The organism is Serratia sp. H1w (assembly GCF_000633355.1).
Classification (GTDB): Bacteria; Pseudomonadota; Gammaproteobacteria; order Enterobacterales; family Enterobacteriaceae; genus Chania.
This window is the reverse complement of the sequence record NZ_AYMQ01000041.1, coordinates 1-57236: the sequence shown is the minus strand read 5'-3', so window position 1 is coordinate 57236 and position 57236 is coordinate 1. Positions and strand designations below refer to the sequence as shown.

Genomic DNA, 57236 nt, shown 5'->3' with positions numbered 1-57236 from the left:
AAACACCGTCGGGGCGTTGATTGGCCCGACCTGATCGTCGACGCCCAGTGATGAAACACGGCCATCGACGCCACCTTCACCCAGCTTATGGCAATGGGCACAAGAGATGCTGTTATCTTTTGACAGGCGCGGGTCGTGGAACAGGCGGAAGCCTAATGCGACTTTTTGCGGATCTGTAGGTAGCGAGGCGGGTATTGGCCGTAAGGCGGCACCGCGCAGTTCGGCTGGCGTATCCGGTGGGGTGTAGAACTGCTCGCGCTGTTGGCGGATCCAGCTCAGTAATTCATTGCGGTCGCCGTCACTGACGTTACCTGACCAGTGGGCCATCTTGTACAGGGTTGGTGGCATTTCCTGGTTTTGCAGCACCGCTTCCAGCTTCGCCAGGTCGACTTCAGGTACTGCCGTTTTCTGTTGCAAGGCGGAACGGGTTGCATCGAGGTTGAAATGCTGATTTCCGCTGAGGATATCTTGCGCCATGATTTGCTTGGCGATAGGTAGCTCGGCATAGAAGGGCAGCTTTGCCGAGTTGGAGTGACAATAGTCGCAACCATTACGGGTTAACAGGGTATCGATGGAATTATCGGCAACGACAGGTTGGCGTTGCTGATCGTAATGATAAATATAACCGACGGTGCCTAAGTAACCGACGACCGCGGTAACGGCACATCCCAGAATAATTTTTTTAATCATATCTCGCTCCAATGAGTTTACTGCCGGGTTGCCCAACATCGAAATAAGGTGATGAAAAACTGGGCAATGGGATTGTCACGGCCAGGGGCGGTCAGCAACTTGATTAAAATCAATCACTATGATTGGTGTACGCTATCGTTCAGATAGGTTCTAACGATGAGACAGGCGTGGCGCAGCACACAGCGCATTTCTAAGAAATTACCTATTTATCAATATGCTGCATTTAAAAGTGACGGTGTCACAAATTATTTGATGGTTGGATTGCCGCTGGAACGTGTCGAGAGTAAATGCACAGCCCCCTCTGGCTGTTATACTTCGGGAAAATAAAGATAGAGGGATAACTGATAACCTGATGATCACTAACACTTCTGCGGACGCTGCCCCGATTGCCCACCGGCCGGTGATCCTGTTCGCCTGCATGCTGGCGATGTTTATGTCCGCGATTGAGGCGACTATTGTCGCCATCGCGATGCCGACCATTATCAGCGACCTGGGTGGTTTTTCGTTGCTGGGTTGGGTGTTTTCAGTCTATTTGCTGGCACAGGCCATCACCATTCCGATCTATGGGCGGTTGGCAGATCTGTATGGCCGCAAACCCGTTTTCTTCTTTGGGGCTACGCTGTTCCTGCTGGGCTCGATCCTCTGTGGTTTCTCAACCAATATGTATTGGCTGATCGCCTTCCGCCTGCTGCAAGGGCTGGGAGCAGGAGCCATCATGCCGATCGCCACCACCATCATCGGCGATATCTACAGTGCTACCGAGCGGCCTAAGGTGATGGGCTATCTATCCAGCGTTTGGGGCGTTTCCGCCATCCTTGGCCCGCTACTGGGTGCGTTTATCGTGCAGCACCTGTCTTGGGCGTTGGTATTTTGGGTCAACCTGCCCATTGGCCTGTTGGCGATGTTTTTTCTCGGCCGCTATCTGCCTGATTTCAAGCAGGGGCGCAAGCACGCGTTGGATTTGGCGGGTACGGCCTGGCTGACGATCTTTGTCGCCGCTTTGCTGCTGTCACTGTTGCAGGCAGAAATGCTGGGATGGTGGGTGATGCCACTGCTGGTGTTGGCGTTACTGGCGCTGATCCTGCTTATTCGGCAGGAGCGTCGTGCTCCGGAACCGTTGTTCCCGTTGGCACTGTGGCAAAACCGCGTCATTATCGCCGGCAATATTGGCGGCGTGGCGATCGGTGCTGCCATGATGGGCATCAGCGCTTTCCTGCCCACCTTTATACAGGGCGTGAAGGGTGGAACGCCGCTGGAAGCAGGTACCACGTTGGCTTTGATGTCGATTGGCTGGCCGCTGGCCAGTGCGCTGAGCGGCCGTTTGATGCTGCTGACCTCCTATCACACCACGGCACTGCTCGGTGCGTTACTGTTGGCGGCCGGTGGTTTCATCCTGTTGATGTTGCAACCTGTTGGCGGTTTGTTGTGGGGGCGGGTTGCGGCGTTCATCATCGGTGTCGGCATGGGGTTGTGTAACACCACGTTCCTGGTCTCGGTACAGAATGCGGCTCACTACAGCATTCGCGGTATCGCGACGGCCTGCACGGTGTTTACTCGAATGGTCGGATCGGCCATCGGTACCGCCATTCTGGGCGCCACGCTGAATCTCAACCTGCATCTGCGTTTGCCAGATGCGAGCGATCCGTTACAGCAGTTAATGGATCCTTCAGTACGTAATGCCATGCAGCCCGATGTACTAAGCCATCTTACCGACCTGGTTGCCGCTTCGCTGCATTGGGTGTTTCTGGTCTCGGCATTGATATCACTGTTTGCCTTGGGGGCGGCCATGCTGATCCCGGCGAGCCATCGGCCACAGAGTGAAGCAGAAGAGGCCAAACAAGCGTAAGAAAGGAAAAGTGGGCGGTAGGTGCAGGTGTCAATTTGTAGCACGTTCAGTCCCCTCTCCTTGTGGGAGAGGGTTAGGGTGAGGGGTTACTGCGGAGCTGGGGTATCCTGGCTGGTGCCAGTTGGTGCCGCATCGCCACTGTCGTCGCCGCTATGGAGGCGGGTATAAACAATTTTCTGTGTGTCCATGCCACAGTGGCCGACCACTTGCCCACCGGCCTGGTCAGCCTGATCGTTAGGGACGATCTCCAGCTTGAAGCCGGATTCAGGCACGCCATTATTGATAATCTTCTGCGCAATTTCCGCCTTGATGCTCTCACATGAGGCAGCAAAAGCGGCCAGTGGCGCGGTGGCTAATAACAGTACACCTACTACGAGCGCTTTTTTCATCATTCCATCCTTATTTGAGAATGAATATTCTTTACAGGATAGCAGCATCAGGTTGGATCGTTTACTCTTGCTGGCCGATTACTGCGTAATCTGGCGGCCAGTGGTACGATCCAGACACTTGCGGGTTGAAGGTTCCCAATAGGCATTGACGTTGTAGCTGTTATCACAACGATCTTCATCGTCAATGGCCCGATCAACCTTGTCGAACTCTTTTTCTACGCGGGTGTTGACCTTACTGCGCAGAGACTTGGTTTCGTTCCACTGCTCTTTGCTTTGGCGAGCCTGTTCATTGCTCATTGCTGCGCCGCCGCTGCCGTCAACCGTGACACAGGTGCTGCCTTGAGTACAGGAGGCCGCGAAAGCCGGAGCCTGCCAGGCACCGGCCAACAATAACATGGCCACCGGCAGCATCAGGCGCGGAAGGGAAAGTAATTTCATGGTTTCATCCTTATAAGTGTGTGTCGCATCCACCAGCAACACTGGCTGTAACATGGGCTAAATATATCACCCTGCTGTTATATTGCACCAGCGCCGAGCCTTGTTCGTTTAATTTACAGAGAGAAATACCCGCAATGATAAAAACCACGTTACTGTTTTTTGCCACGGCACTGGCCGAAATCATTGGCTGTTTCCTGCCATACCTGTGGTTAAAGAAAAATGCCAGCGCCTGGTTGCTGCTGCCTGCGGTGGCTAGCCTGATGATGTTTGTCTGGTTGTTGACGCTGCATCCGGCGGCCAGCGGGCGAGTATATGCTGCCTATGGTGGCGTGTATGTGGCAACGGCGTTGCTTTGGCTGCGGGTGGTAGACGGAGTGAAACTCTCGACGATGGATTGGTTGGGCGCAGGGGTTGCGCTGCTAGGGATGTTGATTATCGTTTCTGGTTGGCGTACGGCCTGAATGTTAAAAGTAGGGGCGCCGCATGCAGCGCCCGCAAGGACCATCAGCCGCGATGAATGCTCAGCCCGGCAAAGGACTGGCTGACCGGCATCATTTCCAACGTATTGATATTGACGCGTGCAGGCAGCGTCGCTACCCAGAACACCGCTTCGGCAACATCATCCGGCGTCAGGGCATCCACCCCTTGATAGGTTTTATCGACCTTGCCGTCATCGCCTTTAAAGCGCACGTTGGAGAACTCGGTGCCGCCAACCATGCCCGGTTCAATATCGGTAACGCGGATATGGGTGCCGTGCAGATCGGCGCGTAACCCCAGGCTGAACTGTTTAACAAAGGCCTTGGTCGCACCGTAAACGTTACCACCGGCATAAGGCCAGTTGGCGGCGGTGGAGCCGATGTTGATCACATGGCCCACGTTGCGTTCTACCATGGCTGGCAGCAGAGCGCGGGTCATGTTGACCAGGCCCTTGGTGTTGGTGTCGATCATGGTTTCCCAATCGTCCGCATTGGCTTTGTGCGCGGGCTCGAGGCCCAGCGCCAGACCGGCGTTATTCACCAGCACATCGACGTTACGCAGCGTGGCGGGTAACTCTTCGATAGCCTGCTGGATCGCCGCACGGTTGCGAACATCCAAACGTACGATATGCAGTGCTTCGCCCAGTTCTGCCTGTAGCGCTTCCAGGCGATCCACACGGCGACCGGTGGCAATCACCTGATGGCCTTCACGTACAAACTTGCGGGCAATCGCTTCACCAAAACCGGAGGTGGCGCCCGTGACAAAAATAATCATGCTACTGTTCCTTAACTGTTTTTACCCTGCATCCACTCTAACGCGGTTGCGTTAACCCTGCAATTTAAACGGTGATGGCTGGCACGTGGTAAACCACGCAGTCGTATTTGATATTCTCACGACGGCCTTGCACCGTCCCCCCCAGCGATTCGGCAATGCGGCGGCTTGGCGTGTTCTGCTCGGCTACCGGGTAAATAAAGTACGGCGGGTGGTAACGTTCGCTGGCCCACTTGGCCATGGCGTGCACGATTTCGCGCCCATAGCCTTTGCCATGCAGGCTTTCTTTCACCCAGATGCCCAGTTCAGGTGTTTGGCTGTGCAGATTATGTACGCCACCCAGGCCAACGAACTGCTTGCTGTCACGCAACCGTGCCACAAAGATGACTTCTTCACCTTCACGGATCAGCGGCAGCCAGCCTTCCCAGATATTGGCAAACGCCTCGGGGGATTCTTCTGGTTCAAAGGTTAAAAAACGCGTTAGCGTAGGAGTGATCGCCTGGTAAACATCGTCGGCGTCTGCTGCGGTAAAAGGGGCAATCAACAACCGATCGGTATTCACACGGCACTGAGTAAGGTCACTGTGGATCATTATTATTTACCTCGCTTTTCAGGCCTGAAATGGCAAAAATCCGCTCCCGTTAAAACGGGGCGGATCATCGATATTACGTTGATTAGCGCCAGATGCGACTTATTTTTTTACCAGGTGGGGAGCCAGTAGTAAAAGGTCAGCCGCAGAGAGGCGATCGGGTGCGGTGGAGGCCTGGTGCCAGTACGGATAAATCAGCGGCGGACGGCTCACTTCCTCCAAGCGCCGCAGCTCTTCTTCGTTCAGGATCAGGTTGGCCGCGTGCAGGTTGTCTTTGAACTGCTCCGCGTTACGGGCACCAATGACGACCGACGTTATCGTTGGGCGTGCCAACAGCCAGGCCAGCGCGATTTGTGCCGCAGAGATGCCACGGGAGTGAGCAATGTCTACCAGCACCTCGACAATATCAAACAGCGCCTCTTGATCGCGCACCGGCGGTTCACCCCAGTTGGCCAGATGGCGGGTGCCTTCCGGTGTCGGTAGATTACGACGATATTTGCCCGACAGCAGGCCACCGGCCAATGGGCTCCAGACCAAGACGCCAAGCCCTTGATCCTGTGCGACCGGTAGCAGTTCGTATTCCGCTTCGCGTGCCTGGAGGCTGTAATGGATCTGTTGACTGACCGGGCGTACCAATCCCAAGCGTTCAGCGCTGCCCAGGTGTTTCATCAGATGCCAACCGGAGAAGTTGGACAAACCGGTGTAGCGCACCTTGCCGCTGCTCACCAGATCTTCCAATGCCCGCAGCGTTTCTTCCACCGGTGTGATGCCGTCCCATTCGTGTAACTGATACAGATCGAGATAGTCGGTGTTCAGGCGTTTCAGGCTGGCTTCGCACGCGCGGATCAGGTGGTGGCGTGACAGCCCGGCGTCGTTCGGGCCGCTGCCCATGGGGAAACGGGCCTTGCTGGCGATCAGCACCTCATGGCGTTGACTGCCCAGTGCTTGGCCGAGGATCTCCTCCGATTGGCCTGCCGAGTACACATCGGCGGTATCGAACAGGTTGATCCCGGCGTCAATGCACATGGCGATCTGATTGCGTGCCTCGCTGACATCAGTCGTGCCGGTTTTGGCGAACTTGCCTTGCCCTCCAAAGGTCATGGTGCCCAAACTTAGCGCCGAAACTTTCAGGCCGGAACGGCCAAGTTGACGGTATTCCATCGTTAACTCCTTACCTTGGTTGCCAGAGATTTTTCAGACGTGGGGGGCGCACTTTTCCTTTGGCGGATTTCATTGCCCGCCTCTGCGCCCAGCGTAAAGCTATCCAGCACCGCCAACAGGGCGATCACGCCGATCACGATAAAGGCCAGTTGGAAATCGGCCAGCGGTACCGTGCCATGTTGCTGCGGCATCAGCATCTCTGCTAGCCGCAACGCCAGCGCGCCGATGGCGATCCCCAGGCCGCTGCCCATCTGTTGGGCCATATTGAACAGGGTGTTGGCTCCGCTCATGCGTGGCTGCGGCACTTCGGAAAACGCCAGCGTATTGAGCGCGGTGAACTGCATTGAACGCGTCAAGCCACTGACAAACAGCAGCGCCAGAATTAGCCAGGTAGGGGTCTGTGGGGTAAGCAACGCACAGGCAAAGATGGTGGCAGCGTTGAGTAAACCGTTGACCACTAGCGTGGTACGGAAGCGGAACCGGTAGAGGATCGGTGAGGTAAAGGGTTTCATCACCAGATTACCGGCAAACACGGCCAATACCAATAATCCCGCGTCGAAGGCATTCAAGCCAAAGCCGATTTGAAACAGCAAGGGCAGCAGGAACGGCACGGCTCCGATGGCGATACGGAACAGGGTACCGCCCTTAATAGTGACGGCGTAACTTTTAATCCGCATCGCCCAGAGATCCATCAAGGGATAGGCATGGCGTTTGGCGTGGCGGATTGCCAGGCTGCCTAGCGCCAGACTGCCCACCAGACATAATAGCGGCACCAACCAAGAAAGCTGCGGGCTGTTGATCAGATCCAGGCCAAACATCAGCCCGAAACAGGCGACGCCGGTGAGTGCAAAGCCCACGCCATCAAAGGGGACGCCTTTCTGAGCTGGCTCATGGGGGATCAACCGCCAGGCGAAGAACAACGCCAGCAGGCCAAGCGGGACGTTGAGAATAAAAATCCAGTGCCAGGAAGCGTAGGTGGTGATAAAACCGCCCACCGGTGGCCCCAGGATCGGCGCCGCCAACCCTGGCCAGGTGATAGTGGCAATAGCGTTGATCAGATCGGGTTTGGCGGTATTGCGCAGAACTACCAGGCGGCCTACCGGCACCATGAGTGCGCCACCAAAGCCTTGCAGGATACGAGCGGTGGTAAATTGCGGCAAAGTTGTGCTGAGAGCGCACAACACCGAGGCCAGGGTAAAAATAACGATGGCGGCGGTGAAAATATTGCGGGCACCGAAGCGGTTGGCGATCCAGCCGCTGGCGGGGATAAACACCGTCAGGGTAAGAATATAGGCAGAAACCCCGATGTTCATATCGACCGGCTGTACGCCAAACGCCGCCGCCATTTGCGGCATGGCGGTGACAATTACCGTGCCATCCAGGTTTTCCATAAAGAATGCCCCGGCGACCAGCAGCGGGAGCGCGCTAGCGCGGGAGAACCAGCTCATGGACGGCTCCGGCTGGAGTACGGCAAACACGCAGGCATAACAGAAACCCCGTTTCAAAAATCGTAACGTCGGCAGAGTTTTTGAGCATAACGCATCACGACAAGGTTAAACAGGACGATTTGTAGGGGCGCCGCATGCTGCGCCCGCTTAGCTGTAAAAACGCCAGTTCGATCGAAATTAACCGCCAGCCAACCGTTGCCCGCTCTGGGCATCAAACAGATGGATAGCACTGGCATTGGCCTCAAGCGCGAGCCTTTGGCCGCTTTGTGCGTCGATCCGACCGCTGAACTGCACATGCAAGCGAAAACCGGCCCAGGTGAGATGCAACAGGCTGACATCACCGGTGACTTCTATCAGCCTCAGCTCCGCAGCAGGTTGGCTACTGGTGGCGACCAGACGGAAATCGTGCGGACGCAGCCCGAGGATCACCTGGCTGCCCTCGGTGACGCCATGCCATTTGTCGGGCAAAGGAAACCATAGCTCACCGCAGGCAACCCCCTGGTTTTGCACTACGCCTTCCAGTAAGTTCATCGGTGGTGAACCGATGAATCGGGCGACAAAGGTATCGACGGGCGCGTCATAAATCTCCAGCGGTTTACCTTGTTGCACGATATTACCGTCTTTCATCACCACGATCTGATCGGCTAACGTCATGGCTTCAACCTGATCGTGGGTCACGTAGACCGTCGTGGTACGAAACTGTTGATGCAGTGCCTTGATTTCGGCCCGCAGTTCCATCCGCAACTGGGCATCAAGGTTAGACAATGGCTCATCAAACAGAAACACCTTCGGATTACGCACCATCGCCCGGCCCATGGCGACCCGCTGCCGTTGCCCCCCAGAAAGCTCCTTGGGGTAACGCTGCAAGAGCGTAGCGATCCCCAGAATACGCGCCGCCTGCTGCACTTTAGCCTGCTGCTCGCTTTTACTGACCTTCATCACCTGCATATGAAACGCCATATTTTCCGCCACCGTCAGGTGTGGGTAGAGCGCATAGCTTTGAAACACCATGGCGATATCCCGATCGGCGGGATCGAGATCGCTAATCTTCTGCTTATCGAGCAGGATCGCGCCGTCGGAAAGCGTATCCAATCCGGCCAGCAAGCGCAGCAGCGTCGATTTCCCGCAGCCAGAAGGGCCAACCAACACGGTAAAACTGCCATCCGGGATGGTTAAATCGAGCGGGTTGAGCACCCGCTGTTTGCCATAGTATTTGGCAACTTGCACCAGTTCGACGCTTGCCATCAGATTTACTCTCCGGCGCAGGTTTTCAGGGTTTGCCAGTCCAGATATTGGCGCGGTGAGCTGCCGATCGCATGGCTGGCGGCACGAATTCCCCAACGCAGGGCGACGCTCGCCGAGTGGCCGTACAGGATTGCCGTCAGAAAACCGGCGTTGAAACTATCTCCGGCACCGATGGTATCGACTACCTTGATGGGATGCGCCGCAGCTTGCAGCTGCCGTTCACCGCTCCACAACTTGGCGCCGTCGGGCCCGCATTTTACCACGCACTGGCCATCGGTGGGCTGTTGTCGGTTGAGCGTGCGCGCTGCAGTGTAAAGATCGTCATTACCCGCCATGCCACAGGTTTCCACCTCGTTGAGCAGCAGGATATCGCACAGTGGCAGCCACTCTGCGATCTGTGCGCGAAGTTCATCGCTCCAGCCCTGCGGTGGCCAACCGGTGTCGACCGCGATGCGATAACCTCGCTGGTGTAAGGCTTGCAGTAGAGCCGGATAGGCCGCCATCAGCGTGGTGCAGAGAAAGGTTCCACATAACAGCACTATATCGCCTTGGCTGGCGACCAGCGGCAACTGGTGCAGCACATCGTCGTGGGTCAGTCGGGTGATGTGGCCCTGATTGCTGAAAAAGGTTCTTTCATTATCCGGGTGTGTGACGCCAAACGTCAGCGACGTTTCACAAGGGTAAGTTGGCCAGTAAACCGCGCTCTCCGGAAACTGGCTGGCCAGCCACGGGCTGAAATAGTCATTACCTTGATTGGCAACCAGCCGATAGGGCGTTTGCAGCGCGGCCAGCGCCAATGCGCAGTTGCCAGCAGAGCCGCCGGGGCGCATTTCGCTATGATCCAGCATCGCCTCGGTGCCTTTTTGCGGCCAGTGCTGCAAGGTACTCATAATCACATCGACGTTAATGTTGCCAGCTACGTATAACGTGGCTTGGGTGGAATTCATCATGTAACTTCACTCCCTTTCAAATTAGCCCTTGCTGCCACCGCTGGTTAAACCGCTGACCAGCGTCTTTTGCAGCCAGATGGCGATAAACAGTGGCGGAATGGCCGCTAAAATACCGACGGCGGCGATCAGGCCGTCATCGGTGGCTCGCCCGGCGGTGAAACCGGCAATGGTCACCGGCAGCGTCTGTGCCTGAATATTGCTGGTGAACAGCAGCGCGTAGAAAAACTCGTCCCAGGCCAGCAGCCAGCCAAACAGGGCCGACGCCCCTAACGCCGGTTTAGCCAGCGGTAAAGTGATCCGTAACAGCACCTGCCACTGGCGTAAGCCGTCCAGTCTGGCGGCCTGCTCGATATCGATCGGCAGGGCATCGAACTGGTTTTTCAGCATCCAGGTCAGGAACGGCATGATCATCGAGCAATACACCAACACCAGCCCGAGGTGGGTGTTCAGCAACGTCAGTTTTTGCAGGATAAAGTACAGCGGCAGCACGAAGGCCACCGGTGGCACCATGTAAATCGCCAAGCTGGTGAACAGCCAACAGTCGCGTCCGGGGTAGCGGGAGAAACTGAACGCCGCCGGGATCGCCAATAACAGCGAGATCAGCGTGGCTCCGCAGGCCACCAACAGGCTGTTGAGCATCGCATGTAAAAACAGCGCACCGGGCTGGCCAGCCTGTAGCGATAACAGGCTGCCATAGCGTGAAAAGTCCCACTGGCGCGGCAGCCATTCCAAGGGGACGCGGGTCAGGTCGGCACTCGAGCTGACGCTCATCAAAAACAACCACAGCATCGGGGCCAGGATCGACACCGCCAGCAGCAGAGCGGCCAGATAGCAGAGTGCGCGGCGGATTTTACGCTTCATCGGCGGAACTCCCTTTACGCTGGCGGAACAACATCAACAGATACAGCGCAATCAGCAATCCGCACAGCAGCGTCATCAACACCGCATAGGCCGCGCCGCTGCCCGCGCGCAAATAGCTGAACGACTCCTGATAAACGAAGAAGCTGACGGTTTTGGTGCTGTCCATCGGTCCGCCGCGGGTCATCACGTAAATGATATCGAACACCTTGAAAGCATCGATGGTGCGCAACACCAGCGCTACCGCCAGCGGTGCCAGGATCGCGGGCAGGGTGATGGCGCGAAAACGCCGCCAGGCCGAGGCACCGTCCAGTCTGGCCGCCTCGTACAAGTCTTCTGGGATCGACTGCAACGCCGCCAGCGTCAGCAGGGTGATCAGCGGATAGTTTTTCCAGATATCCGCCAGCATCACCGCATTAAGGGCCGAAGCAGGATCGCCCAGCCAGCTGCGGTAATGGTCAATCACGCCAAGCTGGGTCAGCAGGGCATTAATGCTGCCATAGTCGGGGTTGAAATTAAGCCGCCACATCGTGGCATTGACGATGGTCGGCAAGGCCCAAGGCAGGATCACCAGCACCCGCAGGACATTGCGGCCATAAAACTTCTGGTTGAGCAGTAACGCCACCAGCACACCGATCAGCCCCTCGAAGGCTACCGAAACCACGGTGAAATAAAGCGTGCGCCATAACGCGGCCTGAAAATCCGGGTCGGTGAGGGCATAGAGAAAGTTGTCACCTCCCACCCAGGCAGGTGTGGTGCCGTCACCTACCAGGGCGGCATCGGTGAAGCTCAGCCAAAGCGTGCGGCCCAGCGGCCAGGCGGTTAACAGCAGCATCATCAGTAACATGGGTGCCAGCAGCACCCATGCCTGACGCCGCTCACGTTGAGGTAAAGTGAGCATGCTCATCCCTTAACGCAACCGTGCGGTACTTTGGGTGGCAGTAGCCAGCCCTTCCTGCGGCGTCACCTTGCCCTGCAAGATCTGTTGCAAATCCTGTTGCAGACCGTTGGATAAGCGCGAGTAATCCGCCGTTTCCGGGCGCGAAAGCATCACGTTCAGCGACTGTTTGGCAGCGGCAATCAGCGGCTCCTGATCCTTTTGCACCGCCGGATCGTCGTAAGACGATTTCCAGATCGGCAGGCTGAGCTTGGCGTATTTGTCCTGTACCGGCTGCGAGGTCATGTAACTGATATATTCCCAGGCCTGGTCCGGATGGGCGCTGGCCTTGGCAATGCCCAACCCCATCGAACCATTCACCGCACCTACCTGGCCCGGCTTGCCACCCGGAGCTGGGGCGATGCCCACATCGCCAGCCACTTTGCTCTGTTTGGCATCGTTGGCCATGTTGTACATATAGGTCCAGTTGAGGGCGAACGCAGCATCACCGTTGGAGAAGGCTTTGCGGACGTCTTCCTCCAGATACTCACGGGAGTTGGGGTTGGTCAAACCTTTATCCAGCGACTGCTTCATATAGCTGGCCGCTGCGAGTGAGGCTGGCGTGGAGAAATCAATTTTTCCCTGTTGATAGAATTTGCCGCCATTGCCGGAAACCAGGGTGGTGTAATCACAGATCAGCGCTTCCGCCTGCGACCAGCTCCAAACCAGCGGATATTTTACGATGCCTTTCTGTTTGAGGATTTCCGCCTGCTGTTCCAGTTCCTGCCAGGTTTTCGGTGGGGCGGTGATGCCAGCCTTGGCCAGCATGGCTTTATTGAAGTAAAGATACTTGGTATCGAGGATCCACGGCATGCCCCAGACCTTATCCTTGTACGTCACGGTGGTCATGGCCCCGTCAAAGATCTTCTTGCTGTCCTCTGGACTGACGCGCGCGGTGACGTCTTGCAGCAGACCGAACTTGGTGAATTCGGCAGGCCAGATGGCGTCGAATAGCACCACGTCATAGCCATTGCTACCGGCCCCGCGCGCCGCCACGATCTTGTCGTGTAGCGCTTCGTAAGGGACAAACTCCAGGTTAACGGTAATATCCGGGTGCTGTTTGCTGAAGTCGGCAGTCATGGCGCGAATATCATTTTCGCTGTAGGCCGCCTGGGTCATAAACAGCGCGTTGATTTGCGTTGGGGCAGCAAAGGCAGATGAGAGGCTAAACGTCAGGGCAGTGAGGGTACAAACTGCACTGGCGGCGATGGTGGTACTTTTCATGTGCGGTCTCCGGTGTAAAAAGATTTTTAAATCAATTTGATTGCTTTATTGGAGGGCACCATACTGCTAACACGATCTCCCTTTCTGCATAGGCAGTTATGACGACTTCCGGCACTAACCTTGAACATGCTCGTGCACACAACCGGCGCGTAGTGATCGAGGCGATCCGTCTGCACGGCGAATTGACCCGTGCCGAAATTGCCCGGCTGACCTCACTGACGCCGCAAACCGTTTCTAACATCGCAACAGAACTGGAGCAGGCTGGCATTCTTTCCTCGCACTTGCCACGCCGCGCGGGGGGAAGAGGCCAACCGGCAACGCCGCTAACCCTGAATCCAGACAGTGCTTATTCCATCGGCATTCATCTGGATCATCAATCACTGCTGGTTATCGTCGTTGATCTCTCGGGAAGCGTGCGCTTCCACCGCTTGATTATGGTGCAAAAGCCCCAGCCTGCTGCGACCCTGAAACGGATTTGTGATGTACTGCAAGAATTGCGCCAGCAGCCGGATCTGACCTGGAGCAAAATGCTGGGCATCGGTGTGGTGATGCCGGGGCCGTTTGGGGTGGAGGGGATCTCATCGGTGGGGCCAACCACGCTCAACGGTTGGGAGCAAACCGACGTGGTCGCTGAGCTCACTGCACAGAGTGGCCTGCCGGTGACGCTGGAAAATGACGCGACCGTCGCCGCCATTGGCGAGCGGTTGCACGGTGTGGCCAAGCGGCTAAATTCTTTTATTTATCTTTATCTCGGCACCGGCCTGGGGGCCGGGATCTTTACCGACGGGCGTATTTATACTGGCCATGCGCACAACGCTGGTGAAGTCGGCCACATGATAGTGCAACCGGGTGGACGCGCTTGTTACTGTGGTAATCAGGGCTGTCTGGAGCGTTATGTCTCGCTACAGGCGGCGTATGAAAGCTGCGGGTTAGACCCCATGACCGCCATGCCGCAAGATCTGTTGTCGTTGCCGCAGGCCAGCCTGGTTCACTGGTTCGATTCTGCGGTACCTGCCTTGCGTCAGGCCATCAACATCGTCGAATGTATGTTTGATGCCGAAGCGGTGATCCTCGGCGGCCTGATGCCGGAGAGCATTGTGGAGCAACTGATTAAACGCTTGGCTCCGCTGCACCGTTCGGTGCGCAGTAAATACCTGGATGGATTACGAGTTCGTTTGGGCACCACCGGGGCAGATACCGCCGCACTGGGGGCCGCATCGCTGCCGCTGTTTGATGAATTCAATCCTCGCTATGAAGTGCTGTTAAAATAAATAGCCAGGGATCAAGGTTAAGATTTGGTAAGCAGCAGGGTAAAAGTGAAACAATAAAAATAAATATTGTGGGGCTGTCCGCATGGCGCTGAGGCGTTATTTATAAAATGAAATAATTAGTAATGATTGATGCAGAAGCAACCTGTTGCATTAATTGTATTTTTTACCCGGCCGTAATCCCTCTGGATCCATTGTGTGAGTTTGCCACAAACTTGGATACATATTGACGATTAAAAAAGTAATTGGCCCGCCTTGCATTAAGCTAATGGCGGTATAGATTAATATAATTACCGTCATCAATACGGTGATACTCCTACGAGCTAATCATGCTTGTAACAACAGTAGTGGCTAGAGTTCGACATAATAATAGAGGTAATCACGATGAAACTTCGAGTACTCTCTCTGATGGTGCCTGCTTTGCTGATGGCAGGCTCCGCAGGCGCAGCGGAAATCTACAACAAAGACGGTAATAAACTGGATTTGTACGGTTTAGTCGATGGTCTTCACTATTTCTCTGATAACAATAGCGTTGATGGCGACCAGTCTTACATACGTATGGGGCTGCGCGGTGAAACGCAGATCAATGATCAACTCACCGGCTACGGCACGTGGGAATACCAGGTCAACGTCAACACCCCGGAAAGCGAAAACAATGCCTTCACCCGTTATGGTTTCGCGGGATTAAAAGCCACTGATTATGGCTCATTCGACTATGGCCGTAATAACGGCGTACTGTATGACGTTGCGGCCTATACGGATATGCAGCCTGAATTTGACGGCTCTACTTATGGTGCCGATCAATTCATGTTCCAACGCTCAAGTGGTTTGGCCACCTATCGTAACAATGACTTCTTTGGTCTGGTCGATGGCCTGCATTTTGCTGTGCAGTACCAGGGGAAAAACGGCAGTCCTGAAGAAACTAACAATGGCCGCGACGTGCTGGGGCAAAACGGCGACGGTTATGGGATGTCGGTGAATTATGATATGGGCTTCGGCATCAATGCAGCAGGTGCCTTCTTTAATTCCAAACGTACCAGCGAACAGAATGGCGGCGGCGCATATAGCGGCATCATGGGGCGTGGCGATAATGCGGAAGGGTATTCAGGCGGTCTAAAATATGATGCCAATAATACCTACCTGGCGGTGATGTTTACCCAGTCCTATAATGCGGCCCGTTTTGGCAGCTCAAACAGCGAGGCTTATGGCTATGCCAACAAGGCGCAAAGCTTTGAGGCCTATGCCCATTATCTGTTTGATTTCGGCCTGAAACCATTTGTCGGTTATAACCAAACCAACGGGAAAAACCTGGGGCAGGCAGCCAACGGCCATAGCTACGGCAGTGAAAATCTGGTCAAGTTTGTTGACTTGGGGGCGACCTATTACTTCAACAAAAACATGTCCACCTATGTGGATTATAAAATCAACCTGTTGGATGAAAACGACTTCACCAAGTCGGCTGGCATCAATACCGACGACGTGGTTGCTGTAGGCCTGGTTTACCAGTTCTAATCACAGTGTAATAAGTCAGCTTGCGAGAACGCGGCCACCTGGCCGCGTTTTTCATGCGGAACCCGATTTGATACCCATCACAAATTAACAAACTGGCATGTTAATTTTAATGAAACATCGTTTCTTTAATTTAACACGGACAGGAAAAGGGATAACATTCAATGCGCTGATTACAGCGACCTTGACTGTTCTTCTAGTGATAAGGGATCTCCATGAGAATAACGCGCTCACCTTCCTATAAAACGATTAAGACTATGCTTCTGCTGATGGCAACCGGTTTGATGGCAACCACTCCACAGGCGTCTGCCGCTCCCATGAACAAACAAGCCCCACAGCAATTGCATGTTCCAGCTCTATCGTCTGACGACAGTAGCTTGATGTTGGTATGGCAAGCGCCAGAGGATACCGGCGATATCGTTGACTATCTGGTTTACTCTGAAGGGAAACTGTTGGGTAAAGCCAGTGAAAATAACGATCGGTTTTCACCAGCCAAGCCTTACATCAATCAATTTTATGCCAATGACAAAGATCGCTTCTCGCACCGGATCGTGATCCAGAATTTCAAAGTAACGGATTTAAAGCCTGAGCGTCAGTATTCGTTTACCGTCAAAGCGCTCTATGCCGATGGTACGCAGTCAGACGCCAGTCAAAGCATTACGGCCAAAACCACCCCGTTGCCGGCCGTGATCAATATCACGGATTTCGGTGCGAAAGGCGATAGCACCACGCTGAATACCAAGGCGATCCAACAGGCAATTGATGCTTGCCAACCTGGCTGCCGGCTTGATGTTCCTGCGGGAGTTTATAAAACGGGAGCGCTATGGCTGAAAAGTGATATGACGCTCAACCTACAGGCGGGTTCGACCTTGCTGGGTTCCGATGATCCGGCAGATTATCCACCAGCTTACCGGCTGTATAGCTATTCCACAGAAATGCGGCCCGCCTCCTTGCTTAATGCCATTGACCCGGAACATGCAGAGCCGGGAACTTTCCGCAATATCCGCATTGTTGGGCCTGGTGTGATTGACGGCAATGGCTGGTTACGCCAGAAAAGCGCTGAGATTGTCGATGAGGTGGGGAACCGCCTGCCACAGTATATTTCCAGTAACAACCGGGAAGTCCATAACGATGGCATTCTGGCTAAACATCAGGTCGCCAAGGCGGTGGCCGAAGGCGTACCGCTACAAATCGCTTACGGGCAACGCCGATCCAGCCTGGTGACATTACGTGGCGTCGAGAATGTTTATCTGGCCGACTTTACAGCACGCAATCCGGCTTTCCACGGCGTCATGCTGTTGGAAAGTCACAATGTGACAGCCAATAACCTGATCCATCAGACCTTTGATGCCAACAATGGCGACGGTATCGAGTTTGGTAACAGCCAGAATGTGATCGTCATGAATAACTTCTTTGATACGGGTGATGACTGCATTAACTTCGCGGCAGGCACCGGTGAAAAAGCGCGTGAACAACCTTCAATGAAGGGGGCCTGGTTATTCAACAACTATCTGCGCCGGGGGCATGGTGCGGTAGTGACGGGCAGCCATACCGGGGCCTGGATTGAGGACATTCTGGCCGAAAACAACGTCATCTACCTGACCGATGTCGGTTTGCGCGCCAAGAGCACCACGGATATCGGCGGTGGGGCCCGTAACATCACATTCCGCAATAATGCCATGCGGGATATTCTTCGCCAGCCGGTGATCCTGACGTTGAATTACTCCGATCCTAACGCCAAGATTGATTACCCTGCGGCGAAGGAACCGGCTCAGTTTTATAATGTTCTGGTGCAGAACGTCACGGTACAGGGAACGTTAGGGGATAAACCAGCCATCGAAATCAAAGGGAATAGTGAAAAAAATGCCTGGCACCGACAGATCCGCTTCAACAATGTGCATTTCAATAATGTGCCGCCCACTGCCATCAGTGATTTAGCAGATAGTCAGTTTGACCAGGTGACGTTTAGCCACTTACGTGGAGATGATCCTTGGCATTTCAACGCTGTCAGGAACGTGACCGTCGATGGTAAGCCTGTCGCACAATAATGAATTTCAATAGGTTGTAAGGCAGGGTTTTCCCTGCCTGTTAAGCCACCCGTACCAGAAGCTCGGACATTATAACGAGCCAAATCCCAGCGCCCCTTGTCGGTTAACAATTGCTAAATGTGCAAAAAAAGAGTTACGGGTCGCACCCAGGTGTGATTGCAACTTATCTTTGCTCAAATGGCCATCTGGGCCTAAGCTAGCCTATGTTGCTGAATTTGCAGCTTCTATCCAAGTGGGCACCGCGTACCGCGTTGCCACACCACGACATGGAGGAGTTTCGATTTGATGCGTTTATCAACCCTGATGCTGGCGATCGGCGTTGCGTTAAGCACGCCCGCGCTGGCAGAAACGAACACCCAGACTAAGGAGGCGAATGTGACCGGAGAAGTTAATCAGGCTAAGCGGGGAGAAAACCCGTTCTTTGCCGCCAGTCAGTTGCCATTCCAGGCTCCTCGTTTTGATGCCATCAGCGAAAGCGACTATGCTCCGGCCATTGCCGCCGGTATCCAGCAAAAACTTGCGGAAGTCGAAAAGATCGCCAATAACCCGGCAGCGCCCACGTTCGAAAATACCTTTGTGGCGCTGGAAAAAAGTGGCGCACTGCTGACGCGTACCATGAACGTATTTAGCGCGATGACCTCTGCCAACACCAGCGATGCCTTGCAAAAGCTGGATGAAGAGACTTCACCGAAACTGGCCGCGTTAGATGATGCCATTATGCTGAACAGCAAGCTGTTTGCGCGCATCAAGGCGATTTACGACCAGCGGGATAGCCTGAAACTGGATGCCGAATCCCTGCGGCTGGTTGAAGTGACCTACAAGAACTATGTGCTGGCCGGTGCCAACCTCTCCGACGCGGATAAAACCCAACTGAAAGCGTTGAATCAGGAAGCGGCAACGCTGAGCACCCAGTTCACCAATAAATTACTGGCCGCCAGCAAAAACGGCGCTTTGGCGATCGGCGATAAAAGCCTGCTGGCAGGGCTTTCAGATGGCGAGTTAGCGGCAGCCGCTCAGGCTGCTAGTGAGCGTAAGCTGGATAAGCAGTGGCTGTTGGTGTTGCAAAACACCACGCAGCAACCCGATCTGCAAAGCCTGCAAAATCGCGATACTCGGCAAAAATTGTTCGAAGCGTCGATCAATCGGGCCGAAAAAAGTGATGCCAACGATACCCGTCAAACCCTGGCGCGGCTAGCCAAAGTGCGTGCCGAGCAGGCCAAACTGCTGGGCTTCCCGAACTATGCCGCCTGGAAGTTGCAAAACCAGATGGCGAAAACCCCGGATGCGGCGCTGGCGTTTATGCGTGATATCGTGCCTGCCGCCACCGGCCGGGCAGAGCGCGAGGCCAAAGATATTCAGGCGATGATCGATCGACAGAATGGTGGCTTTAAACTGGCCGCCTGGGATTGGCAGTTCTACGCCGAGCAGGTGCGTAAAGAGAAGTACGATCTGGATGAGTCGCAGATCAAACCTTACTTTGAGATGAACAACGTGCTGCATAATGGCGTGTTCTACGCTGCCAACCTGTTGTACGGCATCAGCTTTAAAGAGCGCAAAGATATCCCGGTTTATCATCCGGATGTGCGAGTGTACGAGGTGTTTGATAAAGACGGCCAATCCCTGGCGTTGTTCTACACCGATTTCTACAAACGTGATAACAAAGGCGGCGGTGCCTGGATGAGCAACTTTGTTGAGCAGTCCAAACTCAACGGCACCAAACCCGTGATCTACAACGTCTCCAACTTCACCAAGCCTGCGGCAGGCCAACCGGCGTTGTTGTCCTATGACGATGTGATCACCATGTTCCATGAGTTCGGTCATGCGCTGCACGGCATGTTTGCCGATCAGCAATACCCGAGCCTTTCTGGTACCAATACCGCCCGCGATTTTTTCGAGTTCCCTTCGCAGTTTAACGAGCACTGGGCCAGCGATCCCAAAGTATTCGCCCACTTCGCCAAGCATTACCAAACCGGCGCGGCAATGCCGCAGGAGTTGGTTGACAAGATTAACAAGGCCGACAAGTTCAACAAGGGCTATGCCATGACCGAGCTGTTGGCTGCCGCGCTGCTGGACATGCACTGGCATATGTTGACGGCCGATCAACCCCAGCAGGACGTTGACAAGTTCGAAGCCGCATCGTTGAGTCAGGACAAGATCGATCTCAGCTATGTGCCACCGCGCTATCGCTCCAGCTATTTCCAGCATATCTGGGGCAACGGCTATGCCGCCGGTTATTACGCCTATTTGTGGACGGAGATGTTGGCGGATGATGCCTTCCAGTGGTTCAGCGATAACGGCGGATTAACGGCAGAGAATGGCCAACGCTTCCGTGACCAGGTCTTGTCGCAGGGCAACAGCCAGGATCTGGAGAAGCTGTATGTGAAGTGGCGTGGGCAAGAGCCAAGCATTGAACCCATGCTGATCAATCGCGGGCTGAAAGATAAGTAAGCCCCGTTTTGCATTCTCCGGGGGCAGGTGACCGCCCTCGGATTTTAAGCCGCGAGACGAGGAAAGCGAATTGTGTGAGGCCGGTCATTTTTCTATGCAAGCGAAATCAACCTTAGTGAGATTAGTCCTTGTAATTAATAGGGCTACCAACACTTGTTGGTTAAAATAAGCGAAAAACCCATCCCTTTGTTTTAATACGTTTATCTTCAGCACAAAATTTTGGCTCCGCTTAACAACCATAAAAAACCGCGCTTCAAGCCTGGGTTAATATGATTAGCATCACAGATTAATCACTGAAAACCGCGCGACTGCAAGTTACGATCATAATCTCAACTCCTAAAATTGCCGCTTTACTGTTGTCGGCTGCCGATTTAAAACAAACATCTGTTTAAAAACAAACAAGTGTTAACTATGACCAATCGGGAAAAACAGATACTGCAACTCCTTCGGCGGGACCCGTTGATTCAACAACACGAAATCGCCGACATTCTAGGTATTAGCCGTTCTGGTGTGGCGGGGCACATCATGAATCTAATGAATAAAGGTTATATTAAAGGCAAAGGCTATATTCTGTCCGAACATCGTTATGTGGTCACCGTGGGTTCGGTCAATATGGACGTTTGCGGCTATGCCAATACGCAATTGGTTTATGAAGATTCCAACCCAGGGAAAATAAAATGTACCCCGGGCGGCGTTGGCCGCAATATATCACAAAATATTGCGTTATTAGGGGCCGAATGCCACCTGGTTTCCGTCGTCGGCGATGATTTTTACGGCACGACGTTGCTGGAACAGGCAAAATTGGCCGGTGTCAACGTGGATAATTGCCACCGGTTGCACGGTGAAAGCACCTCGACCTATGTTTCGCTGCTGGATGGTCATGGCGAAATGCTGGTTGCGATTAACGATATGCGCATCCTGGAAAAATTGACTCCGGCGCTATTATCCCATTCCAAGGAGTTAATTCAGCACAGCGGCGTATTGGTGTTGGATTGCAACCTGAGCGAAGACGCGCTGGCCTGGCTATTTACCCATGCCGGTAACGTACCGGTATTTGTCGATACGGTTTCCGCGTTTAAAGCGCCGAAAATTAAAAACTGGCTCTCGCATATTCACACCTTGAAGCCAAATCGGATTGAGGCGGAGATCCTCAGCGGGATGAAAATCTCCCAGGCGAGTGACGCACCGGCGGTGGCCCGGTGGTTCCACCAGCAAGGGGTCCAGCGTTTGGCGCTGAGTATGGGTAGCCACGGTGTTTATTTCAGCGAAGTGGATGGTCAGCAAGGCTGGTCGGCACCGTTGCCAACCCAGGTGGTCAACGTCACAGGAGCCGGGGATGCCATGATGGCGGGGCTGGTGAGCTGCTGGCTGGAAGATTTCCCACTCGATCACAGTATTCGTTTTGCCCAGGGTTGTTCGGCAATGACCCTGGCCTCTGAGTTCACCAATAACCCGAACCTGTCGCAAGCCAGCGTTCAAAAACTTTTGGAATTACAATCATGCAAAATAGCCTAATCACCAATCAATATCTGGATATCGCACCTGAAGTGGCGCAGGCCCTGGCAGAGCATCGCCCGGTGGTGGCGTTGGAATCGACAATCATTTCCCACGGGATGCCATACCCGCAGAACGTTGAAACCGCCTTGCAGGTCGAAGACAGGATCCGGGCCAACGGTGCGGTGCCGGCAACCATTGCGGTGATCAATGGGCGGATGAAGGCGGGGCTTTCCCATGATGAGATCGAAACGCTGGGCTGTGAAGGGCACCGGGTTGCTAAAGTGAGCCGCCGCGACTTACCTTTCGTGATTGCCAGTGGCAAAAACGGCGCGACGACGGTGGCCTCCACCATGATCATTGCCGAACTGGCCGGGATCAGCGTGTTTGCCACCGGCGGGATTGGTGGTGTGCACCGTGGTGCTCAGCAGACGTTTGATATTTCGGCCGATTTACAGGAATTGGCACAAACCAACGTGGCGGTGGTTTGCGCCGGTGCCAAATCGATCCTGGATCTCGGTTTGACGGCCGAATACCTGGAGACGCATGGTGTGCCTCTGGTGGGTTATGGCACGGACAGCTTGCCCGCATTCTTCAGCCGTACCAGCCCTTACTCCGTCAGCGTACGCCTGGATACGCCACAGGACATTGCCCGGGCGATGGCGGCCAAATGGGCTGCTGGCTTGCAGGGCGGCATGGTGATTGCCAATCCAATCCCAGAGCAGTACGCCATGCCAGAGGAGAAAATCAATCAGGCCATCGGCCAGGCCGTGCAAGAGGCTGAGGAACAGGGTGTGTCCGGCAAGGAGAGCACACCATTCCTGCTCGCCAGGGTAGCCGAATTGACCGGGGGCGACAGTTTGCAGGCCAATATTCAACTGGTGTTTAACAATGCCGAGTTGGCCGCCAAGATTGCCAGTCACTATCAGCTAAATTGCGCATAACGTTTTAATCAGTACGCTACGTTTGTCCTTGATAAATCACTGCTGCCTCGGCAGACGGCACGTTATTGCCGTTTGTCGAGGTACGGAGTGAATAAACAAAACAGAAGGGGGCATTATGGAATTATTGCGCAGTTTGGCAGGCATCATCATCCTGTTATTGATCGGGTTTGTTTTTTCAGTAAATAAAAAGAGGATCAGCTTGCGTACGGTAGGTGCAGCATTATTGCTCCAGATATTACTCGGGGCGATTATGCTCTATGTCCCCGCAGGAAAATGGGCAATTAACGCCATTGCCAGCGGGGTCAATCGCGTTATTTCTTACAGCGATGCGGGGAGCGCATTTATTTTTGGCGGCCTGGTTGGGCCGAAAATGAATGAGCTTTTCGATGGCGCAGGTTTTGTCTTCGCCTTTCACGTTTTGCCCGCCATTATTTTTATCACCTCACTGATTTCTATTTTATATTACCTTGGCGTGATGAAGTGGGTGATCAATATCCTTGGCTATGTCTTCCAACGGCTGATGAATATCAGCAAGGTGGAATCCTTTGCCGCCGTCACCACCATTTTCCTGGGGCAGAATGAGTTACCTGCGGTGTTGAAGCCGTTTGTCAAACACATGAACCGCAATGAACTATTCACGGTGATCTGTAGCGGCATGGCCTCCATTGCCGGTTCGATGCTGGTCGGTTATGCCGGTTTGGGCGTCCCCATTGAGTATCTGCTGGCGGCTTCCCTGATGGCTATCCCTGGGGGGATCCTGTTTGCCCGGTTGCTAAGCCCGGCGACGGAGCCTTCCCGCGTGGAGTTCAGCGAAATGTCATTCAGCGATAAACGGCCTGCCAGCATTATCGAAGCGGCGGCCAATGGTGCCATGCTGGGGTTGAAAATTGCGGTGGGTGTTGCCACGGTAGTGATGGCCTTTGTAGCGCTGATCGCGTTGATCAACGGCATCATTGGCGGCGTGGGTGGCCTGTTTGGCGTTGAAAGTGTCAGCCTGCAAAGCCTGCTGGGCTATCTGTTTGCTCCGTTGGCCTACATCATGGGCGTGAGCTGGGAACACGCCGATCTGGCCGGGGGGCTGATTGGTCAGAAACTGGCGATTAACGAGTTTGTTGCCTATCTCAGTTTCTCTCCTTACCTGAAAGAAAGCGCAATGCTGCTCGATCCGAAAACCATTGCGGTGATCTCGTTCGCCCTGTGTGGCTTTGCCAATTTTGGATCTATTGCCGTGGTGGTGGGGGCGTTTAGCGCGGTGGTGCCGGAGAGGGCCTCCGAAATTGCTCAGTTGGGGTTCCGTGCTTTGCTGGCGGCGACGCTTTCCAACCTGATGAGTGCCACCATTGCCGGGTTGTTTATCGGTCTGGGTGGCGTTTAGAGATCACTCTGGGGCAATCCTGGGCCAGAAAGTAGGGGCGCTGCATGCAGCGCCCGTCACTATTCCAATAACCCACGCTGGCGCAAAGTGAATCGGGTCGCTTCGTTCAAATCGTAGTTGGCCAGCTGTTCCTTCGGCACCCAGGCATAGTCTTCAAACTCATCATTAATCGTGATGGTGCGATTGGCCGCGTGGCAGTCAAATATCAGGTAAATCATATAGATTTGCTCTTTGCTGCCGTCTTCATAGGTCTTGATCCGCACGTCATCGCGGAACGTCCAGGGTTGGATGTGGTCGAGTATCAGTTCGCTCCCCAGCTCTTCACTCACCTCACGGCGCAATGCTTCCTCGATGGTTTCCCCTGGCTCGGTGCCGCCGCCAGAGAGCGCCCACTGGCCGGGGAAGACGCCCTTATGGGCAGCCATTTTACATAGCAGATAGGCGTTATCGTTTTCGATTAACGGGCAGACAATAATACGTTGACGCATCGTAACTCCATTTTCAAGGACATCTGACTGATGAGGATAGGGGCAATGGTGCACGTTTAAAACCCCTATTGGCTGAAGTTATACGTTTCAAAAAGTCTGATCGTGCGGCGAGTTTGCTCCGCAATCGAACCGGGTTATGTTGATTGAGTTTTAAACGGCCGGGTGGTTAGTGGCCTTGATTTTAGCATGGGTACTCTGAAGGACTAGCGGTATCGCAATCAAATAAACAGCGGCTACCGAAAGCCACACAGCACCAGGCCATTCCTGCTGGACGGCGAAATAGACGGTTGAGAAAAAAAGTGGTGCGACGATCGATGCCAAGCTGATCGCCGAGGTTAGCACCCCCTGCAACTGACCCTGGCGATCGGGATCGACCTGGCGGGTAACCAGCGCCTGTAGTGCCGGGTTCCCAATACCGCCGAGTGCAAAGATAGGCATGATAACAAACACCATCCAGCCTTCACGGACGAAGGCCAATGCAACAAGCGCTGAGCAGGCACAGGCGATACCAATGAGAATAGCGCCACGCTCGCCAAATAGTCTGGTCGCAGGTCCGGGTAGGAAAATTTGCACCAATGTCTGAAAGACCCCAAATGCCCCCAGCGAGAGTCCAATCCAAAAACCATTCCATTGGAACGCATCATATCCCCACAGCGCCCAGCATATGCCATAAGCCTCCCCGGTAGCGCTAAGGATAAAAAAGGTCATGACAATCGGCAGCAGCCCTCTGATGGAAAAGGCCCAGCGCAGTGGTCTGAGTGGGTTGAGCGCGGAAAGATTGATCTTTTCACGACTGGGGGGGCGGGATTCGGGGAGTACGAACCAGGCCATCAGAAAGTTGCAGCCATTGAGGACAGCTGCCGCAATGAAAGGGAGCCGCAACCAATGATCACCCAGGACACCGCCAAGTACCGGTCCAATAATAAAACCCATACCGAACATTGCGTTGAACAAGCCAAAACGACGCGCTCGTTTTTCAGGCGGAGTGATATCGGTAATGTAGGCCATGGCTACCGCCACATTGGCGCTGGTCATTCCTGCGATGGCTCGGCCAAGCAATAACATCCACAGATGGGGCGAAAAGGTGAGGAACAGGTAGTTAAGGACTGCACCGCCAAGGGAGATCATCAACACCGGTTTGCGCCCCAGACGGTCACTCAGAGCACCGAGCACTGGGGCGAAAATAAACTGCATGACGGCATAGAGGGCCGTCATGATGCCAATATAGAGTGCAACGTTGCTGGTATGGGTAAGGTCTTTGAGCAGTGAGGGCAGGATTGGGAAAATAATACCGACGCCAATCGCATCAAGGACAATGGTGGTGAAAATAATAATAAGAGGTTTGTTCATTCAACGTTCCTGTCGAAACTCAGATTTAGCACACAAGACATTAAATCTGTGACGGTGCCTGAAATTTTTCAGACGATAAAGGAAAACGCTGGCCGATCCAAGTACATAACGCACTGCTGGCGTGTTCGTCGCTCACCTAAGTGGACGATTTTTCGCGAGATCGGTACCTTATATACTTTACTAGGGGTTATGGCAACATCGGCTCGGAGCATTTTGCGAGTTGCCAAAACAATGGGATGAGAATAGAAATTCTCACCCCGCAGGTTTACAGTTTTGCCCGGTACTCGTCTTCCCATTGGCTCATGGAAGCCCAGAACGGACGCGGCGTGCGCTTTTGCAACAGATCGAGCAGAAGATCCAGATGAGTGTGCCAGCCACTGGCGACGCTGAGCATGGTTTCACGATTGGCCAGGCGGCGATGGGTGAGGGTCAACAGCACGTTATCCCCTTGCTCGGTCAGTTCAATCGTGACTTCCGATGGGCGGGCTTCCCCTGTTTCTGCCCAGGTAAAGCTCACCAGGTGCGGCGGAAGTATGCAGGTGATATGGCCAACCTGAGTGACTTTACCGGCGCAGGATTTGTATTTTGCCGGCGGCTTTTCGTCCTCACCGGCCAAATCGGCATTGCAGAACAGCAGCTCAATCTTGGCCCCGACCTGCATTGGCATCTCACCAGCGGCCAGCCAACTGGCACGTTTATCCGATTCAATCAGGTAGGCCCAGACGCGTTTGAGTGGGCCGGGCAGCAACCGCTGGATACGCAGCGTACCGGTTTCAATAATCATACCGTAGTCGTTCATGATTCACTCCGTCGGTGGAGACGAGTCGGCCTGTAGCAGCGCAAGCTCTAGCGCGTCCAACCGCTCATTCCAGAAATGTTCGTAGGTTTGCAGCCAGTGCATGGCCTGCGCCATCGGCTCGGGAGCGAGCCGGCAGATATGGTTTCTTCCCTGCACAGTGCGTTGCACCAGCCCGGCTTGCTCAAGCGCTTTGATATGCTTGGAAGCACCGGCAAACGACATCTCGAACGGGGCAGCCAGTTCACCGATGCTATGTTCGCCTTCGGCCAAGGTACGCAGAATGGCACGCCTGGTGGGGTCGGCCAGTGCATGAAAAATGGCGTCTAGCGGTGAGGAAGATAATTTAACCATATGGTTAAATATAGAACGCCAACGGCAATACTCAACCTGTTCGTTGAATATTTTTTAACCTTGTCACATAAAAATTGTGGGTAAGGCATTACATCGGGGGATGATCCAGCATAGTGAGGGCGGTCTTAACTGCTTTCTTCAGGCGGGCCTGGCTGACACCATCGCGTGCCTGAATGGATAAGCCATGCAAAAACGCGGCAAAATAATCGCCGAGGCTTTCTGCATCGGTGTTGGCGGGCAGCTCTCCAGCCTGTACCGCAGCCAAAACTTTGTCAATGATGCCTTGGGTACGCTGTTGACGGTGTTCCATCAACCAGTTTCGTATGCCCTGATTGTCTTCGCTGACGCTGGCCGCAGAAGAAACCACCATGCAGCCTTGGGGGAGATCAACGTTGCTGTACAGTGTAGCCGCGTCATTCAGCATTTGTTCGAGAGCAGCTCTTATACCGGCGTTTTTCGTAAAAGCGCGCTCGGCAAAGCCGCCTTCGTGGGCCTCGTAATGTTCTATTGCTTCACGGAACAACAACTCTTTTGAACCGAAGGCTTTGTAGATCCGCGCCGAAGCAATGCCCAGCTCGGCCACCAGGTCAGACATCGAAGTGCCTTCAAACCCCTGTCGCCAAAACAAATCCCGTGCTTTCAGGAGTGCCTGTTCACGGTCGAACTCCCTTGGTCTACCTGCCATTGTCATCTTCTCCGGTGTTCTGCTGCGGGCTATAGGATCGCTTAAATCGTGGATAACACCAACGAATTTCAAAAATCCGCTTGCCGATAATCTGATTTAAGCCTATTGTTTGTCAATCGACAAACAATAGGAAAGACGATGAAAACGATTAAAGGTCCCAGCCTCCACCTTGCCCAATTTAGCGATGCCACCGCTCCATTTAACAGCCTGCCTGCCATTGCTGCCTGGGCGAAGGAAACCGGCTTTAAAGCCTTGCAGATCCCAGCATGGGATAGCCGGTTGTTTGATGTTAAAACGGCGGCAGAGAGCCAAAGTTATTGCGATGACGTCACCGGTATGTTGGCCGAGCACGGCCTGGTCGTCAGTGAATTAACCACGCATATCTTTGGCCAACTGATGGCGGTGCATCCCGCCTATGACGCGCTATGTGACAGCTTTGTACCGGAAGGATTGCGCGGCAATTCCCAAGCTCGAACGCAGTGGGCGAAAGAAAACCTGCTGCTGGCGGCAAAAGCTTCCGCACGGTTGGGCCTGACGGAAATGGGCACTTTCTCCGGTTCATTGGCCTGGCCCTATCTGTTCCCGTTCCCACAACGCCCAGAAGGGTTGATTGAAACGGCCTTCGATGAGCTGGCCAAACGTTGGTTACCGGTGTTGGACGCCTGTGATGAGCAGGGCATCAACCTGTGTTATGAGATCCACCCCAGCGAAGATCTGCATGACGGTATTACCTTTGAGATGTTCCACCAGCGCGTTGCGGGCCACCCACGTTGCCAAATGCTGTTTGACCCCAGCCATTTCGTGCTGCAACAGCTCAACTACCTGGAATTTATTGTTATCTATAAAGATCATATCCGCATGTTTCACGTCAAGGACGCAGAGTTCAACCCAAGCGGTCGGCAGGGGATTTACGGCGGTTATCAGTCGTGGGCGGATCGTGCCGGGCGCTTCCGTTCATTAGGTGATGGGCAGGTGGACTTTAAAGGGATCTTCTCCAGGTTGACGCAGTACGACTATGCCGGCTGGGCGACGCTGGAATGGGAATGCTGCCTGAAGCATCCACAAACCGGGGCGGAAGAAGGGGCTGCGTTTATTCGCAACCATATTATTCCCGTCACGGATAAAGTGTTCGACGACTTTGCCGGCGCGCCGGTCAATCAACAACAAATCAACGCCTTACTGGGCATTCGCTAACTTTCGGAGCACTTTATGACTATGCAAACTCACGGGCCATTATCCAATGGGCTCAAGGTCGAACACGTCTATCTCAAGATCAACGGCAACCGTATTCACTGCGCTATTGCCGGTAGCGGCCAGCCGGTATTGCTGATCCCTGGCTGGCCACAAACCTGGTACACCTGGCGTTACGTCATGCAGGCGTTAGCTGGCGCAGGCTTTCAGGCGATTGCTGTCGATCCCCCTGGAATGGGCGATTCGGACAAACCCCTTGGCGGCTATGACACCGGCAGCGTGGCAGAAAAACTCCATCAGGTCATGGCGCAACTGGGGCATCAGCGTTATGCGGTGATCGGCCATGATATTGGCATGTGGCTGGGTTACGCGTTAGCCAGTGATTATCCGCAGGCGGTCAGCAGGCTGGTATTGACCGAAGCGGTGATCCCCGGGTTGGCGGAAGCTCCGCCGATCTTTGTTCCCGCCGAGGACAACATCTTCCTGTGGCATTTTATGTTTAACCAGTTAACCGACCTGCCCGAAGCCTTGACCACCGGCAGAGAGGCGGAATATCTGGGGTATATTTTCAACCGCTGGTCTTTCCGCCGCGATCGCGTTGCCGCAGAAACCTACATCGCGGCTTATTCGGTGCCGGGCAGTTTGCGGGCCGGTTTTGACTATTACCGGGCTATCCCGGAAACCATTCGGCAGAACCAACTGCGGGCGAAAACCCAGTTGCCGATGCCGGTGCTGACGATAGGTGCCGAGCATGCCACTCGTGATGCGCCATTCCAGACTTTGCAGGGCAAGGCCTGCCATCTTCAAGGGGAAATGGTGCCCGGCTGTGGGCATTTTATTACCGAGGAAAGCCATGAGGCGTTTGTCGTTCTGATCCTGCCTTTTTTACTGGAGGGTAAAGAGCATGCCGCTGGATAAGCAGATTGCACTGTTTTTGCAGCAACAGGCCGATGTGCCTGCACCATCCTCATTGGAGGCACTGCGCGCGCAGACGGCGGTGGGGTTACGGAGCTTGCAGGGAGAGCCGCAGCCCGTCCAGAGAATAACGGAATTCCACATCCCGGTCAGCGGTGGGCAGACTATTGCCGTGCGCGGTTATGTTCCCCTGAATGCCTCAGTGGATGTAACGCTTGCGGCGATGGTGTTCGCACACGGCGGTGGTTGGTGTCTCGGGTCGCTAGACGTTTACGATGTGCCTTGCCGCGCGTTGGCCAATGCCACTGGGCGAATGATCCTGTCTGTCGATTATCGTCTGGCACCGGAATATCCTTTCCCGACGCCATTGGATGATGTTTATCAGGCGCTATGTTGGGCTTCGGAGCAGGCCGCTCAAATTGGTATTGATCCTCTGCGGATCGCTCTTGGTGGGGATAGTGCGGGAGGTAACCTGGCTGCTGCGGCCGCGCTGATGGCCAGAGATCGCTCAGGGCCAAGTGTAGAGCATCAATACCTGCTTTATCCGGCCCTGGATAGCGGGATGACGATGCCCAGCTTTAGCCAATATGGTGAGGGTTATTATCTGACGCAGGAGGTGATGAGCTGGTGCTGGGAGAATTATTTAGGGCAGGAGCCGGAGCGACAGCAGCCTTATGCGTCACCATGGTATGCAGAAAGCGTGGCAGATTTGCCGCCTGCAACGATCCTGGTTTGTGAATACGATCCGCTGCGGGACGAGGGCGAACGCTATGCGCAGCGCTTACAGGCAGCAGGCATTAGCGTGAATTGCCAACGCTTGCCCGGTATGGTACATGCCTGTATGCATATGACCGGCTTGACCCCAGCGGCCCAGTCTTTATTTACTGCGCTGGAGACATCGGCTTAACTTTGTTACCTGCCAGGGAATGGCGGGACAATAGCCCTATCGGCAGGGTTTTACACTATCCTTATTTGTATGATCAAACTGTTAAGGACGATGCCATGTCCGCCGTGGAGAGTAAAAAAAGCAGTCTGACGCTGATGGCCGGGGGAGCACTGGGCGTGGTGTTTGGCGATATCGGAACCAGCCCGCTGTATACCTTGAAAACCGTCTTGTTTCTGTCTGGGGATGCACCAACCCCGGAGGTGATCCTTGGATTGCTGTCCCTGATTTTTTGGACCCTGGTGATCGTGACGTCGGTAAAATATGCCATCTTCGCCATGCGTATCGATAACAACGGCGAAGGTGGCATCCTGGCGTTGATGTCATTGCTGGTCAGCCACAAGAATCATCGTCCGGCGGTGGTATTTGCCGGGTTGTTTGGCGCAGCACTGATTTACGGCGATGGGGCCATTACCCCAGCGATCTCTGTGCTTTCGGCGTTGGAAGGATTGAACATCGTCTTGCCAGAGTCCAAACCTTATATCCTGCCTGCGACCGTGGCGATCCTGGTCAGTTTGTTTGCGATCCAGGCGCTGGGCACTGCCCGCATCGGCAAGGTATTCGGCCCGATAATGGCGCTGTGGTTCGCGGTGATTGCCGCGCTGGGGGTCTGGGGCATTATCCAATATCCGGCGGTGCTGATGGCGATCAACCCGATGTATGGCATACGCTTTCTGTTCTCCAATGGCATGGTCAGCTTTCTGGTGCTCGGCGGGGTCTTCCTGTGCGTGACCGGTGCGGAAGCGTTGTATGCCGATATGGGGCACTTTGGTAAACAGCCCATCTGGCTAGCCTGGTTCGGTATCGTATTTCCCAGCCTGCTGCTGAACTATGCGGGGCAGGCGGCTTTGATCCTCTCCGGGGCCGACGTGACACAGAACATCTTTTTCCGCCTGTGCCCGCCGGTGCTGCAAATCCCACTGGTCATTCTGGCCACGTTAGCCACCATTATTGCCAGCCAGGCCATTATCAGCGGCGCGTTCTCCATGACGCGTCAGGCGATCCAGCTGGGATGGTTACCGCGTTTACGCGTCAAGCAGACTACCGAAGATAGCTATGGGCAGATCTACATTGGTGCGATCAACTGGCTATTGATGGCGGTAACGGTGTTCCTGGCGGTATTCTTCAAATCATCCGATAATCTGGCCGCGGCCTATGGGATCGCCGTTTCCCTGACCATGATCATGACTTCTGGGCTGCTGTTTGTCGCCATGCGCGAAGTCTGGCGATGGAGTCTGGCGGCCAGCCTGGTGGTAGCTGGATGTTTCTTTATCGTCGATCTCAGTTTCCTGATAGCCAACCTGAGCAAGGTGCTGGAAGGGGGCTATATGCCGCTGTTACTGGCGGCTGCGGTTTACGGCGTGATGCTGATTTGGCACCGTGGGGTGGTATCCGCTTCGCAGATGTTGGACGAAAAAGTGGTACCGGTAACCACCTTTATGGCGGCGATCGAACAACAGGCAATTCCACGGGTACCGGGCACGGCGATTTTCCTGACGCGTTCCCAGGGAGGGACGCCGCCGGTCATGAAATGGCACGTCAAGCGCAATGGTTCGCTGCATACTGACCTGTTGGCGCTGAATATTGTGGTGCAAAACGTACCGCGAGTGGCCGATAGGGAACGGCTGACGATGACCGAACTGGCCCCGGATTTCTGGCGCGGCGTGGCTCATTATGGTTTTATGGAACGGCCGAACATTCCTCAGTTGTTACGTCATCTGGAAGCGCAGCAATGCGGCTTCAACCTTAACGACGTTGGGGCATGAAACCATTGTCAAACGCGAAGGGCGTGGCGCAATGCCGGCGTGGCAACGTCATATCTTCGCGCTGATGGTGCGTAACGGTATGCACGTAACGGATTATTATTATCTACCCAGCGACCAGGTGGTTGAAATCAGCCGCCGCGTACCGGTTTAACTGCAACAGGAACCCGATAAGTGCAAGGTGTGCCAGAACAGTTTCCATTTGAAAAAGATCGCGCCCAGTTTCGGCATTTGCCGCAGTTGCCGGGCGTGGAGCTTTATCAGGCCCATATCGATCGCTACGCGTTTGAGCCACACGCCCATGATGCGTTTGGCATCGGCACGGTGGAAGCGGGCGCGGAGCGCTTTCGCTACCGAGGGGCACAGCATCTGGCCGCGCCGGGATCTTTGGTGTTGATGAACCCTGATGAGCTGCATACCGGTGAAGCGGAAACCGCAGGCGGTTGGAACTATCGGATGATCTATCTGGAAGCGGCTGCCCTAGAGAGAATTTCCGGCGAGAAGGGCTGTTGGTTTAATGAGGTGATCCATCATGATGCGGCGGCGGCCAAACGGCTGTCGCAAACCTTGGCGGCGCTATGGCAAACCCGCGACACCTTGGCGCTCGATAGCTTGTTGCTCTCCGTCGTTGATATTTTCCGCCCCTATACGCGTATTGCTCAACCGCAGCAGAATGAAGCCGCTCACAGTATGGCCATCGTGAAGGAGTATTTGCGGGATAACTTCGCCTCGCCGATCACGTTGAGCGATCTGGCGGTTTTGGTGTCGCTCAGTCCGTATCATTTCCAACGCAAATTCAAGGCACAGTTTCACGTAACCCCGCATCAGATGCTGATGGCGATCCGGCTTGAACGGGCCAAGCAGATGCTCGGGCGGGGAATGCCCGCCGCCCAGGTGGCCGTGGCGGTGGGGTTGACCGATCAGGCGCATCTGACCAAAGCGCTGGTCAATCGTTACGGTGTCACGCCAGCCCGCTACCAAAAACAGGTCATGCGCTGACATCCGACGTAAAACAGCAACCTGGTACAATATTCTGCTGCCACCGCCCTCTATCCTGACGCCACTTGAGAATGATTGTTAATGATGGAGTGACTATGTTTGTCGGCGTGTTGTTTGCCCTGATTGCCGGGTTGATGTGGGGCCTGATCTTTATTGGCCCGGTGTTGGTGCCTGACTACCCAGCCGCTTTGCAGTCTACCGGGCGCTATCTGGCTTTTGGGCTGGTTGTACTGCCGCTGGCGTGGTTGGACCGCCGTCGCCTGCGTCAGTTGCTGGCTAAAGATTGGCTGGAGGCGCTGAAACTGACCGCAATCGGCAACCTGCTGTATTACCTGTGCCTGGCCAGTGCGATCCAACGTACCGGTGCGCCGGTTTCGACCATGATTATCGGTACGCTGCCGGTGGTGATATCGGTTGCCGCCAATCTGTTTTATGGCCACCACGACGGCCGTCTCTCCTGGCGTAAATTGACCCCGGCTTTGCTGGTGATTGCCCTTGGGCTGGTGTTGGTCAACGTGGCGGAATTGCGAGGCAATAGCGAGCCGATTGATGTCTGGCGTTATACCAGCGGGCTGGGATTGGCACTGTTGGCGGTGATGTGCTGGACCTGGTTTCCGCTGCGCAACGCGCGCTGGCTACGCGATAACCCGGATAAACGACCCGCGACCTGGGCCACGGCGCAGGGGATTGTGACCTTACCTTTGGCGTTGGTGGGCTATGTGCTGGTTTGCGGGCAACTGGCGTTGACACAACCGCAGTTCGCGCTGCCGTTTGGCCCCAGACCGGAAGTGTTTATCCCACTGATGATCGCCATCGGCGTGCTGTGTTCCTGGCTGGGTACGTTGTGCTGGAACGAGGCGAGCCAGCGATTGCCAACGGTACTGGTAGGGCCGTTGATCGTGTTCGAGATCTTAGCCGGGTTGGCCTATACCTATATGCTACGCCATACCTGGCCGCCGCTGCTGACGCTATGCGGTATTGCCTGCTTGATGGTCGGCGTGATTTACGCGATGCGCATCAAGCTGGAACCGGTGGTGATTGCACTAGAGGAGCGTGGATAAGCCACCCGAGCATATGAATTGTTTATCCCGGTTACATTTTATTACCTTTTGAATTGTAATCACGAATGGTATTAATTATCATTCGAATCCTCACTAGGATCAGGGATTCAGGATGAAAAATTTTACTACTTCGGCCTCGGGCCTATGTTCACTACCTTTCTTGTTGTTTAGCGCCTCGGCTTTAGCCGAGGAAAGCAATACCGAAACGTAAGATACCATGGTGGTGACTGCGTCAGGGATTGAACAAACCCTACGCAGTGCACCCGCCAGCATTTCCGTGATCACCGCCGAGCAGTTACGCTCGAACGTCGCTAAATCCGCCACCGACCTGGCCGACGTGCTTAGCCGGATCACCGGCGTGGCCAAAGCCAATAGTAATGACGTCGGCTCAGGGATTGAGATCCGTGGCATGCCTGCGGCCTACACGCTGCTACTGGTTGATGGCAAACGCATCAGCGCCAGCAACGGCATCAAAACCACACAGCAAAACTATTTTGATGACATTAACTGGATCCCGATCGAGTCGATTGAACGCATCGAGATCGTACGTGGCCCAATGTCCTCGCTATATGGTTCGGATGCGATGGGCGGGGTGGTTAACATCATCACCAAGAAAAACACCAAAAAATGGAACGGCTCGCTGACGTTGGGCACCAACCAACCGCAGGACTCGGATGCCGGTGATACCAATACCTATACCGGTTATCTGGCAGGCCCGCTGGGGAATGGTTTCTCCTTACGGATGAATGGCTCCTGGGATAAACGCGATGCCGATGTCAGTTCCGCCGCCGATTTCGATAAAAATGGCAATGCCATTAATGGTCTGCGCTGGGGCCGGGGCAGAGAAGGCAAAGAACGCTACAGCTACGGTGCCGATCTGGATTGGGACATCACCGACACCCAACGCGTCAGCGTCGGCTATATGGGTGGCAGAGAAAAGGGCATTGAGGGCCGCGTCAACTACGAAGGGAACTCTTATATCGTGCCGCTGCGTGGGATCACCGATCTTGAGCGTAAAAACTATTCTTTTGATTACCAAGGCATCTTCGAGCTGGGCACGGCGAAATTTTCTGCCTATCAAAACAAGTACGAGAACACCAGTAACAACATTCCAGTCATCAGCAATGACGCCATTCTCGGTAGCCGTAGCGGCAAGCTGTGGAGCAAGGATACCGTGGTGCAGGGCGACTTCAACTTCCCGTTTGAACTGTGGCTGGAGCAAAACGCCACGCTCGGTATGGATTGGAAAAAGGAAGAGTTGAGCAATCCGTCATCGATGGGATCGAAAACCGGTACCGATACTCTGGGGCAAAGTTACGGTCAGATGAAAAGCCTGGGCTTCTTTATTGAAGACCAACTGACCTTGACCGACGAGCTGGCGCTAACCCTTGGCCTGCGCCGCGACGTGACCGATTATGGTAACGCCACCACGCCGCGAGCGTTCCTGGTGTATCAGCCTTACGATCACTGGACCTTCAAAGGGGGCTATTCCGAAGGGTTCAAGGTGCCAACGGTGCGCCAATCCAGCCTGGCCTTTATTGAAACGTCGAAAGGCACCGCCTGCCAGATGTACGGTGACTATCAGGGCAAAACCACGCCAGCACGGGAGAATATTGTCGACTGCTATACGCGCGGTAACGAGAGCCTGAAGCCGGAGAAATCCAAAAGCTGGGAGATCGGTGCGACTTACGAGAACCAGCAATGGTTGGCCGGGTTGACCTTCTTTGATACTCGATTCAAAGATAAAATTTCTTCGGCACCGCTAGGCTATCTGTATGGCCAAACCGGTGAAAATATCAATGATATCTACTGGTTGCAGCGCGTCAACCTGGACTCGGCCCGTACCCAAGGCCTTGAGGCGACGCTGAATATTCCAATTGTCGATGATTTCCAAAACCCTTGGCTCAGCGGCCTGTATCTGCGTAACAATATTACCCGCATGATCAAGGCCGAAGACTCCGCCGGCAATCTGCTGACCAACACCTCAAAATGGGCCAGCTACTCTTCGCTGGACTGGGATATTGATCAGCAGACTACCGCTTCGCTTAGCGCGCAGTATTACGGACAGGTTTTAGGTGGGTGTGAAGAAGTAGGTCGCAATACGGGGGCAGCTCGCGTTTGTAGCGGCTATACCATTTGGGGGCTGAATGCGGCTTATAAAGCGACCAAGAACATCAAGCTAAACGCGGGGATCGACAACCTGTTCGATAAGAACCCGATGGATGTCACCAGCTCAGGCAATTACAGCTCGACCAACGGAAACAACTTCTATATTCCGGGCAGAGCTTTTTATGGCAACGTGACTTTGTCATTCTAAGGTCAACGGCTACGGGGTTCCCCGTAGCCGTTATCAATTAACGTTTACTGTGTTGGATGATCTCTTCGGCCACGTTACGTGGGGCTTCGGAGTAGTGGCTGAATTCCATAGTATAGGTGGCCCGGCCTTGCGACATGGAACGCAGGGTGGTGGAATAACCAAACATCTCAGACAACGGCACCTTGGCATGGATCACTTTGCCGCCACCGCCGGGGATGTCTTCCATTCCTTGTACCATTCCGCGCCGTGATGACAGATCGCCCATCACGTTACCGGCGTAATCCTCCGGTGTTTCGACTTCGACTGCCATGATGGGCTCCAGAATTGCCGGGCTGGCCAGGCGACAGGCTTCTCTAAAACCAAAGATGGCCGCCATGCGGAACGCCTGTTCGGAGGAGTCCACATCGTGGTAGGAACCAAAGGTCAGATGCACTTTGACATCGACCATCTGATACCCCGCCAGCACGCCATTATTCAACGCCTCCAGCACGCCTTTTTTCACCGCCGGAATATATTCACCGGGGATCACGCCGCCTTTGATCTCGTCAAAGAATTCAAAACCTTTACCCGGTTCATTGGGTTCCACCGTCAGCACCACGTGGCCATATTGGCCTTTACCGCCAGACTGGCGCACAAATTTCCCTTCAACGTCGGTCACTTTCTGGCGGATGGTTTCGCGGTAAGAAACCTGCGGTTTACCGGTATTGGTTTCGACGCCAAACTCGCGCCGCATACGGTCGACAATGATTTCCAGGTGCAATTCGCCCATGCCATAGATGATGGTCTGGCCGGAGTCTTCATCGGTGCGCACACGCAGCGACGGATCTTCCGAAGTCAGGCGTTGCAGCGCAATCCCCATTTTCTCCTGGTCGGCCTTGGTTTTGGGCTCGATGGCCTGCGCAATCACCGGCTCCGGAAACACCATGCGTTCCAAGGTGATGATAGCGCTAGGTTCACACAGAGTATCGCCCGTGGTCACATCCTTCAGACCGACGCAGGCGGCTATATCCCCGGCGTGCAGTTCATCGACTTCCTTACGATCGTTGGCGTGCATCTGCACGATACGGCCAATACGCTCTTTTTTGCCCTTCACCGGGTTATAGACGCTATCGCCCTTGGCCACGATGCCGGAATAGACGCGTATAAAGGTCAACTGGCCCACAAACGGGTCGGTCATCAGCTTGAACGCCAGCGCCGAGAACTTTTCATTATCATCGGCCTTGCGGGTGATGATGTTATCGCGCTCATCATGGCCTTCCATTGGCGGCACATCTAGCGGAGAGGGCATCAGTTCGATCACCGCGTCCAGCATGCGCTGGATGCCTTTGTTGCGGAATGCCGAGCCGCACAGCATGGGCTGTATCTCACCGGTAACGGTACGGGCACGCAGCCCCTGGACGATTTCCTCATTGGTCAATTCAACCTGATTGAGGTATTTATCCATCAGCGCTTCGGAGCCTTCCGCCGCCGCTTCAATCATCTTGTCACGCCATGCTTTGGCAGACTCGATCATGTCAGCCGGGATTGCCTCGAAACGATAGGTCATCCCCTGGGTGGCTTCATCCCAAAAGATGGCCTGCATGCGGATCAGATCCACCACGCCGGCAAAATGGTCTTCTGCGCCGATGGGGATCACCACTGGCACCGGGTTAGCTTTCAGGCGCTCGATCATCATGTTACGCACGCGGAAAAAATCCGCGCCGGTGCGGTCCATTTTGTTGACGAAGGCCAGCCGGGGCACCTTGTATTTATTCGCCTGACGCCACACGGTTTCGGACTGCGGTTGCACGCCGCCGACCGAGTCATACACCATCACCGCGCCGTCCAGCACGCGCATTGAACGCTCCACCTCGATGGTGAAATCGACGTGCCCGGGGGTATCGATGATATTGATCCGGTGCTGAGGATAATTATGCTCCATGCCGTTCCAGAAGCAGGTCGTTGCGGCGGAGGTAATGGTGATCCCGCGCTCCTGTTCCTGCGCCATCCAGTCCATGGTAGCGGCGCCGTCATGGACTTCGCCCAGCTTGTGACTGACCCCGGTGTAAAACAGAATCAGCTCGGTCGTCGTGGTTTTGCCGGCATCAATGTGCGCCGAGATGCCGATATTGCGGTAGCGTTCGATGGGGGTAGTACGTGCCATAATCAACCTTTCTTAGCCTTGTGGCGTACGGCTTTAACAGTTTAAATAATGATGATATCCCTCAATGGGTTATCGGCCAGGCCAGCAACGACCGCGTCATGTGGCCTTAGAGTAATCGTAGTCGATAGTATTGATTTTATTAACCTATGACTGTGATAGGTCGCATGAAAATAAAACATTTTAAATCATAAGGTTAAAAGTGACAGGTCACTATAAGTCACTATTCGGTCATAATTAACCTACACGAATACCCATTTATCGCTGCGTTCATCATGGTACTTGGCCGTCATTTCTGCGGATTTATGGCCAAGTAAATGCTGAGAGAATTCCTCGCCATTTTCTTTTTTGTGCAGCCTTGCGGACAAACTGCGCAGTTCATGAAAAGAAGGCGGGGAGGTTTTCCACTCAAGCCCAGAAGCGCGCCTGCTGTCTTTGAATGCTGTAGAGATCGTCTTTGCTGCTAAAGTATCGCCAGATTGGCCAGCGATGATGTTAGAACAATCAGCGTAATGCAGCTTACAACGCGCAAGGGTATCACTAAGGCTCAACTGGGCCCCTGTGAGCTTAATGTCTGTTGAGATCGATACATGCGCCCCGGTTTTTTCCTGAACAATCCACATCCTGCCATCGTGTACATCCTCCCATTTTAATCTGCTTACATCCCCCAACCGCTGACCTGTCAGTAATGCCAGCTCCATGCTTAATCCAACCCATGCAGGCATGCTGTTTGCCGCTGCACGGATCTTGAAATATTCCTCAACGCTAAGGCGTTCGCGTTGCACCGGCGTTCTTGGGGTGCGCGTAGCGTCAACGGGGTTGAACTGAATGTGCCCGTCGGCAACCGCCTCTTTAAAAATATCGTTAAGCGTTGAACGTAATAATTTTGCACGTGTGTTTTTCCCCTGACTCACGTAATCGTTAAGAAACACAGCAATGTCTTTGGTGGTTAACGTATCGATCTCTGCATCGGCGATCCCTGTCCGGATTGCGCTAACACGGTTCAAGTAGTCGTCCAGTGATGTTTTTTTAAGATCACGGGCCTTAATAATCCCCTCGTATCTTTCAAGCCAAGCGTGGAACATAACGCACGCACTACCGTTTATCCGGTCTACCAGGCTGATCGATGTTTCCATAAGCTGTAAATTTGCTTCGATAGCTTGATTGATGGCGTCGCGCTTAATCCGACCTAGCCCAAATTCTTTTCCCGTCCGTGGGTCACGGTAGCTGTAGTAGCCATCATTACGGACGTATAAGTTTGGGGGTAGATCGCGCCGGGCGCGGCTTCGCATTCTTGCCATCACGGATCCTGTCCAGCAGTTGTTTTGTTGACTGTTTGGGTAGGTTATTTGGGTTTATTTTTATGGCCCGGTCATCAAAAAGGTATTCCCGGCCATCAAGTTCTGGAGCTGGATAAATTTTTCCTGCCCGAACCCAGCGACGAACAGTTTCCACGCTCTTAGGGCGTGGTTGGCGATCGTTCCATTCTTTGAGAGTGATTTTTGCCATTGGTCATACCTCAACGATATAACCGGCCAGCAGGGTACCGCGCTGACCGGGATATTTTTGATTTTTGTAAATCAGTTTTCAGGTCGATATACATCGCCGCAAAACAATACGGCGTGTGGCCTACGAAACTGGATTGCTTCTTTCACCTGCTCGCATTCAGCTTTGGTCGAGAACACCTTTTCGGATACTGGTAGCGCGTCGCATGCATCGTGGCCGCACGGGCTGACCAGCAGGACAAAGCCAATGAGCGTCAGCATGCCGCCTCCTGCGCTGGCGACAGATCATCGATCGCCTGTTGATAGCGTTGAACCTCATCAGCGCTAAGAAAGCGCTCGGAGCGATGAAGCAGTGCGCCCAGCTCGGCACGCTCCTCGTTCGTTGTGCCGCCGTTCTTGCCAGCCGTATCGATCGACGCACCCAGGGCTGCAATCGCGTTCAGACGGTGGTGCTGCCTCACGATTTTGTTTTTCAGCTCGGTGTAGAGAGTGATCCCCAACTGTGCTTTCAATTCTTCAACTGATGCGCGAAGGTCAGTCGCCTGTGCCGGGGTGGTGATCTTGTCGATGCAGCCGCGAATATCCTCAGCAATTTTTTCAGGCGCTGAATTTTCAGTGATAGGCTCAGGCGTCTTATCTGCCGACTCAATCAACTGTCCGGCGGTTACGCGTGTGTCCGGGGTGACGTCTTTTTCTTTCTGCCAGATCATCTCCTGCCCGCGTTCGAGCATTTCCATCATCTCGGAGTTGTTCGGCAAACGGCGGCAGAGGCGGTGCATCACGGATTTTCGCGCCATTGACTCATACCAATCGACCCACGGACCTTTGTCACTGTTTTTGCTGGCAGCGCGGACCTTTTCAATATCATCCAGATTCATCACTTCGAATTGCAGCTCGCCGGATTTCATCTTGGCATAGGCGAACGCGCCAACGAGTTCGCCGCGATCCAGTAGGTTCGGCTCGTAAAAAATGTGCTCGCCATCTTCGTCCATCCAGACGCGGAATTGATCGTTCTTGTACCAGGCACGCGTCGCGATCACCGAGACTTCGCCGGACTGGCGAGCCCGTTTCATCACGCCGTCGACCATCGGCAAGTACTGCGCTTTTGGTATCCATTGGCCTTTAGCGTTTTTCGTCTTGTACACGATCAACGCGGCTTCACGGTTATCAGGGATCAGTCCGTCTTTTGCGCAAGATGAAAGGGCATTAATAACGCTTTGGCGGTCGGCACCCAATAAATCGCTATTGTTGGCTAGTGCCACCGCCGCGGCGGTGGTGAATTTTTCAAAGCTGACATGGCTCGGCAAAATTTCCTTGGCCGGTGCCAGCTCTGCTGCTAAATCTTTCTGAATCAGTGCGAGTTGGTTGGTCATTGGTATGCTCCTTAAGCTATGCGCAGCGCTTCCATGCGGCGCTGGTCAAAGTCGTTAATGTCGTCCACGATTTCTTCGGTGATCGGTGCCGGCCATGTATCTATGTCGAAAGCTTGCTTGATATCGCGCATCACTTTTTTGTATTCCAGTCGTCCCAGCTCCAACAGATCAGGCGAGGCTTCAACGATGGCCACCCAGTGATAGCCTTCGTCCTTGTTCACGAAAATCCAGAAGAACTGATCGAAGGCGGCAACGTCGCAATACATGGCCGCGCTGAGGTGGTAATCGCGATCGATGATTTCCCGGTGCAATTTTGCGCGTAAGAAATCCTGTTTAACGCGGCCCATGCTGGTCGATTTGAGATCCACACCCAGGCGAACACCATCAAGGTCGATCTCAAGGTCAGGGCGAACACGTACCTCGAGGCCGGTGTCTTCATCGATCCCGAAGTAGCTCACCTCAACCGCGCGGCTCTGATGCTGCAGCAGGGGACCAGCAGACGGGTGAGTGAATAGGGCGCGCTGAATGGCTTTCGCCGCCTGCATTTGCTGCTGGGTTACCAGTTGCCGGCCGTCGTCTGAGGACGTCCACGCATCAAGAATTTCGTCAGCGAAAATGGCCTCTGGCAGAATCGTTTTGATCCGGGCAGCCATGTCCTCTTTTGTCCCGCTAACCGGCAGCGGCGCAGGGATGGCTTTTTCCAACGTGGCGAACTCCAGATCAATGGTTGCCAATTGCTCGAGCAATGCATCGCGGCCGCCGCTGGTTTTCAGCATTTCGGGAAGGGTGGCGTTGTACTCTTTGATGCAAGCCTTCATGGCTGTAGCTGTGAATTTCTGCCCCTCGGCGATGCTCTGGAATGCCTCAGGCAGCAGGGTGTAAATCCGGCCGATTTCATCCGCATTACCGCCCAGGGCATACGGTACCTGCAGCGTGGCGTTGTGCTTCTCGATCATTGCCCGAAGTGTGTCGGCGTCGGCCTGTTTTGGCAGTGCTGCGTTGTGTTTGTCGATAAACGCGCGCATTGATGCAACGCCAGTGAAGGCCCCCTCAGGAATGATTGGTTCGATGTTGAAATCGTTGACCAGTTTTTCCGGCTCCAGCGCCATCGTGTGGACGAGCGAGCCAAAAGTCAGGGCATCGCTACGTTCACGGGCAATGGACTTGATGACGTGGCGGCCATGGAAGTACATCAGGCTGATCCGTGCATCCTTCACCTGGGTGCTGCTGATGCCATTCGCCGCGTGGTAAACGTCGTTCGGGATATCGTGGTACCGGCCTGATTCGAAATATGCAGGCGTAGTGGCGACCCGTTCTTCCTGTGCGGCTGGCGTGTGTTCACCTGACGAATCGACCGTTTCACCTGACAAATCGGCCGATTTGGTTGACGGATCCAGGAATTCCCGAACATCCTTGGTTGTCAGATCCTCATTTTTCCGCAAATCGGCTGGGGCTGAGTTATCTACACTGGCTAGCGGTGATGCCGCGAACAATTCTGATACATCAAACTTACTGCCGCCCATGGCGCGTAATTCGCCAGCCGGCTGCTGCTGGGCGACTTTCGGTTTTTCTCCTAAATTTGAGGCATCAGGCCGCGCCAGTTCAGTGTTTTTATGCTGGCTAGCGACACCTGCCTGTTCCAACGTTTGACGCGCTTCTTTCAGATAGAACTCAACGCGTTCATCGATAAGTTGGCAGCGCTCGTCTTTTTCATGGATCCAGCCTTCAAGCACATCGCAAGTGAGGTGATAGATATCGTCCTGGGCCAACTGCTTAAAGGGATCACAAGGCTCTATCTCTTTGGCTAGCAGTCTGGCGAGGTATACGTGATTAAAATCGCCAGCTTTTGTGAGAAGCTCCTCGACATCATCCGTACTCATCACTGACGTTTTACCGTCAAGCGCAGTCATGATTTCGCGCCGCAGCCACGCACTGCGCGTTGTTGGTTCGAGATCCTTAATGGCGTTCACTTCTTCTTTTTCGCCGTCATTTGCGGCATCACTTGCTGTTAGTTCGCCCGCCAACGGCGTGCTGCCAACACTTGCTGCTGTGTCTACCAGCGTTTCTTTCGCAAGCTGTTCATCAGCCAGTGAGCCTGCCTCGCCCTGCGGCAGCGATTGGGTTTGATCATCGGTTTTTACCTGCGCTGTTTTGTCGTCAATCTCAATCAGGTTCGCATTGATATAGCCGCGTAGTGGGCCGGGTGTCAGGTGAAGTTTTTCTGGCGCATTACGGATAAGCGTGCCAATGGCCTCTCGGGAAAAGTCCAGAATGCCGGGAGTTTCGGATAACTGTCCATACCATGCTAATGGAGACTTTTCTTTGCGCGCTTTCATCTCTTTTACTGCATTAACAATGCCGATTGGCGGCCTGCTGATATCAAAATCGGATGGGTAGTGCGCAAGGTAGGTGACTGTTTCAAGTTCGCTAAAGGACGCTATTGGCGTGCCGTAGACTGGATCCTTGCCTGTGCCGGCCAGTGCGCCGGATGACGTGCGCGGCAAGTCTTCTTTTTGTTGGCTGCCAGCTGCGTTACCGCCGGTCTGCCACTTGGAAATGACAGACTGGCGATCCTCTACCTTTACATTCAGGTATTCGGTAGCGAACTGACTAATTTTGCCCAGTTCTGGTGCTTTCCCGAACGGTGGCCATACAGCCTTAATTCCGGCAATGGCTACTATTGGCATTTCTGGATATACGTAATCAAACTGCTTGAGGCTTGATAGTGCCATGATGACGTTCTGCGGGTATCGCTGAGAATCGTCCATCACAAGAGTCTTTGCAGCTCTTAACTGCTCATCATTCAACTGCAGGCAGTCGCGGCCGAGCTGCCAGGCTGCAGCAATGACAGTATGCTTATCAAGGTTTGTCGCGTGATACTTGGCCTCTTCCTTGGCTGGCGGCTCTGGTATTTTTGCCGGTGTATCTGCGTCGGCCTTGATCATGTAAGGGTAAAGCTTAGGAAACGCGATAGTGGGATCAAGCGTGGCGCGTGGGACGCATGTTTTACCTGTTTCACCTTCAAGAGCCCATTCAAGCCAAAAGGTTTCGCTGAATTCACCATCACCTGGCAGTCCGTCAACAACGGGGAAGTCGATACGAACGGCAGCGAAGTAATCATTTTTTACGAGCTTTGCCTTCATGATCAGATAGCTGAGAATTGTTTCAGCATCGTCACCATCTTCCACGACAAATTGAACATAAGCGTGCGGCTTACCTGATTTTTGCTTCGCACGTAAAAGATAGCTGGCAACATTTTGCATTATGCAGTTCTCCTGAAATTAGGTAGAATCCCAACCGATCGATGATCTGCTTCGGTTGGTCATTGGTTTATGCTCCGGTTGCTGGGGGTGGTTCCCCGGTAACCCGTCACCGGGACGTTAAGCCGGTAGACTGGCCCGCCTTGTGCGGGCCTTTTTACTTTTTAGTCGTCATAACTGCGGTTGCAGTGAGGGCAGAAGCAAATCAGTTTGCTGCCTGCCTCTTGAACTGAAATGCCAGTAGGACGCGGGGACGCAGTTTGTTGCTGATAAATGTCCCGCTTGCAGCGATAACAAATTCCGTCAAGTGGCGCGAAATGCGGATAGTTTTTTTCTTTGCAATATTTGGCCTGCGATTCGCGCGCGACTGGCGGGGAGAATACTTTTTCCATTATTAAATTCTCGTGTTGGTTGGTATTGAAATGCGCCCCGTGAATTTACGCCCCCAGATAGGAAACGCAGGACGCATTTCAATAGCTTCAAAAAAGCCCCGCCAACGGCAGCGGGGAAGACTACACACAGCAATCAGTGAATGGATACCACGTTGATGCTTACTGAACGGGCAACCTCTTTAGGCGTAATGAGGTTGATTTCCACCGAAAGGGGGATACGTTCAAAGCGGCGGATAACAGCTTCGATAGCACATACATCGCAATGCTCATAGCCAATGTCTTTGCCATTGTGGGTGATAGCGAAAGGCTGTTGGTTTTGATGTTCGTTTTCCGGCAGCGCGATATAACCAGCAGTTTCGCCGTTAGAAAATACTTTGGCGATATTGTTGCTGACCTGCTCTAATTTAAAAATAACTGTCTTGCTCATTGGTCATACTCCGGTTTTAGGTAATGGGGATCCATAACTTAATTAATAAACTGAATTAAAAACAATTAGGTCGCCGGTTACGTTTCCGGCGTCGTATTACCTACATCTGCGCGCGGGAATATACGACCGTTCCCTGGTGTTGCTTTTTTGCCGGTCTTTCCCGGCGGTCCGTAAGCGCATTAGCAAGGTCAAGAACCAATCGCTTACTGCCAGTGTTCACCACCGCTGGCTGGGCTTGGTACTCAGTGAGTGCCTGCCGGCTCAAATTCCGGTGGGATCCCTGGTGATTCAAATGGTGCTTTGATCGCCCGAAGGTTGCCGGTAGGCTCGAACCGATAGACGCTGCGTACGTAGTCAAATGATACATCCCATGGCGCGCCTGTGCGTTTATGACGCAGGGTTACCGCTTTTCCGCTATTAGGAACGATGTTATTCATTAGATTATGTCTCGATTATTACGCCCTAATAAGGCTATCAATTTAATTTGGCGATTGATTAAAGGCCGTGTTTGATATCACCTGCAGATAAAGAACTAAACATACAGCGAGTGGCTCCAGGGATACTCTTGAATGCAACAGTGCGACCCCATTGGAACCGGCCGTAGAATTCGGCACGTTGATTAAGTCCTGATACAACCTTGACCAAAACTGTATTTTTCACTGGGCCCATGCGGAGGTTAATTTCGAACGCTTCGGCGTGCGCCTCATCGGCATCAAGAACGCGAGTAAGCGCTGCATTTAATTCGCGAGTCTGCTGCTCAACGGTGTGCGGGGCGAAAGGGTTAGGCTCACAGTAATCGTCCAACTGCGCGGCGCAACGTTCCAGATCTGCAATGAGTTGTGCTTTTCGGGTGTAACCAGTGGTCGGAAAATCAAATACACCTGTGAACCCGGCTTGTTTTACACACTCATTCCAGTTGGTGATGATTGATGCAATGGTACGTTTTGCCGTATTGGCGGCTTCGCTACGTGCGGTTCTTGCCAGAACAATTGCATTTTGCTTAGTAGTCATCGTGTAACCCTCTGCTGCCTGGTTGAACATTGGTTTATGCTCGCTGTCTCTCCAGCCGTCCCCGGTCTTTCCCGGTGTCAGAACATTTCCTGAGCACTGCGGTGCTTTTGATGTGTTCAATTAAATATTATATTTACATATTGGTCAATATTTTATTTACATGGTTCGTGCGGACGAAAAAAAACCGCCATTAAGGCGGTTGTAACTCATTGATTTATTTGCTTACTGCTCTCTAAGCTTTTTTAGTTCTTCAAACATATCATCGTAAAAAATAGCCTGCTTTTTGACGTTTTCTAAGAGTTCTTGTTTCGATTTTTTTGTAAGCTTATGAAAATAGTACAAAAGTTCTTTGTCATCATCATTAAGGTTTGAGGGGGCACCAAGAGAATTGCCAGAATCCAAGTAGTTGAAGGGAAGGCTGTAATCTACCTCTATCCTCCTGGCTGTTTTATCAGTAAAAGCCACTTGCCCATTAACAAGGTCTGCAAAGAAAGAGGCTTCATGCTCAGGAAATCCATCCTTAAACCAATCGGCTAGTCGCTTGCCACGATGTGCATTTAGCTCGTGCAACTCAGGGCTACCTTCAAGCAGCCAGTCGACAGATACGCCGGTAACTGAAGAGATTTTCTTGGCAGAAGCTTTTCCGATCTCACCCCTATTGAACCAGCCGTTAACAGCCTGGGGGCTAACTCCGGCTATACGTGCCAGATCTGCTTTATTCAGATCTTTCATCTGCATAAGGAGAGACATACGCTCTTCGAATGCTGTTAGTGAGTTAGTTTTTTTCTCTTTCATATCATAAGTATAAACAATTTATTTAACGCATGAAATAAATAAAATATTGACACGAAGTATAAATAAATTATTTAATCAACTTTGTCGTAAATGATGAGGTTCAAAAATGACAGCGCTAGATCAAGTAATTAAGAAACTCAATAACGCTTCTTGTTTGGCTAGGGCTCTGGAAGTAAGCCCAATGACAGTTAGCCACTGGAGGCATCGGGATAAGGGAAGGGTTCCAGAAGGCTACCTGATAAAGATTTTCAATCTTACGGGTATAACCCCGCACGAATTGCGCCCAGACATACATCCCAATCCGACATCAGGTATACCTCAGAAACTGGAGAGTTAGCCATGTCATTTGCAAATGCTATCAGGGCGAGTGGCCAGCGCCTGAGTTCAGAAAATCAATCTTCCATGCGGCGCCGTGCCAGCGTCAAACCCGAGGCGGTGCGGCTGGCCGTCGAGGATTGGCAGAGCACGCTGCCGGGCCGGGCACAGGAAACTATCGCAAAGTTGATCACCGATGAATGGTTTCGACGTGACGGAAAAGGCCTCCAATTGGGGGATTCTGACCGTAACAACAGACAGAACATTTTCCGCTGGTTGGATAACCCGCACCGTACTGAGAAGTACGCCGGTTACGTCCTGCAGCTGGCGCCGGTAATTGCCGACGTGATGCCGATAGAGATAGCCAGAAAATACGGATTGAAGCAGGGGAAAACCAAGTTTGAACTGGTGGCCGACGCCATCAAAGAATGCGCGGATGCCAAACAGGCGGCATTACTCGGAGCACCGTTGCGTGAACTGGAGAAAGAAATCCGCGAGGGCATTGAATCGCTGGTAAGGCTGGCACCGCCGGATCGGTGGGCTGCAGTTATGGCCAGCGCTGCCGCAGTATTCAGCGGCTGTTTTTAACGATCGGAGCATAAACCAATGGCTAATTTTTCAAGAGAATTTCAAGAGAACAAGTTGAAGCGCAGATCCGCGATCAACTGGTAAGTAATGGATTTTCTGTTGAAGTCGCGCGTTCTGCTGCAGTCCACGGCGCCAATCATTACCTGGCATACCCAAATGCGACCATCGCCAGCAGCCTTGCGGTCGCAAAGACGTACGCAAAGCCGCTAAAGCGGGTGAAGGGCAAGCCAGACCGTCCGCATGTACCAGGGCGTCGCATGGGGCGTCGGTGATTAGAGGAGGCCAGTACCAAAGTACTGGCAAAAAGGGCTTTGTTGAAGTTTTAGGATTTCTTGGTTTGAGCGTGCTGATACGCCTTGCTGAGGGCGTCAATCAACTCAGGTATGTCATTGGCGTCGATGGTGATCTCCTGATAGAGGCCGAGCTGCGGGTCAGTGATGTTGGGGCAATCATCGAGGCTAATAACAACCCGGTCTTGATCGGACTCGTACCTAACTGCAATTTCAGGTCTGTGGGGGATAGCTATAAAACTGGTCATATTATCTCCAAAAAACATGCAATTGATTGAAATTAAAATATCACTTGAGATTTTCGTTAGCAATCCAAGTGGGGAGTATGTTGATGGCTAATTCATGGTTGCGGCTCTGGCACGACATGCCGAATGACCCCAAATGGCGAACTATAGCCAGATTGTCGGGGCAGCCTGTGGCACTAGTACAGGCGACATATTTGCACCTGTTAGTCAGCGCATCACAGAGTGTCACGCGAGGTCACGCAGATGTCACGCACGAAGATTTAGCAAGTGCGCTCGACGTGACTGAGCGTGATATTGGGCAGATTTTAGAAGCTATGCAAGGCAGAGTTTTGGACGGGAAAGATCTCACTGGTTGGAAGAAACGGCAGGTTAAACGTGAAGACTCTGGCAACCCTGAAACCGGCGCCAAGTCTGCCGCAGAACGTAAAAATGCTCAGCGTGAACGGCAGCGACTAGCCAAGGAGAAAGAAGCCCGTCACAACGCGTCACGCAATGTCACACCAGATAAAGATAAAGATAAAGATAAAGATCTAAAAGATAAAACCCCACACAACGCGCATGTGCGCGAGGGAGATTTATTACCTGATGATCGACCGTTCCCCATGTTTCAAAACTGGCGACCGGTAATCACTCAATGCCCGGAAGTACCGCCGGATATTTTCGCCGCTGCTTTAGCTGATTTTGTCGTGTACTGGCAAGCCGAACGAAGCGAACTGCAGCAGTCGCAATGGGAGCAAAAATTCGAGCGTTCTCTTGCTCAATTCTTGCAGCAAAACACCAACAAGCAATCACGAGGTTCAAATGCAAATGTACAAACCACCGATCCATTACAACAAGTTCGGGCCGCCCGGAATGCCGAACGTGCCAGATGTGGCCTGGAGCCTTTGGGAGACGATGGCGAAGATTTATTCCCAACGGTGGCTCAGGAAGAACGGCACCACACCCTCGACGGCCTGGGTTCAGATGATTTCAAAGCTCTCGAATAGCCAACTGAGTGCAGCAACAGCGCGCTGTATCGAGCGTTGCAACGCTGGTCACCATTGGCCGCCTGACCTTGCCGAGTTCGTGGCAATCGTCGGTGAGACCACGCCAAGCATTTTGGGTTTCAGTGCTGCTGACGTTGTGGATGAATACTGGCGATGGCGCAACGGGGCTTGGCGGTACAACAGTTCCGAAGATTTCAATTGGAAAAGCGACGTGTTTTATCACATTTGCATTGAAATGCGTCGCCAGGGTGTGGGCCGAAAACTTTCTGAGGTCGAGCTGAAAAACTTGGCTGTTCGCCAGTTGGAAAAATGGGCCAAGAAAGTTGAGCAGGGGTATTCAATCCCTCCCGTTCGCCGGGCTGAAACAAAAGGGCCACCGCCCCCAGGTTATTCCCAACAGGCCGATCCCGATGGCCGATACCGTCAGCGCGGGGATGAAATGTTGGCCAGGATACGTTCAAGCGTCAAAGACAAGAAATAAGCCGGAGCATAAACCAATGACCAAAAAAACCAGAATTACAACTAGGCAATTCGTCGATCTGATCCTGGGTAAGGAACTGAGCACCAGCGAAATTTACGAGCTGGCACACCAGGTTTATCCAGATGGTGACCTCTCTCGCGTGTCAATCCTCACTCGACTGAGAAATATGGTTCGATCCCCTCATGCTGAAATTGTTGTCAAAAGCCAGGGGAACAAGGCTCGATACATGTTGATCAGTGCCAGCGAAAAATTTATGGCGCGAGGGGAGATCAATTATCGCGCTTACTCCCAACCCACCGTGGCCAATGAAACGCTGTGGCACTTTAACCCAGTTGAACTGCGGTTTTGCCATTTGCACAAAATGTTCGATCAGGCGCTGGCCGCTGTGCGGGGTAACGCATGATGGAAACGATCATCGATGCACTAAAAGCGATGGGTAAAGCCTCATCCATAGAAATCGCTGCGCGGTTGGGTATGGAACGCCAGGAAGTTATTGATCAGCTCTGGGAACTCAAAGAGGCCGAGGTGGTAAAGAAAGATGGCCATTGCTGGGAGCTGGTGACCGGGAATGCCTCAGGACATGTGGGGAAAAGCGAAGCTAAGCCAGTGAGCATCAAAGCTGAGGATCTGATCAATATCATCGCAGAAAAGGGGCCAATGACGGCAGAGGAGCTCGCTGCCGTTGCTGGTGTTACTGCTCGTCGCGTTGCATCTTCCTTGGCAATGGCCACCAGTCGCGGGAAGGTGGTGCGCAATTCAGCCAACGGTAAATTCCGTTACATGGTGCCCGGCGTTGAAGCGACACCCACAAAGGCTGAACCTGAAAAAATTGTAGCACCGGCCCCCTCGGCAAAAACTGGGGATGTTCCAACGCCGTCAGCTGTTTTCCCCGCAACGCCAGCTGCACAGCGAACGCCAGCAGTTGAATCAAATACTGAGACGCTGGTTCTTCCAACGATCACCCATCTGCGCGAACGCATTAAGCAACAGAAAGCCGGTGCACGGCACGATGAGCAATTACTCAAACACCTGACCCGGGTTCATCGTTTGCTGGAGGTTACCAATGACTGAGTTTTGGGAACTGATAAAAGAACCTGGTGGCGTTATTTGGGCTATCGCAGCCATCGTTATCGTATGGGTTTTATGCATCATTTTTGATTGCTTTGTTAGCGACGAGCTTCCTACTGCAGACGCTCAAATACTCGAAGCGAAAGTCCGTGGGATAGAGATGGCGTTACAAGTAATTTCGGATTGTCGAAACAACATCTGCCCCGGTGGCTTATCCGAAAATCGGCAGTATGAAGAATCGATAGTTCAGCCGCATTTAGACGGTATTGCTGACGAGTTGGAAAACCTGATAGTCGAGCTGCGGGAGGCCCAGGTATGAGTGAACTCAATTATGACCCATCCGACCCGGACAAAATGAAGCTTCCTACGGGCAAAACCTGTGGGGACTGCGCGCACATACGCCGTTGCAAAGCGATTTTCGGTCACGTCGAAACGGACACGTATTGCGATTGGTCGCCATCGAGCGCGGTATTCAGCGAGGCCCATCATGAAGAGTGAGATCAAAAAATGGATGGCACGAAACCCATGGAAAATGATGTGCATCGCCAGCGCCACGTTTTGGATATTGCTGATCACAATGGTGGTAGTGCTATGGACGAAATAATCCTTAAAAACGCCATTAATCGGATCATCGAACTGGAAACCATGCTGCTGATCCCGGTTGAAAATACAGTTTGGCCTAAAGAGGTCGAGATGGTGATCACCCAAATCGACAGCGCGGAAAACTTGCCGGAGTGCCATCAAAAACGGCTCCGCCATCATATCAATCGCATGTGGTTAGAAGGGATCCCTATGCCCACTGTTACTTCCGTTGCCAAAGTGCTGGCTGATACCTTGGGGCAATACCAATGAGAGAAATTATTGTTGATAACTTTGCCGGCGGTGGTGGTGCGTCAACGGGTATCGAGTTGGCCACCGGCCGCAGCGTTGATATTGCCATTAATCACGACCCACATGCGATCGCTATGCACGAAACCAATCATCCGGACACGTTGCATTACTGTGAATCCGTATTCGATATCGATCCGGTGGTTGCCACAGCTGGCAAGCCTGTGGGCTTGGCATGGTTTAGTCCCGACTGCAGGCATTTTTCTAAAGCGAAGGGCGGCGCACCGGTTAAAAAAGAAATCAGGGGGCTGGCCTGGATTAAAATCAGATGGATCTTGAAGGTTCGCCCGCGGGTTACCGCAATGGAGAACGTGGAGGAATTTAAAACGTGGGGGCCGCTCGTTACAGACCAGAACGGCAATGACTACCCATGCCCAGATCGTGTTGGGGAAACTTTTCTCGGGTTTATAGCAATGCTGACCACCGGCATTGATGCAGATCACCCTGCGTTGGCTGAGTGCTGCGAAATTTTGGGTATAGCAGAGGGCAGTGACGAACACCATCGCCTGATAGCTGGACTGGGCTATGCGGTTGAGTACCGTGAGTTGAGAGCTTGTGACTATGGTGCTCCAACCATCCGTAAGCGCTTTTTCATGATGGCCCGCTGTGATGGTAATCCAATAGTTTGGCCCGAACCCACCCACGGGGATCCAAAATCTAAAGAGGTTAAGAGCGGAAAACTCAAACCCTGGCGTACAGCTGCCGAAATTATCGATTGGTCACTTCCAACCAAAAGCATTTTTGGCAGAAAGAAGGATCTGGCAGATAACACTCTGCGCCGCATCGTTAAAGGCTTGCAACGGTTCGTTATAAATAATCCAGATCCGTATATTGTTCAAATTGGGCAAACCGGTTTCGGCGGTGATGGCCGGCAGTATTCAACAGAGCAGCCATTAACGACGATCACTAGCAAAGCAGAACACCTGTTGATCGAACCGTATGTGGTTAAAAGCAACCACACATCAAGCCGGACCAAATACCAATGTTTCCGGGGACAATCCGCACGTGAGCCATTGCAGACGATAACTCAGACACTCGGTTCAGGGATTGCCGCACCGGTTGTAGTACGTCAGTTTGGAAACAGCACTGGCCAACTGGTTGATACCCCGGTGGGAACGGTCATGCCTGGTGGTGGCGGGAAAACCCAAATAGCCGCGGCTGTTCTTATCGGTACCGGTGGCAATGAAGGGCAAATGCGCCCCAAGTCTGTCAAAACCCCATACCAGACCATTACGAGCGTTTCACGAGTGAACGCGGTGAGCGCTGTATTGGTTGGGGCAGGCGGACCGAAATACTCAGGTAAACCGCGTGCTGTTGAGGCACCGATGATCACCTTACCAACAACATCCCATACCGCACTGACATCTGTACATTTAATGGTTAACACCACCGGGCATCCAGGCGGAAAAGCTGAAGAACCATTACGTACAGTAACCACCGGTGGGCACCATGCTTTAGTAGCTACCAACATAGTGAAGCACTACGGCGGTAACTATACCGGCGCAGGCCTGGGTGTGAATGAACCATTGCATACGGTTACCCAAGTTGACCACCACGGGCTTTGTACATCGCATTTGGTACACCTGCGCGGGACGTGCAAAGACGGAAGGCCAATTACAGATCCGGTACCGACGATAACCGCCAGTGGCCAGCATAACGGGCACGTCCAAGCTTTCTTAACCAAATACTATGGCACAGCGACAGCTGTCGACGTTGCGGCACCAGTGCATTCAGTCACCACAAAAGACCGTATGGCAATCAATGAAGCGCACTGTGGCCAGGAACCACTGACGGATGAACAGCGTTATGGGGCGTGGTGGTGCGCCCGGTTACTGGAGAAATTCAGCGACGAGCCAGACGATAGCCACTTATTTCCCGCAGAACGCCCCGGCTACATCCGTGTCGGTGATTACATCATCGTTGATATCTGCATGCGGATGCTGGCGCCGAGAGAGTTGTATAGAGCCCAGGGGTTCCCTGACTGGTACATCATCGAACGAGATTATCGTGGGAAAAAATACTCGAAAGAGGCGCAAGTGGCCAGATGCGGCAACGCGGTACCGCCGCCGTTCGCTGAGGCGCTTGTCCGCGCCAACTTGCCAGAAATGTGTATTGCCATAGAGGAGCAGGCAGCATGATCGAACATCAACAACAACCAACCTTCAACACATGCATGTCAGCTTGCATTGCAATGGTCGCGTCAAAGCCGGTGGATGAAGTTGTCGACCTTTGGCATGAAAAATTCCAGTCAAAGGGAGAGTGGCTCGACGATGCATTAGATCACTACGGTATTCCATACTTTTATGGACATCCGAAACAAGGAACTCTGCGTAATGGATTTATTTATTTTCTATCTGTTGCATCCTTGAATATTGTCGGGGGTTTACATCAGATTATTGCTGTTTTGGTTGAAGGTGAAGAGCCTGTTTTCCTCGACCCGGTTATGGGCCGCCCAGAAAGCAAATACTACGTTTTTGGTGAGCCCAAGACGAACAACGAGGTGGCAATCATTTCTTGGACTGTAGATCTTGCTGTGCCTTTAGCAAGGAATAAGTAAACCTTAATTAATATTCACACGCCTATGAGCTACATGAGAAGGTAGATGAACAATGAAGAATACAATTCAAGATTTGATGAACCATCAATTCGCCATGCTGGAAACTGTTACGGATCCGAATATCAAAGGTGAGGTTTTACAGGAGGAGCTGGCTAGGGCGAAAGCGGTAGTAGAGATTTGCGGCACCATGGTGAATACCTACCGGATAGCACTGGATGCGCAGAAAGCTGTTTATGATGGTTACGCTGGGCGCGTTCCTGAGGTTATGGGGATTGAGAAATGAGCAAAACATATCCACAAGAGCAAATATTATTTCTCGAAGCACATTGTCAGGGTATGACATGTCGAGAAATAACAGAGATTTTTAATCATAGGTTTGGCACAAACAAAAGTCTTGGTTCGATTAGGGAGATTCTGCGCGGTCGCGGAATGGATAAACATCTAACAAAAGAACCTAGCTATACGGATGAACAGTTAACATTTCTATTTGTGAACAAAGATAATACTTACCCAGTTCTTACAGAGATGTTTAATAATCGCTTCGCAACCAATAAAACTGTAGACGCTGTTAGATGTTTCATGCGAGGGAAAGGGTGGGGGAAATATCGACTTTCTGGTCGAGGGGATTACCAAAAAGTTTATATCAAAGGTAAGCCTATACGGTTGGATATCTATGTTTGGGAGTGTGTGAACGGACCACTCAAACCGGGTTATACAGTAATTCATTTTGATAACGACAAGAACAACAACCAGATCGCCAACCTGATGACTGCTCCGTCACATACAAAAGCGATGTTCGTTTTATCTGGTGGTGGTGATGCTCCCAAGGCCCTTGCTCCAGCGCTATATGCCAAGGTCATGTTACAGAGTGCTATCCGGAAAATTGAGAAAGGATCCAGACAATGAGCAACAACGAGGCACTTAGCCAGCCTGTGGCATACGATTACAACTATGCTGGTGTGCAAACATGTGAAGGTTTTGGTCTCTGGCGCAATGAGTTAAGCCGTGAGCGCCCGCCTGAGTGGATGATTGACAGCGGTAAGGTTAAAGATATTGAGCTGCTCTACTCGCAAGAGTACGTCACAGCACTGCAATCTGCGTTAAAGCTTGAGCAAGAGCAATCAGCATACTACGAGCGGCATATGTGGCATTTCCACGGCCTTGCTGAATCTGAGACTAAACGCGCAGAGGCAGCAGAGCAACGGCTGGAACTAGTTCGCGAGCAGCGTGATAACGAGCTTCGCACAAACTCAGAGCTGGAGCGGCGACTACAGCAGCCAGCGCTTGCTGATGTCATGACCGAACGACAGCGGCAGATCAACGCTGAGGGATGGACACCGGAGCATGATGACGAACACGAGAATAACGAAATGGCTTTTGCGGCAGCTTGTTATGCCCTTTACGCCGGTAATCCGTATCCCGGACAAGGGTACACACCTCCGGAATGGCCGTGGGATGCAAAATTTTGGAGGCCATCAACGGAGCGCCGCGATTTAATTAAGGCTGGTGCACTCATTCTGGCAGAGATTGAACGCTTAGACCGTGAATCGGCAAAGGCCACAAGCAGTGTTGAGCCGCGATCCGGTGTGGAGAATAATTGATTGTGCTATAGTGCTGCCGGGTGCTTGAGACTTTCTGTCTTAGGCATACACGAGGCAGAAAGAGAAAAGCCCCGAGTCGATATTAATCAACCCGAGGCCCTCTTATGCGTGACAACATAAAGGTAGCCTCTTACATGCCGAAAGGCAAGGAGAAGAAGGCTATGGAGCCACAAAAACTAGCGCTGATGGCGCTAATCGTTGTCAGTATTGCCCTATTAGGGGCGTTGCTGCTCAACAAAAACAACCTCTGTGATGTTAGCTTCCGAAGCGGCGGAATGGAGATTGTGGCTCACATGGCTTACGAAACCAAGTAAGAGCTACGGCGGGGAGTAATCCCCGCCAC

The 57236-nt window shown here is 53.2% G+C and carries 58 protein-coding genes and 1 pseudogene (1 of these 59 running past the window's edge); 32 read left to right on the top strand and 27 right to left on the bottom strand.

What is annotated here, in order from left to right; translation table 11 throughout:
- Positions 1 to 687, bottom strand: the 5' portion of a protein-coding gene (locus U869_RS0107685) for a cytochrome c peroxidase (protein WP_025118871.1). It extends 684 nt beyond the left edge of the window; the window shows 687 of its 1371 coding nt (coding positions 1-687); the start codon lies at positions 685 to 687; its stop codon lies off the left edge, out of view.
- A gap of 355 nt (positions 688 to 1042) precedes the next feature.
- On the opposite strand from U869_RS0107685, the gene U869_RS0107680 reads away from it, so the two are divergent.
- Positions 1043 to 2536, top strand: coding sequence for an MDR family MFS transporter (locus U869_RS0107680; protein ID WP_369795029.1), 1494 nt, complete (start codon positions 1043 to 1045; stop codon positions 2534 to 2536).
- A gap of 86 nt (positions 2537 to 2622) precedes the next feature.
- Here the strand turns inward: U869_RS0107680 and U869_RS0107675 are convergent, their stop codons facing one another.
- Together U869_RS0107675 and U869_RS0107670 are read right to left on the bottom strand one after the other, a co-directional pair.
- The gene (locus U869_RS0107675; RefSeq protein WP_025118869.1) at positions 2623 to 2925 is read right to left on the bottom strand and encodes a DUF1161 domain-containing protein; all 303 of its coding nucleotides are present in this window, start codon (positions 2923 to 2925) and stop codon (positions 2623 to 2625) included.
- Positions 2926 to 3003: 78 nt separating this feature from the next.
- Positions 3004 to 3363, bottom strand: coding sequence for a DUF1283 family protein (locus U869_RS0107670; RefSeq protein ID WP_025118868.1), 360 nt, complete (start codon positions 3361 to 3363; stop codon positions 3004 to 3006).
- Between the two features lie 134 nt (positions 3364 to 3497).
- Between U869_RS0107670 and U869_RS0107665 the strand changes: the two genes are divergently transcribed.
- On the top strand, positions 3498 to 3824 hold the full coding sequence (locus tag U869_RS0107665) for a YnfA family protein (RefSeq protein ID WP_025118867.1): 327 nt from the start codon (positions 3498 to 3500) through the stop codon (positions 3822 to 3824).
- Positions 3825 to 3867: 43 nt separating this feature from the next.
- On the opposite strand, the gene ydfG is transcribed toward U869_RS0107665, so the two are convergent.
- The 9 genes from ydfG to U869_RS0107620 form a co-directional block, all read right to left on the bottom strand.
- On the bottom strand, positions 3868 to 4614 hold the full coding sequence (gene ydfG / locus U869_RS0107660) for a bifunctional NADP-dependent 3-hydroxy acid dehydrogenase/3-hydroxypropionate dehydrogenase YdfG (RefSeq protein WP_025118866.1): 747 nt from the start codon (positions 4612 to 4614) through the stop codon (positions 3868 to 3870).
- Between the two features lie 64 nt (positions 4615 to 4678).
- Positions 4679 to 5203: a GNAT family N-acetyltransferase gene (locus tag U869_RS0107655; protein WP_025118865.1), complete on the bottom strand. Its 525-nt coding sequence runs from the start codon at positions 5201 to 5203 to the stop codon at positions 4679 to 4681.
- A gap of 99 nt (positions 5204 to 5302) precedes the next feature.
- A complete protein-coding gene (locus U869_RS0107650; RefSeq protein ID WP_025118864.1) occupies positions 5303 to 6361 on the bottom strand; it encodes an aldo/keto reductase in 1059 nt (352 codons plus the stop codon).
- 2 nt (positions 6362 to 6363) lie between these two features.
- Positions 6364 to 7809 (bottom strand): MFS transporter, encoded by a 1446-nt coding sequence (locus tag U869_RS0107645; RefSeq protein ID WP_025118863.1) that lies wholly within the window; start codon positions 7807 to 7809, stop codon positions 6364 to 6366.
- A gap of 177 nt (positions 7810 to 7986) precedes the next feature.
- Complete coding sequence (locus tag U869_RS0107640) at positions 7987 to 9054, bottom strand: ABC transporter ATP-binding protein (RefSeq protein WP_025118862.1); 1068 nt, start codon at positions 9052 to 9054, stop codon at positions 7987 to 7989.
- 5 nt (positions 9055 to 9059) lie between these two features.
- Entirely contained in the window at positions 9060 to 10004 is a 945-nt protein-coding gene (locus U869_RS0107635) for a carbohydrate kinase family protein (protein WP_029987184.1), read from the bottom strand.
- Between the two features lie 21 nt (positions 10005 to 10025).
- Positions 10026 to 10865 (bottom strand): carbohydrate ABC transporter permease, encoded by an 840-nt coding sequence (locus tag U869_RS0107630; protein ID WP_025118861.1) that lies wholly within the window; start codon positions 10863 to 10865, stop codon positions 10026 to 10028.
- Positions 10855 to 11763: a carbohydrate ABC transporter permease gene (locus tag U869_RS0107625; protein WP_025118860.1), complete on the bottom strand. Its 909-nt coding sequence runs from the start codon at positions 11761 to 11763 to the stop codon at positions 10855 to 10857. The genes U869_RS0107630 and U869_RS0107625 overlap by 11 nt, the downstream gene beginning before the upstream one ends.
- 9 nt (positions 11764 to 11772) lie before the next feature.
- A complete protein-coding gene (locus U869_RS0107620) occupies positions 11773 to 13023 on the bottom strand; it encodes an extracellular solute-binding protein (protein ID WP_025118859.1) in 1251 nt (416 codons plus the stop codon).
- A gap of 98 nt (positions 13024 to 13121) precedes the next feature.
- Here U869_RS0107620 and U869_RS0107615 point away from each other — a divergent pair, with 98 nt between their 5' ends.
- The 7 genes from U869_RS0107615 to U869_RS0107585 all read left to right on the top strand — a co-directional run bounded on the left by U869_RS0107615 (position 13122) and on the right by U869_RS0107585 (position 24109).
- A complete protein-coding gene (locus tag U869_RS0107615; protein ID WP_025118858.1) occupies positions 13122 to 14294 on the top strand; it encodes an ROK family transcriptional regulator in 1173 nt (390 codons plus the stop codon).
- Between the two features lie 381 nt (positions 14295 to 14675).
- Positions 14676 to 15803 carry a porin OmpC gene (gene ompC, locus U869_RS0107610; protein WP_025118857.1) on the top strand — a complete coding sequence of 376 codons (1128 nt, stop codon included), beginning with the start codon at positions 14676 to 14678 and terminating at the stop codon, positions 15801 to 15803.
- A gap of 254 nt (positions 15804 to 16057) precedes the next feature.
- The gene (locus U869_RS0107605) at positions 16058 to 17848 is read left to right on the top strand and encodes a glycosyl hydrolase family 28 protein (protein ID WP_029987183.1); all 1791 of its coding nucleotides are present in this window, start codon (positions 16058 to 16060) and stop codon (positions 17846 to 17848) included.
- Between the two features lie 285 nt (positions 17849 to 18133).
- Positions 18134 to 20296: a peptidyl-dipeptidase Dcp gene (gene dcp, locus U869_RS0107600; RefSeq protein WP_025118855.1), complete on the top strand. Its 2163-nt coding sequence runs from the start codon at positions 18134 to 18136 to the stop codon at positions 20294 to 20296.
- Between the two features lie 411 nt (positions 20297 to 20707).
- Positions 20708 to 21811: a PfkB family carbohydrate kinase gene (locus tag U869_RS0107595; protein WP_025118854.1), complete on the top strand. Its 1104-nt coding sequence runs from the start codon at positions 20708 to 20710 to the stop codon at positions 21809 to 21811.
- Complete coding sequence (locus U869_RS0107590; protein WP_025118853.1) at positions 21796 to 22734, top strand: pseudouridine-5'-phosphate glycosidase; 939 nt, start codon at positions 21796 to 21798, stop codon at positions 22732 to 22734. The genes U869_RS0107595 and U869_RS0107590 overlap by 16 nt, the downstream gene beginning before the upstream one ends.
- Positions 22735 to 22849: 115 nt before the next feature.
- On the top strand, positions 22850 to 24109 hold the full coding sequence (locus U869_RS0107585) for a NupC/NupG family nucleoside CNT transporter (RefSeq protein ID WP_025118852.1): 1260 nt from the start codon (positions 22850 to 22852) through the stop codon (positions 24107 to 24109).
- A 59-nt stretch (positions 24110 to 24168) separates the two neighbouring features.
- Here U869_RS0107585 and nudI read toward each other — a convergent pair whose 3' ends face one another.
- From nudI to U869_RS0107560, 5 genes are all read right to left on the bottom strand, one after another.
- Positions 24169 to 24597 (bottom strand): nucleoside triphosphatase NudI, encoded by a 429-nt coding sequence (nudI, locus tag U869_RS0107580; protein WP_025118851.1) that lies wholly within the window; start codon positions 24595 to 24597, stop codon positions 24169 to 24171.
- Between the two features lie 150 nt (positions 24598 to 24747).
- A complete protein-coding gene (locus U869_RS0107575) occupies positions 24748 to 25947 on the bottom strand; it encodes a TCR/Tet family MFS transporter (protein WP_025118850.1) in 1200 nt (399 codons plus the stop codon).
- A gap of 265 nt (positions 25948 to 26212) precedes the next feature.
- The gene (locus tag U869_RS0107570; RefSeq protein ID WP_025118849.1) at positions 26213 to 26746 is read right to left on the bottom strand and encodes an SRPBCC family protein; all 534 of its coding nucleotides are present in this window, start codon (positions 26744 to 26746) and stop codon (positions 26213 to 26215) included.
- A 3-nt stretch (positions 26747 to 26749) separates the two neighbouring features.
- A complete protein-coding gene (locus tag U869_RS0107565; protein ID WP_025118848.1) occupies positions 26750 to 27097 on the bottom strand; it encodes a helix-turn-helix transcriptional regulator in 348 nt (115 codons plus the stop codon).
- Positions 27098 to 27185: 88 nt separating this feature from the next.
- Positions 27186 to 27782: a TetR/AcrR family transcriptional regulator gene (locus tag U869_RS0107560; RefSeq protein ID WP_025118847.1), complete on the bottom strand. Its 597-nt coding sequence runs from the start codon at positions 27780 to 27782 to the stop codon at positions 27186 to 27188.
- Between the two features lie 138 nt (positions 27783 to 27920).
- On the opposite strand from U869_RS0107560, the gene U869_RS0107555 reads away from it, so the two are divergent.
- The 7 genes and pseudogenes from U869_RS0107555 (at position 27921) to U869_RS29265 (ending at position 36971) form a co-directional block, all read left to right on the top strand.
- Positions 27921 to 28976 (top strand): sugar phosphate isomerase/epimerase, encoded by a 1056-nt coding sequence (locus U869_RS0107555; protein ID WP_025118846.1) that lies wholly within the window; start codon positions 27921 to 27923, stop codon positions 28974 to 28976.
- Positions 28977 to 28991: 15 nt separating this feature from the next.
- Positions 28992 to 29891, top strand: coding sequence for an alpha/beta fold hydrolase (locus tag U869_RS0107550; protein WP_025118845.1), 900 nt, complete (start codon positions 28992 to 28994; stop codon positions 29889 to 29891).
- The gene (locus U869_RS0107545; protein ID WP_025118844.1) at positions 29878 to 30795 is read left to right on the top strand and encodes an alpha/beta hydrolase; all 918 of its coding nucleotides are present in this window, start codon (positions 29878 to 29880) and stop codon (positions 30793 to 30795) included. Before U869_RS0107550 ends, U869_RS0107545 begins: the two co-directional genes overlap by 14 nt.
- Before the next feature lie 95 nt (positions 30796 to 30890).
- Positions 30891 to 32748, top strand: a pseudogene (locus U869_RS29270) (potassium transporter Kup).
- 20 nt (positions 32749 to 32768) lie between these two features.
- The gene (locus tag U869_RS0107535; RefSeq protein WP_025118843.1) at positions 32769 to 33593 is read left to right on the top strand and encodes an AraC family transcriptional regulator; all 825 of its coding nucleotides are present in this window, start codon (positions 32769 to 32771) and stop codon (positions 33591 to 33593) included.
- Positions 33594 to 33688: 95 nt separating this feature from the next.
- On the top strand, positions 33689 to 34654 hold the full coding sequence (locus U869_RS0107530) for a DMT family transporter (protein ID WP_025118842.1): 966 nt from the start codon (positions 33689 to 33691) through the stop codon (positions 34652 to 34654).
- A gap of 217 nt (positions 34655 to 34871) precedes the next feature.
- Positions 34872 to 36971 (top strand): TonB-dependent receptor domain-containing protein, encoded by a 2100-nt coding sequence (locus tag U869_RS29265; protein WP_051588630.1) that lies wholly within the window; start codon positions 34872 to 34874, stop codon positions 36969 to 36971.
- Positions 36972 to 37008: 37 nt separating this feature from the next.
- Here the strand turns inward: U869_RS29265 and fusA are convergent, their stop codons facing one another.
- The 10 genes from fusA to U869_RS29960 all read right to left on the bottom strand — a co-directional run bounded on the left by fusA (position 37009) and on the right by U869_RS29960 (position 47874).
- Entirely contained in the window at positions 37009 to 39114 is a 2106-nt protein-coding gene (gene fusA, locus U869_RS0107520; RefSeq protein ID WP_025118841.1) for an elongation factor G, read from the bottom strand.
- Between the two features lie 239 nt (positions 39115 to 39353).
- Entirely contained in the window at positions 39354 to 40412 is a 1059-nt protein-coding gene (locus U869_RS0107515) for a tyrosine-type recombinase/integrase (RefSeq protein ID WP_025118840.1), read from the bottom strand.
- Entirely contained in the window at positions 40354 to 40620 is a 267-nt protein-coding gene (locus U869_RS30530) for an excisionase (RefSeq protein ID WP_071998213.1), read from the bottom strand. Before U869_RS30530 ends, U869_RS0107515 begins: the two co-directional genes overlap by 59 nt.
- Before the next feature lie 71 nt (positions 40621 to 40691).
- On the bottom strand, positions 40692 to 40877 hold the full coding sequence (locus U869_RS0107505) for a hypothetical protein (RefSeq protein ID WP_025118839.1): 186 nt from the start codon (positions 40875 to 40877) through the stop codon (positions 40692 to 40694).
- Positions 40871 to 41989, bottom strand: a complete 1119-nt coding sequence (locus U869_RS0107500; RefSeq protein WP_025118838.1) for a recombinase RecT — start codon at positions 41987 to 41989, stop codon at positions 40871 to 40873. Before U869_RS0107500 ends, U869_RS0107505 begins: the two co-directional genes overlap by 7 nt.
- 11 nt (positions 41990 to 42000) lie before the next feature.
- Positions 42001 to 45252 (bottom strand): RecE family exodeoxyribonuclease, encoded by a 3252-nt coding sequence (locus U869_RS29965; protein ID WP_025118837.1) that lies wholly within the window; start codon positions 45250 to 45252, stop codon positions 42001 to 42003.
- 161 nt (positions 45253 to 45413) lie between these two features.
- Entirely contained in the window at positions 45414 to 45641 is a 228-nt protein-coding gene (locus U869_RS0107490) for a hypothetical protein (protein WP_025118836.1), read from the bottom strand.
- A gap of 133 nt (positions 45642 to 45774) precedes the next feature.
- Positions 45775 to 46068: a hypothetical protein gene (locus tag U869_RS0107485; protein WP_025118835.1), complete on the bottom strand. Its 294-nt coding sequence runs from the start codon at positions 46066 to 46068 to the stop codon at positions 45775 to 45777.
- A gap of 495 nt (positions 46069 to 46563) precedes the next feature.
- On the bottom strand, positions 46564 to 47079 hold the full coding sequence (locus U869_RS0107475; protein ID WP_157834724.1) for a hypothetical protein: 516 nt from the start codon (positions 47077 to 47079) through the stop codon (positions 46564 to 46566).
- Between the two features lie 222 nt (positions 47080 to 47301).
- Positions 47302 to 47874 (bottom strand): helix-turn-helix domain-containing protein, encoded by a 573-nt coding sequence (locus U869_RS29960; RefSeq protein WP_025118833.1) that lies wholly within the window; start codon positions 47872 to 47874, stop codon positions 47302 to 47304.
- 106 nt (positions 47875 to 47980) lie between these two features.
- On the opposite strand from U869_RS29960, the gene U869_RS30520 reads away from it, so the two are divergent.
- From U869_RS30520 to U869_RS0107395, 16 genes are all read left to right on the top strand, one after another.
- Positions 47981 to 48211 carry a YdaS family helix-turn-helix protein gene (locus U869_RS30520; RefSeq protein ID WP_071998211.1) on the top strand — a complete coding sequence of 77 codons (231 nt, stop codon included), beginning with the start codon at positions 47981 to 47983 and terminating at the stop codon, positions 48209 to 48211.
- Positions 48212 to 48213: 2 nt separating this feature from the next.
- The gene (locus U869_RS0107465; RefSeq protein WP_025118832.1) at positions 48214 to 48777 is read left to right on the top strand and encodes a toxin YdaT family protein; all 564 of its coding nucleotides are present in this window, start codon (positions 48214 to 48216) and stop codon (positions 48775 to 48777) included.
- A gap of 268 nt (positions 48778 to 49045) precedes the next feature.
- Complete coding sequence (locus U869_RS32170) at positions 49046 to 49345, top strand: hypothetical protein (protein ID WP_157834723.1); 300 nt, start codon at positions 49046 to 49048, stop codon at positions 49343 to 49345.
- A 53-nt stretch (positions 49346 to 49398) separates the two neighbouring features.
- Positions 49399 to 50298: a DnaT-like ssDNA-binding domain-containing protein gene (locus U869_RS32165; protein ID WP_025118830.1), complete on the top strand. Its 900-nt coding sequence runs from the start codon at positions 49399 to 49401 to the stop codon at positions 50296 to 50298.
- On the top strand, positions 50276 to 50779 hold the full coding sequence (locus tag U869_RS29260; protein ID WP_025118829.1) for a replication protein P: 504 nt from the start codon (positions 50276 to 50278) through the stop codon (positions 50777 to 50779). Before U869_RS32165 ends, U869_RS29260 begins: the two co-directional genes overlap by 23 nt.
- 16 nt (positions 50780 to 50795) lie before the next feature.
- A complete protein-coding gene (locus U869_RS0107440; RefSeq protein ID WP_025118828.1) occupies positions 50796 to 51182 on the top strand; it encodes a hypothetical protein in 387 nt (128 codons plus the stop codon).
- Positions 51179 to 51850, top strand: coding sequence for a DUF1627 domain-containing protein (locus tag U869_RS29955; protein WP_051590096.1), 672 nt, complete (start codon positions 51179 to 51181; stop codon positions 51848 to 51850). The genes U869_RS0107440 and U869_RS29955 overlap by 4 nt, the downstream gene beginning before the upstream one ends.
- Positions 51843 to 52166 carry a hypothetical protein gene (locus U869_RS0107430; RefSeq protein ID WP_025118826.1) on the top strand — a complete coding sequence of 108 codons (324 nt, stop codon included), beginning with the start codon at positions 51843 to 51845 and terminating at the stop codon, positions 52164 to 52166. The genes U869_RS29955 and U869_RS0107430 overlap by 8 nt, the downstream gene beginning before the upstream one ends.
- Positions 52163 to 52345 (top strand): hypothetical protein, encoded by a 183-nt coding sequence (locus tag U869_RS32510; protein ID WP_071998210.1) that lies wholly within the window; start codon positions 52163 to 52165, stop codon positions 52343 to 52345. The genes U869_RS0107430 and U869_RS32510 overlap by 4 nt, the downstream gene beginning before the upstream one ends.
- Positions 52346 to 52372: 27 nt before the next feature.
- Positions 52373 to 52699: a hypothetical protein gene (locus U869_RS0107425; protein ID WP_369795611.1), complete on the top strand. Its 327-nt coding sequence runs from the start codon at positions 52373 to 52375 to the stop codon at positions 52697 to 52699.
- Positions 52696 to 54873, top strand: a complete 2178-nt coding sequence (locus tag U869_RS0107420) for a DNA cytosine methyltransferase (RefSeq protein ID WP_025118824.1) — start codon at positions 52696 to 52698, stop codon at positions 54871 to 54873. The genes U869_RS0107425 and U869_RS0107420 overlap by 4 nt, the downstream gene beginning before the upstream one ends.
- Positions 54870 to 55292, top strand: a complete 423-nt coding sequence (locus tag U869_RS0107415; protein ID WP_025118823.1) for a hypothetical protein — start codon at positions 54870 to 54872, stop codon at positions 55290 to 55292. The genes U869_RS0107420 and U869_RS0107415 overlap by 4 nt, the downstream gene beginning before the upstream one ends.
- Before the next feature lie 52 nt (positions 55293 to 55344).
- Positions 55345 to 55575, top strand: coding sequence for a hypothetical protein (locus U869_RS0107410; protein ID WP_025118822.1), 231 nt, complete (start codon positions 55345 to 55347; stop codon positions 55573 to 55575).
- Positions 55572 to 56198 carry an HNH endonuclease gene (locus U869_RS0107405; RefSeq protein WP_025118821.1) on the top strand — a complete coding sequence of 209 codons (627 nt, stop codon included), beginning with the start codon at positions 55572 to 55574 and terminating at the stop codon, positions 56196 to 56198. Before U869_RS0107410 ends, U869_RS0107405 begins: the two co-directional genes overlap by 4 nt.
- Entirely contained in the window at positions 56195 to 56893 is a 699-nt protein-coding gene (locus tag U869_RS29950) for a hypothetical protein (protein WP_025118820.1), read from the top strand. Before U869_RS0107405 ends, U869_RS29950 begins: the two co-directional genes overlap by 4 nt.
- 134 nt (positions 56894 to 57027) lie before the next feature.
- Positions 57028 to 57207 (top strand): Hok/Gef family protein, encoded by a 180-nt coding sequence (locus tag U869_RS0107395; protein WP_232785337.1) that lies wholly within the window; start codon positions 57028 to 57030, stop codon positions 57205 to 57207.
- Positions 57208 to 57236: the final 29 nt, after the last annotated feature.

Bases quoted from the DNA above. Each gene is read 5' to 3' on its own strand.
- U869_RS0107680 (WP_369795029.1), top strand. From the start codon at position 1,043: ATGATCACTAACACTTCTGCGGACGCTGCCCCGATTGCCCACCGGCCG.
- U869_RS0107675 (WP_025118869.1), bottom strand. From the start codon at position 2,925: ATGAAAAAAGCGCTCGTAGTAGGTGTACTGTTATTAGCCACCGCGCCA.
- U869_RS0107670 (WP_025118868.1), bottom strand. From the start codon at position 3,363: ATGAAATTACTTTCCCTTCCGCGCCTGATGCTGCCGGTGGCCATGTTA.
- U869_RS0107665 (WP_025118867.1), top strand. From the start codon at position 3,498: ATGATAAAAACCACGTTACTGTTTTTTGCCACGGCACTGGCCGAAATC.
- ydfG (WP_025118866.1), bottom strand. From the start codon at position 4,614: ATGATTATTTTTGTCACGGGCGCCACCTCCGGTTTTGGTGAAGCGATT.
- U869_RS0107655 (WP_025118865.1), bottom strand. From the start codon at position 5,203: ATGATCCACAGTGACCTTACTCAGTGCCGTGTGAATACCGATCGGTTG.
- U869_RS0107650 (WP_025118864.1), bottom strand. From the start codon at position 6,361: ATGGAATACCGTCAACTTGGCCGTTCCGGCCTGAAAGTTTCGGCGCTA.
- U869_RS0107645 (WP_025118863.1), bottom strand. From the start codon at position 7,809: ATGAGCTGGTTCTCCCGCGCTAGCGCGCTCCCGCTGCTGGTCGCCGGG.
- U869_RS0107640 (WP_025118862.1), bottom strand. From the start codon at position 9,054: ATGGCAAGCGTCGAACTGGTGCAAGTTGCCAAATACTATGGCAAACAG.
- U869_RS0107635 (WP_029987184.1), bottom strand. From the start codon at position 10,004: ATGATGAATTCCACCCAAGCCACGTTATACGTAGCTGGCAACATTAAC.
- U869_RS0107630 (WP_025118861.1), bottom strand. From the start codon at position 10,865: ATGAAGCGTAAAATCCGCCGCGCACTCTGCTATCTGGCCGCTCTGCTG.
- U869_RS0107625 (WP_025118860.1), bottom strand. From the start codon at position 11,763: ATGCTCACTTTACCTCAACGTGAGCGGCGTCAGGCATGGGTGCTGCTG.
- U869_RS0107620 (WP_025118859.1), bottom strand. From the start codon at position 13,023: ATGAAAAGTACCACCATCGCCGCCAGTGCAGTTTGTACCCTCACTGCC.
- U869_RS0107615 (WP_025118858.1), top strand. From the start codon at position 13,122: ATGACGACTTCCGGCACTAACCTTGAACATGCTCGTGCACACAACCGG.
- ompC (WP_025118857.1), top strand. From the start codon at position 14,676: ATGAAACTTCGAGTACTCTCTCTGATGGTGCCTGCTTTGCTGATGGCA.
- U869_RS0107605 (WP_029987183.1), top strand. From the start codon at position 16,058: ATGCTTCTGCTGATGGCAACCGGTTTGATGGCAACCACTCCACAGGCG.
- dcp (WP_025118855.1), top strand. From the start codon at position 18,134: ATGCGTTTATCAACCCTGATGCTGGCGATCGGCGTTGCGTTAAGCACG.
- U869_RS0107595 (WP_025118854.1), top strand. From the start codon at position 20,708: ATGACCAATCGGGAAAAACAGATACTGCAACTCCTTCGGCGGGACCCG.
- U869_RS0107590 (WP_025118853.1), top strand. From the start codon at position 21,796: ATGCAAAATAGCCTAATCACCAATCAATATCTGGATATCGCACCTGAA.
- U869_RS0107585 (WP_025118852.1), top strand. From the start codon at position 22,850: ATGGAATTATTGCGCAGTTTGGCAGGCATCATCATCCTGTTATTGATC.
- nudI (WP_025118851.1), bottom strand. From the start codon at position 24,597: ATGCGTCAACGTATTATTGTCTGCCCGTTAATCGAAAACGATAACGCC.
- U869_RS0107575 (WP_025118850.1), bottom strand. From the start codon at position 25,947: ATGAACAAACCTCTTATTATTATTTTCACCACCATTGTCCTTGATGCG.
- U869_RS0107570 (WP_025118849.1), bottom strand. From the start codon at position 26,746: ATGAACGACTACGGTATGATTATTGAAACCGGTACGCTGCGTATCCAG.
- U869_RS0107565 (WP_025118848.1), bottom strand. From the start codon at position 27,097: ATGGTTAAATTATCTTCCTCACCGCTAGACGCCATTTTTCATGCACTG.
- U869_RS0107560 (WP_025118847.1), bottom strand. From the start codon at position 27,782: ATGGCAGGTAGACCAAGGGAGTTCGACCGTGAACAGGCACTCCTGAAA.
- U869_RS0107555 (WP_025118846.1), top strand. From the start codon at position 27,921: ATGAAAACGATTAAAGGTCCCAGCCTCCACCTTGCCCAATTTAGCGAT.
- U869_RS0107550 (WP_025118845.1), top strand. From the start codon at position 28,992: ATGACTATGCAAACTCACGGGCCATTATCCAATGGGCTCAAGGTCGAA.
- U869_RS0107545 (WP_025118844.1), top strand. From the start codon at position 29,878: ATGCCGCTGGATAAGCAGATTGCACTGTTTTTGCAGCAACAGGCCGAT.
- U869_RS0107530 (WP_025118842.1), top strand. From the start codon at position 33,689: ATGTTTGTCGGCGTGTTGTTTGCCCTGATTGCCGGGTTGATGTGGGGC.
- U869_RS29265 (WP_051588630.1), top strand. From the start codon at position 34,872: ATGGTGGTGACTGCGTCAGGGATTGAACAAACCCTACGCAGTGCACCC.
- fusA (WP_025118841.1), bottom strand. From the start codon at position 39,114: ATGGCACGTACTACCCCCATCGAACGCTACCGCAATATCGGCATCTCG.
- U869_RS0107515 (WP_025118840.1), bottom strand. From the start codon at position 40,412: ATGGCAAGAATGCGAAGCCGCGCCCGGCGCGATCTACCCCCAAACTTA.
- U869_RS30530 (WP_071998213.1), bottom strand. From the start codon at position 40,620: ATGGCAAAAATCACTCTCAAAGAATGGAACGATCGCCAACCACGCCCT.
- U869_RS0107505 (WP_025118839.1), bottom strand. From the start codon at position 40,877: ATGCTGACGCTCATTGGCTTTGTCCTGCTGGTCAGCCCGTGCGGCCAC.
- U869_RS0107500 (WP_025118838.1), bottom strand. From the start codon at position 41,989: ATGACCAACCAACTCGCACTGATTCAGAAAGATTTAGCAGCAGAGCTG.
- U869_RS29965 (WP_025118837.1), bottom strand. From the start codon at position 45,252: ATGCAAAATGTTGCCAGCTATCTTTTACGTGCGAAGCAAAAATCAGGT.
- U869_RS0107490 (WP_025118836.1), bottom strand. From the start codon at position 45,641: ATGGAAAAAGTATTCTCCCCGCCAGTCGCGCGCGAATCGCAGGCCAAA.
- U869_RS0107485 (WP_025118835.1), bottom strand. From the start codon at position 46,068: ATGAGCAAGACAGTTATTTTTAAATTAGAGCAGGTCAGCAACAATATC.
- U869_RS0107475 (WP_157834724.1), bottom strand. From the start codon at position 47,079: ATGACTACTAAGCAAAATGCAATTGTTCTGGCAAGAACCGCACGTAGC.
- U869_RS29960 (WP_025118833.1), bottom strand. From the start codon at position 47,874: ATGAAAGAGAAAAAAACTAACTCACTAACAGCATTCGAAGAGCGTATG.
- U869_RS30520 (WP_071998211.1), top strand. From the start codon at position 47,981: ATGACAGCGCTAGATCAAGTAATTAAGAAACTCAATAACGCTTCTTGT.
- U869_RS0107465 (WP_025118832.1), top strand. From the start codon at position 48,214: ATGTCATTTGCAAATGCTATCAGGGCGAGTGGCCAGCGCCTGAGTTCA.
- U869_RS32165 (WP_025118830.1), top strand. From the start codon at position 49,399: ATGGCTAATTCATGGTTGCGGCTCTGGCACGACATGCCGAATGACCCC.
- U869_RS29260 (WP_025118829.1), top strand. From the start codon at position 50,276: ATGATTTCAAAGCTCTCGAATAGCCAACTGAGTGCAGCAACAGCGCGC.
- U869_RS0107440 (WP_025118828.1), top strand. From the start codon at position 50,796: ATGACCAAAAAAACCAGAATTACAACTAGGCAATTCGTCGATCTGATC.
- U869_RS29955 (WP_051590096.1), top strand. From the start codon at position 51,179: ATGATGGAAACGATCATCGATGCACTAAAAGCGATGGGTAAAGCCTCA.
- U869_RS0107430 (WP_025118826.1), top strand. From the start codon at position 51,843: ATGACTGAGTTTTGGGAACTGATAAAAGAACCTGGTGGCGTTATTTGG.
- U869_RS32510 (WP_071998210.1), top strand. From the start codon at position 52,163: ATGAGTGAACTCAATTATGACCCATCCGACCCGGACAAAATGAAGCTT.
- U869_RS0107425 (WP_369795611.1), top strand. From the start codon at position 52,373: ATGGAAAATGATGTGCATCGCCAGCGCCACGTTTTGGATATTGCTGAT.
- U869_RS0107420 (WP_025118824.1), top strand. From the start codon at position 52,696: ATGAGAGAAATTATTGTTGATAACTTTGCCGGCGGTGGTGGTGCGTCA.
- U869_RS0107415 (WP_025118823.1), top strand. From the start codon at position 54,870: ATGATCGAACATCAACAACAACCAACCTTCAACACATGCATGTCAGCT.
- U869_RS0107410 (WP_025118822.1), top strand. From the start codon at position 55,345: ATGAAGAATACAATTCAAGATTTGATGAACCATCAATTCGCCATGCTG.
- U869_RS0107405 (WP_025118821.1), top strand. From the start codon at position 55,572: ATGAGCAAAACATATCCACAAGAGCAAATATTATTTCTCGAAGCACAT.
- U869_RS29950 (WP_025118820.1), top strand. From the start codon at position 56,195: ATGAGCAACAACGAGGCACTTAGCCAGCCTGTGGCATACGATTACAAC.
- U869_RS0107395 (WP_232785337.1), top strand. From the start codon at position 57,028: ATGCCGAAAGGCAAGGAGAAGAAGGCTATGGAGCCACAAAAACTAGCG.